This window comes from Achromobacter pulmonis, from assembly GCF_002885955.2.
Lineage (GTDB): Bacteria > Pseudomonadota > Gammaproteobacteria > Burkholderiales > Burkholderiaceae_B > Achromobacter > Achromobacter pulmonis_A.
The window spans coordinates 222,433-277,498 of sequence record NZ_POQS01000004.1; the positions used below are offsets into that span (position 1 = coordinate 222,433).

The window sequence follows — 55,066 nt, forward strand, 5'->3', positions numbered from 1 at the left end:
CCTGAAAGGCCGCTTGCTCAATACATAAGTATCCGCTAATGTATCGACATGATCGAGAACGACATCTTCAAGGCCCTGGCCGATCCGACGCGGCGCGCGATATTCGAGAAGCTGGCCGCGGGCGGCATGAACGCCAGCGCGCTGCGCGCGGGCATGGACATCAGCCAGCCCGCCATGTCGCAGCATCTTGCCGTGCTGCGCAAGGCCCGGCTGGTGCGGGAAAGCCGGCAGGGCCGCTACGTCAACTACCAGGTCGACCCCGACGGCCTGGCGCTCATCGCCGGATGGCTGGCGAAGTACCGCGCCTACTGGCCGGCCCGCGTCGACGCCCTGAAGGCCCTGCTCAAGGACATGGACCAATGAATCCGACCGCTCCCGAAGACCCGTCCCAGGACATCGTGCTCGAGTACGAGCTGGACGCGCCGCCCGAGAAGGTCTGGCGCGCCATCAGCATCCCCGAGTTCCGCGAGCAGTGGCTGCCCGGCCAGGCGCTGGCCAGCCCCGAGCCGGTCGATGCGACGCCCGCCGAGGAACTGCGCTTGCGCCTGCGCGAGAACGAGCCGCCCTTTCTCGAAAGCCTGGTGACCTTCCAGCTGCAGCCGACCGGCGACGGACGCACCGTGCTGCGGATCATCCATGCGCTGGAGGACGTCCGCGGACGCATCGCCGCGAACGACGCCGCGCCGTTCATGTGCGCGGCCTGAAAACGAAAACCCACGCAACACAGGAGACAGTCCATGCAGGGCGTCATGCAATACGTGCCGATGGTGGTCGAGCAGTCGGGCCGCGGCGAACGGGCCTTCGACATCTATTCCCGGATGCTGCGCGAGCGCATCATTTTCCTGAACGGCGAGGTCAACGACTCGGTGGCCGCGCTGGTCTGCGCCCAGCTGCTGTTCCTGGAATCCGAGAACCCCACCAAGCCGATCCACCTGTACATCAACTCGCCCGGCGGCGTCATCACCAGCGGCCTGGCCATGTACGACACCATGCAGTACATCACCGCCCCGGTGCATACGCTGTGCATGGGCACCGCCCGTTCCATGGGCTCGTTCCTGCTCATGGCCGGCCAGCCCGGCGAGCGCTGCGCGCTGGCCAATTCCAGCCTGCACGTGCACCAGCCGCTGGGCGGCTTCCAGGGCCAGGCCTCGGACGTGCTGATCCACGCCGAGGAAATGCAGCGCACCAAGGACCGCGTGATCCGCGTCTACGCGCAGCACTGCGGGCGCAGCTACGAAGAAGTCGAGCGCACCCTGGACCGCGACCGCTACATGAGCGCGGAGGAAGCGCTGGAGTGGGGACTGATAGACCGTATCCTGACGCGGCGCGAAATCGGCTGAGGCGCGATGCTGGGCTACCATAGCCCATCATGAAACTCGCCATCGATCACCTCGTCATCGCCGCCGCGGACCTCGACAGCGGCACGCGCTACGTCGCCGAGCGTCTCGGCATCGCGCCGGCCGGCGGCGGCGCCCATCCGCGCATGGGCACCCACAACCGGGTCCTGGGCATGGCCGAGGGCATCTACCTGGAAGTCATCGCCATCGACCCGCGGGCCGAGCCGCCGGCGCGGCCGCGCTGGTTCGGGCTGGACCAGGACGCCGTGCGCGCCCGGCTGGCCCAGGGACCTTACCTGGCCCACTGGGCCGCCCGGGTCGAGGCGCCGCTGGACCTGAGCCGCATGCAGGCCGAGCACCCCGACCGCCTCGCCCCCGCCATCGCCATGACGCGCGGCGCGCTGCGCTGGCGGCTGACGGTGCCGGACGACGGCAGCCTGCCGGCCTGGCGCGAGGCCGGCGTTGCCGCGGGCGACGGCCTGCTGCCCACGCTGATCCAATGGGACGTGCCGGACTACCCCGGCGTGAGCCTGCCGCGCCAGGACCTGGCGCTGCTGCGGCTGAGCGGCAGCCATCCGCAGGCCGGGCTGCTGCGCCAGGGCCTGGCCTGGATGGGCGCGGACCACCTCATCGAACTGGAACAGGCCGACGGCCCGCCCCGCCTCAGCGCGCAGATCGCAACGGCGCAAGGCCTGCGGACCCTGTCCTGAGCGCCTCTTGCGCATCCCTTTGACACCCTATCCGGAGGAGATCCATCCATGCCCGCCCCGCGCAAGCGATTCGACGAAGACCCCTACCTGGACCGGTGCGAGGCCACCGTGGTCGCGGTCGGTCCCGAAGGCATCGAACTCGACGAGACCGTCTGCTATGCGCGCAGCGGCGGACAGGCCGGCGACAGCGGCACGCTGACCCTGGCCGACGGCCGCGTGCTGGCGCTGGCCGACACGCAGTACGCGGACGACCGCCAGCGCATCCTGCACGTGCCGCAAGGCGACGCGCTGCCCCAGGTGGGCGAGCGGGTGACGGTGGCCATAGACTGGCCGCGCCGCCACCGGCTCATGCGCCTGCATACCTGTCTGCACTTGCTGGGATCGCTGGTGCCGGCGCCGGTGACCGGCTGCAATATCTCGCCCGATTCGGCGCGCATCGACTTCGACCTGCCCGAGTCCACGCTGGACAAGGCCGACCTGACCGAGCGCCTGAACGCGCTGATCGGCGCCGCCATCGGCGTCAGCGTCGACACCATCACGCCGGAACAGCTGGCGGCCGAGCCGGACCTGGTGCGCACCGTGGGCGCGGCGCCGCCGGCCGGCACCGCCAGCATCCGCATCGTCGAGATTCCGGGCGTGGACCGCCAGCCCTGCGGCGGCACGCACGTGGCCAATACGGCCGAAATCGGCGCCGTGGCCGTGACCAAGATCGAAAAGAAAAGCCGCAGCAACCGGCGCGTGGTGGTGAACTTCGCCTGAGCCGGGGCGCCCGGGCCTCAGGCTTGCGGGCCGGGGCTCTTGCGCCACCAGCGCCACGGCGCGCGCAGCGGCCATTGGTAGCGCCCGTCCAGCACACGCGGCGCCAGCATGTGGCCCACCAGCACCGCGATGCCGGCGGCGGTCATGACGTCGGACAGGTAGTGGTCCAGGTTGACCAGCCGGCTGACGGCCACCAGCGCGGCCAGCAGCAGGAAGACCCAGCGCCAGCGCGGCGCCAGGATGCCCAGCACCACGGCCACGGCGAACGCCGCGTAGGTGTGGCTGGACGGGAAGGAGTTGAACAGCTGCGAGCGCGAGAACGATTCGCCCAGCCCGTAGACGCCTTGCTCGAAATAGAGCTCGGGGCGCGCGCGCGCCACCGAACGCTTGAGCACCAGCACCACCAGCCCGCCCACCGCCATGGTGGAGAGCATCAGCAGGCTGCCGCGGGCCATGCTGGCGTAGCTCATGCGCATGGGATTGCGCCAGCCGCGCGCCAGGCCGATCAGGCCGATCACGTAGAACGCCAGCGCCACGCCGATGTAGCGGCCGCTTTCGCCCAGTTCGCCCACCCATTCGAACGATTCGTTCACGTTCTCGGTCACCGACTGCTTGATCCACACGGCCAGGGGCAGGTCTATCCACAGGGCGCTGGCGCCGGCGGCCAGCGCCAGCGCGCAGCCCAGCAGCACCCAGGTCAGCGGCGAAAACGGATTACGCCAGCTGCCTGCCGCGGGCGCGCCGGCGGCGCTTTCGGCCCCGGCGACGGATACCGGAGGAATCGGGGGATTGGGGGTCATCGGCACCGCTATCGGGGGGAATGAGATTGGTTACAACCGCCTGAATGGCGGCGGGCACGCTATCGTAACGGCCCTTGCGCCGCATTCCAAGAAACAAATTTCACGCAAGGGTTAAAATTCCGCGTTTCCCCTCTTTCTGCCCCCGGGATCTACACCCGTCACGGCGACCACCATGCAAGAAATCTCCATCAAGCGCGCGAACGCCGCGCACGACGGCGCGGCCGACGCGCCCATGACCGCAGGCAGCGGCTCCCCCCGCAAGCTGTACATCCGCACTTTCGGGTGCCAGATGAACGAGTACGACTCCGACAAGATGGCCGACGTGCTGCGCGGCGACCAGGGGCTGGAGCTGACCGACGACCCGGAAGAAGCCGACGTCATCCTGTTCAACACCTGTTCGGTGCGCGAAAAGGCGCAGGAGAAAGTGTTCTCCGACCTGGGCCGCGTGCAGCACCTGAAGAAGATCAACCCGGATCTGGTGATCGGCGTGGGCGGCTGCGTGGCCAGCCAGGAAGGCGAGGCCATCGTCAAGCGCGCGCCCTACGTGGATGTGGTGTTCGGTCCGCAGACGCTGCACCGCCTGCCCGAGCTGATCCAGCGCCGCCGCGCCGAGGGCCGCTCGCAGGTGGACATCAGCTTCCCGGAGATCGAGAAGTTCGACAACATGCCGCCGCCGCGCGTCGAGGGCGCCACGGCCTTCGTGTCCATCATGGAAGGCTGCAGCAAGTACTGCAGCTTCTGTGTGGTGCCCTACACCCGCGGCGAGGAAGTCTCGCGTCCCTTCGAGGACGTGCTGGTCGAGGTGGCCGACCTGGCCGACCAGGGCGTCAAGGAAGTGACGCTGCTGGGCCAGAACGTCAACGCCTACCGCGGGCGCATGGCCGACAGCGGCGAAATCGCCGACTTCGCCATGCTGCTGGAATACGTGCACGAGATTCCCGGCATCGAACGAATCCGCTACACCACCTCGCACCCCAAGGAAATGACCCAGCGCATGGTGGACGCCTACGCCCGCCTGCCCAAGCTGGTGTCGTTCCTGCACCTGCCGGTGCAGGCCGGCAGCGACCGCGTGCTGGCCGCGATGAAGCGCGGCTACACCACGCTGGAGTTCAAGTCCGTGGTGCGCCGCCTGCGCGCCGCCCGTCCGAACCTGACGCTGTCCTCGGACTTCATCGTCGGCTTCCCGGGCGAGACCGAGGAAGACTTCGAAAAGACCATGAAGCTGATCGAGGACGTCGGTTTCGACACCTCGTTCTCGTTCGTGTATTCGCGCCGTCCGGGCACGCCCGCGGCCGACCTGCACGACGACACCCCGCAGGACGTCAAGCTGCGCCGCCTGCAGCGCCTGCAGGCGCTGATCAACCAGCAGGCCGCCGAAATCGCCCGCAACATGATCGGCACCCGCCAGCGCCTGCTGGTCGAGGGCCCGTCGCGGCGCGACCCCAACGAACTGATGGGCCGCACCGAGAACAACCGCATCGTCAACTTCGCCGCTCCCGCGCGGCTCATCGGACAAATGGTCGACGTCATCATCACCGAAGCGCACACCAATTCGCTGCGCGCGCGGGTGGCCGACGTGGACCGCGATTCCCCAGAGGCCGAATGACCACACCCCGCTCCCGCGCCCGTCGCAGCATGCCCGCCGTCGTCGTCCTGGACGGCGACAACACCCATCTGGCCAACCTCTGCGGCCCGCTGGACGAAAACCTGCGGCAGCTGGCCGACGGCATGAACGTCAAGCTGTCGCGCCGCGGCAGCCGCGTCACGATAGAAGGCGAACTGGCCGAGCTGGCCGCCCGCGTCCTGCGCCGCTTCCATGAACAGGCCGTGCACCGCGCGCTGTCGGTCGACGACATCCAGCTGGGGCTGGTCGAGATCGGCGTGGGCCGCCAGGAAGCGCAGCTGAAGGAAGAGCAGGCCCAGGCGCTGGACCCGCTGCCGCCGCTGGACGACGAAAGCGACGGCATCGCGCTGCGCACCAAGCGCAGCGACCTGCGTCCGCGCACGCCGCGCCAGCGCGACTACCTCAACAACATCCTCAAGCACGACATCACCTTCGGCGTCGGCCCGGCCGGCACCGGCAAGACCTGGCTGGCGGTGGCCTGCGCCATCGACGCGATGGAGCGCGACACCGTGCAGCGCCTGGTGCTGACGCGCCCGGCGGTCGAGGCCGGCGAGCGCCTGGGCTTTCTGCCCGGCGACCTGGCGCAGAAGGTCGATCCGTACCTGCGGCCGCTGTATGACGCGCTCTACGACCTGATGGGCTTCGAGAAGGTGCAGCGCCTGTTCGAAAAGCAGACCATCGAAATCGCGCCGCTGGCCTATATGCGCGGACGCACGCTGAACCACGCCTTCGTCATCCTGGACGAGGCGCAGAACACCACGCCGGAACAGATGAAGATGTTCCTGACCCGCATCGGTTTCGGCAGCAAGGCCGTCATCACCGGCGATCCGTCCCAGGTGGACCTGCCGCGCGGCCAGGACAGCGGCCTGGCGCACGCGGTCAAGGTGCTGCACGACGTGCAGGGCATCGCCACCACCCGCTTCACCAGCCGGGACGTGGTGCGCCATCCGCTGGTCGCGCGCATCGTCGACGCCTACGACCGCGCGGCGGAAAGCGAGGAGTGACCCGTGCACAGTGATCCCGCGAAGCCCGGACTGTCGCTGTCGGTGCAGTACGGCGTGCAGGAAGACCGGCTGCCGCGCTGGCGCCTGCGCCGCTGGGCCGAACGCGCGCTGGCCGGCGCGGCCGGCGACGGCCTGGTGGAATTCTCGGCCGCCGAGCTCAGCCTGCGCCTGGTCGGCGCGGCCGAGGGCCGGCGCCTGAACCGCGATTTCCGCGGGCGCGACTACGCCACCAACGTGCTCACCTTCGAATACGGCGTGGACCCGCTGGGCGTGGCCCGCGGCGACATCGTCATGTGCGTGCCGGTGCTGGTGCGCGAGGCCCGCGAACAGCGCAAGCAGCTGCTGGACCACGCCGCCCACCTGACCGTCCACGGCGTGCTGCACGCGCTGGGCTACGACCACATCAAGGCCCGCGAGGCCAAGCGCATGGAAGCGCTGGAAACCGCCACGCTGGCCGCCATGGGCATCGCCGACCCCTACCTTGAGTCCTGAAAACGGCCCCTCGGGACAACCCTGAGAAATTGCCGAAAAATGGCGTGCAGCAAGGCGCAGATGGCGGGGGTTCCGCGCATTTCGGACCACCGCGTTACAAATTGGAAGCCAGTTTCGGTTATGCTGGCCGTTCCGCAACCTGTCCTCCCGGACGATGTCTGACCCTTACCCTGCTCCTGAAGCGACGCCTGCTCGCTCTACCAAACCCGCCACCAAATCCCTTCTAGACCGCCTGCTTTCCCTCGTGCGCCGCGAGCCCGAGGACCGCGAAGGCATCAAGGCCGTCCTGGAAGCCGCGCACGAGCGTGAACTGCTCGATGCCGAGTCCTACAAAATGATCAAGGGCGCGCTGGCCGTGTCCGAAGGCACCGTCGGCGACATCATGGTCCCGCGCTCGCGCATGGACCTGCTCGACGTCACCCAGCCCCTCGCCCATCTGGTCGCCTCGGTCATCGAGACCGCGCACTCGCGCTTCCCCGTCTACGAAGGCGACCGCGACAACATCATCGGCATCCTGCTGGCCAAGGACCTGCTGCGCTGCATGCTGGAACCCGGCATCGAAGTGCGCACGCTGGTGCGCCCGGCCGTGTTCATCCCGGAATCCAAGCGCCTGAACGTGCTGCTGCACGAGTTCCGCGCCAGCCGCAACCACCAGGCCATCGTCATCGACGAGCACGGCGGCATCTCCGGCCTGGTCACGATGGAAGACGTGCTGGAACAGATCGTCGGCGACATCGAAGACGAATTCGACGAAACCGAGGAAGACTCCATCTTCCCGGAAGGCGAGAACCAGTGGCGCGTCCTGGCCGCCACCGATATCTCGCATTTCAACGAAGTGTTCGGCTGCCAGCTGCCCGACGACGAGTACGACAGCGTCGGCGGCTGGATGGGCGGCCAGCTCGGCCGCATCCCGCGCCGCGGCGACACCGCCGAATTCGACGGCCTGCGCCTGGAAGTGGCGCGCGGCGACGCGCGCCGCGCCATCTGGCTGCGCGTCAAGCGCAACGCTCCCCCCTCAGCCTCCCTGCCCTCTACCGACGCATGACGAGTCCCACTCGCGGCCGCATCCTGCGCGGCGCCGCCGGCCTGCTATTGGCCGGCGCCGTGCACGCCCTGACTTTCTCGCCCGGCCCCCTGCCCGACTGGGCGCTGGCCGGCACCCAGATCCTGATGCTGGCCATCGCCGCGCGCGTGACGCTGTACGCGCCCTCGGCCCGCCAGGCCTGGGGCCGCGGCTGGCTGTTCGGCTTCGGCACTTACGCGCTGGGGCTGTACTGGATCTTCATCAGCCTGCACCGCTACGGCGACCTGTCGGCGCCGCTGTCGGTGGCGGCGGTGCTGGCGCTGTCGGCTTTCCTGGCGCTGTTTCCGGCCACCGCCGGCGCGCTGGCGCGCCGCTACGCGCCGCTGGCGCCGGACGCCGCGCCCGCGCGCATCCTGTCGGCGACCCTGGCCTGGGCCGCGATGTGGGCGGCGTTCGAATGGCTGCGCGCCGTGCTGCTGACGGGCTTTCCGTGGCTGAACATCGGCTACGCCCAGGTCGACGGCCCCATCGCCGGCTGGGCGCCGCTGCTGGGCGTGCACGGCATGGCGTTCATTTCCGCCTTCGCCGCCGCCGCGCTCGCCAGCCTGTGGCAGCCCTCGAAAAAATCGCTGCAGGGCTCGCGCCACGCGCTGGCCGCCGGCATCGCGCTGGCGCTGGCCGCGGCCGGCTGGCCGCTGTCGCGCATCGACTGGTCGGCGCCCGCGGGCGAGCCGCTCAACGTGCGGCTGGTCCAGGGCAATATCGAGCAATCGCAGAAATTCGACCCGGCGCTGCTGGAACAAAGCCTGGTGCGCCACCTGGACCTGGCGGCCATGCCGCCGGCGCCCGGCGTGCCCGATCCGCAACTGGTCATCCTGCCGGAGACCGTGCTGCCCGTTTTCCAGGACCAGCTCGATCCGCGCGTCTGGGACGCCTGGCGCGGCGTGGCCGCGCAGCGCAATACCGTCATCGCCATGGGCGTGCCCCTGCATGACCGCGTGGACGGGCGCGACCGCTACACCAACAGCGTCATGGGCTTCGACGGCAATACGCCGGTGGAGCACCTGGTGGCCGGCGCCACCGCGATGCGCTACGACAAGCGCCATCTGGTGCCCTGGGGCGAATACGTGCCGCCGGGCTTTCACTGGTTCGTCGACATGCTGAACATTCCGCTGGGCGACTTCGACCGCGGCGCGCGGCGCCAGGCGCCGTTCGCCGTGGGCGGCCAGCATATCGCGTTCAACATCTGCTACGAAGACCTGTTCGGCCCCGACCTGCTGCCCGCGCTGCAGCCCGGCCCCAACGGCGAACCGGGCGCCACCATCCTGGTGAACGTCAGCAACCTGGGCTGGTTCGGCGACACCTGGGCGCTGCGCCAGCACCTGCAGATCGGCCGCCTGCGCACCATCGAAACGGCGCGGCCCATGCTGACCTCGACCAATACCGGCATCACCGCCGCCATCGACGCCAAGGGCCGCGTGGCGGCGCAGCTTGCGCCGCTGCAGGCTGGCGTGCTGCCGGTGTCCGTGCAGGGCATGACGGGCCTGACGCCCTACGCCCGCTTCGGCGACAAGACCGCGCTGGCCCTGATCGGGCTGGCGCTGATCGCGGCCGTGGGCAGCGGTCGCAAGAGCCGCCGCGCGTAAACGTCAGGCGAACAGATAATCCGGCAGCGCGCCGTTCTCTTCGGGCGGGCGCAGCGGGCCGAAGCCCGCGCCGCTGCGCTCGATCGCCTCGGCGATGGCGTCCATGTCCTCGCTGTCCAGTTCCAGCTCCGCGGCGCCCAGCAGCCCGTCCACCTGCGCCGCGCTGCGCGCGCCCACGATGGCCCCGGTCACGCCCGGCCAGGCCAGCGTCCAGCCCGCCGCCACCGCGGCGACGGTCGCGCCGTGGCGCTCGGCGACCGGCTTGAAGGCCTCGGCCAGCGCCAGGTTGCGCTCGATGTTGGGCGTGGCGAATTCCGCGTTGCGCGCGCGCCAGTCGTCGGCCGGCAGCGCGCGGGCGCGCTCCAGGCTGAAGCGCCCGGTCAGCAGGCCGGACTGCATCGGGCTGTAGACGATGACGCCGGTGCCGTTGCGCGCGCACCAGGGAATCAGGTCGCCGCCGGCGCCGCGCTGGATGGCCGAGAACGGCGGCTGCAGCGTGTCCACGTGGCCCAGCGCCTCGGCGTGCTGCAGTTGCGCGAGATTGTGGTTCGACAGTCCCACCGCCCGCACCTTGCCCTCGCGCTTGAGGTCCAGCAGCTCCTGCCAGTACGCCTCCAGCGGCGTGCCGTCGCCCGCCGGCCAGTGCATCTGGTAGAGGTCGATGCGCTCCACCCCCAGGCGGCGCAGCGAGTCCTCCAGTTCGCGCCGGATGCTGGCCGGCGCGCCGGTGCGCCGCGGCATGGCCTGCGGCTGCTCGGCGGACCAGGTCAGGCCGCACTTGGTGAATACGTACGGCCGTTCCGCTGCCGGCATCTGCGCCAGCACGCGGCGCACGATTTCTTCGGAATGGCCCAGGCCGTACACCGCCGCGGTGTCGATCCAGTTGATGCCGCGCTCCACGGCCCTGCGGATCGCGGCGATGGAATCGGCATCGTCCTGCGGGCCCCAGCCCACCGCCCAGCCGTTGCCGCCGATGGCCCAGGCGCCCAGGCCGATGCGGGTGATCGCCATGCCGGTGCTGCCCAGCGGGCGCGTGGGAAAAGAAGTCCTGCTCATCGCGTTCCGTCCTGATCGATGCCGTCGGCCAAGTGTGGCAAAACGGCAAAATTTTCGCTATTGCGATGATATTCCCGCAAGCCCTTGATTTTCCTGGACTTGGCTTGGAAAAGACTTTCCCGGGCTGCCCAACAAATACGCAACCGTCACTCGACGGTCCGCCGCCGCCCCCACTTTTCACAACTTTTTTGTTTTTTGCCGCAAACCGACTTGCACGCAAAATTTAGTTCGTGCATAATCTCGTTTCTTCGCCAACGGCACTAAACAAAACCGGTGACGAGCAGAAAAGTGAAGCAGACGCAACACTTGGAAGCCAGTCGGAATTGATTAGAAAACGGGGGTATAGCTCAGCTGGGAGAGCGCTTGCATGGCATGCAAGAGGTCAGCGGTTCGATCCCGCTTACCTCCACCAGTCCAAAGCGAAGAAAGCAGTCCAAGTCCCCTTCGTCTAGAGGCCTAGGACATCACCCTTTCACGGTGAGTACAGGGGTTCGAATCCCCTAGGGGACGCCAGTTCGCTGGTAGTAAATGCAGTACCTAGATGCAGTTGAAGTGATCTAGTTTGAGTAAGCCGCTGCGGAGCGGTAGTTCAGTTGGTTAGAATACCGGCCTGTCACGCCGGGGGTCGCGGGTTCGAGTCCCGTCCGCTCCGCCAAAAGCTCCTTGAACGGGATCTTTCAAAAGCTCCGTATTCGGGGCTTTTTGCTTTTTAGGGTGTAAGGCCTGGTTGCCGGCAGTCTGTGGCAACAAGGTAACCTGGGGGGTATAGCTCAGCTGGGAGAGCGCTTGCATGGCATGCAAGAGGTCAGCGGTTCGATCCCGCTTACCTCCACCAGTAAGTAGTACGGTAGTAATATCGCAGCAGTTCGTGCGATACGCAGTCCAAGTCCCCTTCGTCTAGAGGCCTAGGACATCACCCTTTCACGGTGAGTACAGGGGTTCGAATCCCCTAGGGGACGCCAGTTCGCTGGCCCTATTTTGCAGTACCGCTGCCTTGACACCGCAGCGATGAAAGTCGTCAAGCACACCGCTGCGGAGCGGTAGTTCAGTTGGTTAGAATACCGGCCTGTCACGCCGGGGGTCGCGGGTTCGAGCCCCGTCCGCTCCGCCAAGAATTCAGGAAAGCCCTGTAAGCCCTTGCTTACAGGGCTTTTGTCATTTCGGCGCCAGCCTGATTGCGCCCTTCCCCTCCCCCCTTCCCCTGCCTGCCTGCGACGCCAGCCGCCTAGGACTTACCCTTAAATATGTTGTTGATATATTTAATGGATATTAGACTGTGCCGCAAATCACCGCTCCGATTTCCACATCCACAAGGGGAAACCATGAAAACACTGACCCGCGCCCTGGCCGCCGCCGTCATTTCGGCATGCGCCGCCGGTTCCGCCGCCGCGGCGGACGTCACCTGGCGAGTGCCGACCTCGGTTCCGGAAGGCTCGCCCTTCTACAAGAATTTCCTGGAACGTTTCGCCGCCAACGCCAAGACCCTGACCGGCGGGCGCGTGGAGATCCAGCCCTTCGGCGCGGGCGTGATCGTGCCGGCGCTGAAAGTGTTCGACGCGGTGCAGGACGGCGTGGTCGAGGCCGGCCATTCCACCTCCAGCTACCTGGTCAACCAGAATCCGGAAAACGCCATCTTCTCGGGCTTTCCGGGCGGCATGGGCCCCGACGCCTACAAGGCCTGGCTGTACGAGGGCGGCGGCAAGCAGCGGCTGGAAAAGCTGCGCGCCGGCCAGGGCCTGAAGACCATGATCGTGGGCATCGGCTCCTCCGAGATCATGGCGCACGCCAACAAGCCCATCCGCAACGCCGAGGACCTGAAGAACCTGAAGTACCGCACCTCCGGCCCCTGGGCCGAAGTGATGCGCGACTACTTCGGCGCGGTGCCGACCGTGGTGCCGCCGGGCGAGACCTATACGCTGCTGCAGCGCAAGGGCGTGGACGCTGTGGAGTGGGCGCCGCCGTCGGCCAACATGCCCGAGGGCTTTCACCAGGCCGCCAAGTACATCGTGGTGCCGGGCGTGCACCAGCCCACTTTCATGTGGGAAGTGGTGGTGAAGAAGGAAACCTGGGACAAGGTGCCGGCCGACCTCAAGCCGCTGATCGAGGCGGCCGCCGAACTCACCACGCAGCAGAGCCTGGACTACTTCTACGACGCCGACATGAAGGCCATGGCGAAATACCGCAGCGGCCGCAACGAGATCATCACGCTGGCCCCCGAGTTCGTGAAGCAGCTGTCCGACGCCGGAAACGACTGGATGCGCAAGACGGCCGAGGCCCGCAAGGCCGCCGGCAAGCCTGAGATGGCCGAGGTGCTGGCCGACTACCAGGCCTATCACGAACGCTGGAAGGCCGAGAGCGGCTATCTGGTCCGCAACTGACGCACGGCGAGGAAGGCGATCATGCTCGATGTCCTGGCCCGGTTCGCCAATGGCGTATCCCGGTTCGCGTCCCTGCTGGCCAGCCTGGCGGCGGCGGTGCTGACCCTGGCGATGGTTTACGAAGTCTTCGCGCGCTATGTGTTCGACGCGCCCACCGCGTGGGCGTTCGACATCGCCTATATGAGCAACGGCGCGGTGTTCCTGCTGGGCATGGCCTATGTGCTGCGCGAAGACGGCCACATCCGCATCGACGTGCTGCGCAACCGCCTGCCGGCGCGCGTCAACGACGCGGTCCAGGGCGTCGCCTACCTGCTGATCCTGGCGCCGTTTTTCGGCGTGCTGTCCTGGATCGCGCTGTCGCACTCCTGGCGCGCCTGGGTGCGCCAGGAGGTCGAGACGGTCAGCCCCTGGGCGCCGTTGATGTGGCCTTTCTATCTGCTGATCGCGATCGGCCTGATCGCGATGACCCTGCAACTCGCGGCCGAAGGCCTGCGCGCCTTCGCGGGCCAGCGCGCATCGGCCACGAAGGAACATTGATGAATCCGACTGTCGCCGCCCTGATGTTCCCCGGGATGTTCCTGCTGATTTTCCTGGGCATCCCGGTTTCCCTCGCGCTGATCATTCCCGCCATCGTCGGCGGCTGGTTCGCCTTTGGCGGAAACGTTTTCAACCAGCTCTACGGCGGGCTGTATTCCGCCGCCACCAACTACGTCCTGTCGGCGATTCCGATGTTCGTGCTGATGGGCGCGATCCTGGAACGCTCGGGGATCGCCGCGCGCCTGTTCCGCACCATGCAGCTGTGGCTGGGACGCCTGCCCGGCGGCCTGGCCGTGGCCACCATCGCCATGGGCGCGACCTTCGCGGCCGCGGCCGGCGTGGTCGGCGCGGTCGAGGTCATGGTGGGCCTGATGGCGATTCCGGCGATGCAGCGCTTTCGCTACGACAACTCGCTGATCGCCGGCACGATCTGCGCCGGCGGCTCGCTGGGCACCATGATTCCGCCCTCGGTGGTGGCCGTGGTGTACGCCTCGCTGGCCCAGATCTCGGTGGGCGAACTGTTCGCGGCCATGCTGTTTCCCGGCCTCATCATGGTTGGCCTGTTCATCCTTTACATCATCGGCGTGTGCGTGCTCAATCCGAAGAAAGGCCCGCCCGCCGACGCCGAGGACATGCGCCTGCCGCTGGCCGACAAGCTGCGCATCACGCTGAGCGGGCTGGTGCCCACGATGCTGCTGATCTTCGCGGTGCTGGGCTCGCTGATGGCCGGCATCGCCTCGCCGACCGAGGCCGCCGCCGTCGGCGCGATCGGCGCCCTGGTCCTGTGCATCTGCTACGGCCAGTTCAGCATCCCGATGCTGCGCGAGTCGCTGGCGATCACGGTGCGGATCTCGGCCATGATCCTGCTGATCGTGGCCGGCGGCATCATGTTCACCGGCATTTTCGCGGCCAACGGCGGCTCGCGCCTGATCCAGAGCCTGACCGCGGACCTGGGCCTGGGCGTGAACGGCACGCTGGTGCTGTTCCTGATCATCGTGTTCCTGCTGGGCTTCGTGCTGGACTGGACCGCCAACGTGCTGATCTGCGTGCCGCTGTTCCTGCCGGTGCTGACGGCCGCGGGCGTGGACCCGATCTGGTTCGGCACGCTGGTGATCATCGTGATCCAGACCAGCTACCTGACGCCGCCCATGGCCTCGTCGATCTTCTACCTGCTGTCGATCGCCCCGCCCGACATGAAGTACGGCCAGGTATGCCGGGGGGTGATCCCCTTCATCCTGGTGCAGTTCGTGACGCTGGCCCTGGTGGCGCTGTTCCCGGTCCTGGCGACCTGGCTGCCGCAGCGCATCGTGGGGTTCTGAACCATCTGGCTGACGGGCCCGCGCGGCCCGGCTTTCTCCCGCTAATACGGGTCCTTTTTTGCATTAGGAAGAGTTATGAATATCGAAGGAGTCCTGGTACCCATCGTGACGCCGTTCGGCGCGGACGGCGGCGTCAACGCCGACGCCCTGCGGCAGCTGGTGGATCGCTTCGTGGAAGCGGGCGTGGCCGGCATCGTGGCCTGCGGCACGACCGGCGAGTTCTACGCGCTGGAAGACGCCGAGCGCGAGCTGGTGCTGCGCACCGTCGCCGAGGCCGCGCGCGGACGCATCACCCTCATCGCCGGCATCAACGCGCTGTCCACGCCGCAGGCCATCCGCAACGCCCGGCAGGCGCAGGAACTGGGCTACCAGGGCCTGATGCTGACCGCGCCGCCGTATAGCCTGCCGGAACAGGCCGGCATCCTGGCGCACTTCCGCACGGTGGCCGCCGCCACGCCGCTGCCCATCATCCTGTACGACTTCCCGGCGCGCATCGGCGTGCAGATCGCGGTCGAAACCATCACCGAGCTGGCCCGCATCCCCAACATCGTCGGCATCAAGGAAAGCAGCGGCAACTTCAACCGCGCACTGGCCCTGATCCAGGCCCGCATCCCGGACTTCCAGATCGTCAGCGGGTCCGACGACATGGCCGCCGACTTCCTGTTCTGGGGCGTGCGCAGCTGGATCAGCGGCGGCGCCAACGTGTTCCCGGCCGAGCAGGCCGCCATGGTCAAGGCCGCCGGCGAACAGCGCTGGGACGAAGTGCGCCGCCTGATGAGCGGCATGTACCCCGTGATCCAGGCCATGGAATCGGGCGACTACAACCAGAAGGCCAAACTCGGCTGCCGCCGCCACGGCGTGGACGCCGGCACGGTGCGCCTGCCGCTGGCGCCGCTGTCGGCCGAGGACGAGCGCGCGTTCATCGCGATGCTCGACGCCTACCAGGGATAAGGAGCGAGCCATGCCTCAAACCAAAGAGCGGATATTCGAGCAGGCCCGCGCCGGCCAGCTTTGGGCGGGCCACCTGATTCCCGGCCACGCCGCCCCCGGCGCCCGCCTGGAGAACACCACGCCCATCGACAACAGCGTGATCGGCGCGATCGAGGCCGGAACCGTGGCCGATGTGGACCTGGCCGTGCGCGCCGCGCGCGCCAGCTTCAAGTCCGGCGAATGGTCCGGCCTGGCGCCGGCCGAGCGCAAGCGCGTCATGCTGGCCTGGGCCGACCTGCTGACCGAGCACGCCGAAGAGCTGGCGGCGCTGGACTGCATCGACGCCGGCAAGCCCATCACCGAATGCCTGAACACCGACCTGCCGGCCACGCTGGACACGTTCCGCTGGTACGCCGAAGCCGTGGACAAGTGCTACGGCCGCATCTCGCCGACCGGCTCCGAGGCGCTGGGCCTGATCGTGAAAGAACCCATCGGCGTGGTGGGCGCGGTGCTGCCGTGGAACTTCCCGGCGCAGATGTACGCCTGGAAAGTGGCGCCGGCGCTGGCCGCCGGCAACTCGGTGATCGTCAAGCCGGCCGAGCTGACTTCGCTGAGCGCCTACCGCATGACCCAGCTGGCCCACCAGGCCGGCATTCCGGCCGGCGCGCTGATCCTGGTCACCGGCCTGGGCGAAGAGGTGGGCCAGGCGCTCGGCCGCCACATGGACGTGGACGTGGTCTCGTTCACGGGCTCCACGGAGGTGGGGCGCTACTTCCTCAAGTACTCGGCAGAGAGCAACCTGAAGGAAATCGTGCTGGAGTGCGGCGGCAAAAGCCCGCAGGTGATTTTCGAGGACGCCGACCTGGACGGCCTGGCCGACCACGTGCTGGCGGCCGCCTTCTGGAACATGGGCGAGAACTGCAGCTGCGGCTCGCGCCTGATCGTCCAGGCCGGCATCAAGGACGCCCTGCTCGAACGGCTGCGCCAGCGCCTGTCGGAATGGAAGGTGGGCCTGCCCACCGATCCCGAGGTCAAGATCGGCCCCATGATCGAGCGCGCGCATTTCGACAAGGTGCGCGGTTTCCTCGAAGGCGCCGCGGCGCAGGGCGCGCGCCTGGCGCACGGCGGGCGCATCCACGCGGAACTGGGCAGCGGCTGGTACATCGAGCCGACGGTGTTCGACGCCGTGGCGGCGGACTCGCGGCTGTTCCAGGAAGAGGTGTTCGGCCCCATCCTGGCCGTCACGACCTTCGAGACCGAGGCCGAGGCCATCGAGCTGGCCAACGACAGCCACTACGGCCTGGCGGCCTCGCTCTACACCCGCGACGTGCGCCGCGCGCAACGCGTGGCGCGGGCCATCCAGGCCGGCACGGTGTCCATCAACGGCTTCTCCGAAGGCGACATCACCACGCCCTTCGGCGGCTACAAGCAGTCCGGCTTCGGCGGCCGCGACAACGGCCTGGAAGCGCTGGACCAGTACCAGCAGGTCAAGACCATCTGGTACGTCAACTGAGCGGCGCCGGGCGGCCCCGATGGCCGCCCGGCTTCCTCACCCTTCGATCACCGTGTGGGTGAATTCCATCAGGTAGCTCATCAGCGCGTCGGCCCCGGCCATGGCGCGCTCGGGGTCGTTGGCGTAGATGCCCTCGGCCTCCATCAGGTGGCATTGGGCGCCGCGCTCCAGGTCGCCTTCGTGCTGGAAGGCGTACCAGAACCGCCGGCACTGGATGATCATGGGAATGATGGCCTGCACCGCGTAGGGGTTGCGGCTGGCTTCGTGATTGACCCGGTCCAGGGCCTGGTCGGCGTGCATGTAGCCAGCCAGGTCGCCGCGGCTGGCGGCGTCGACCATGTCATGCGCATGCTGCAGCAGCTTGGCGCGCTGCTCCGGCGTGGCGCGGCGCGCCGAGGACATGGCGATCAGCCGTTCCAGCACGCGGCGCGTTTCGATCAGGATCAGGTGCTCGGCGATGCGGATTTCGCTCACGCGCAGGCCGCGGCGCGGCTGCTGCTCGATCAGGCCGCTGGCCACCAGGCGCATCAGCGCTTCGCGGATGGGCGTGCGGCCCAGGCCGGTCATCTGGATCAGGTCGCTTTCGACGATGGGCTGGTTGGGTTCGAGCTTGAGCGTCGCGATCATCTGTTCGATCGCATCGTAGGCGGCTTCGGTCGCGCGGGTTTTGACGACGGGCGGGGCTTGTTTCATGGCGATGATGACCAGAATCCCTGCAACAGCCGCGGCCGCGCCGCGCCGGCCGGCAAGCTCGCTGCACGGATCGTTAATATTTTTTGAGTATATTAGATTCGGGACCGCGCCGCACGGGCCTATCCGAAAAGCCTGCCGGGTCTGCGCCCGGTACGCGCAGACTCGTCCGTTTCGCCATCTGGACAGCAGCGGGCCGCGCCGTCATCCTTTACGTTCGTGCCCTGCGAAATGAAGAGGACTACGTGACCGCGAAAGCCGCCGCGCCCCATGCGCACCGACAGCATCTGCAGGACATCATCGCCGGCCTGAACGAAGGCATCATTCTGCTGGAATCCAATGGCGCCATCGCCTGGGCCAATGACAGCGCCCTGGCCCTGCACGGCGCCGGAAAGCTCGAAGAGCTGGGCGAGACGCCCGCCGGCTACCGCAAGCGCTACACCCTCACCTACCGCAACCATCACCGCCTGCCTGCCCGCCAGTATCCGCTGGACCGCCTGGCCGCCGCCGAGCCGTTCGAGGAACTGATGCTGGACCTGCGGCGCAAGGACGACGAGGAATTCCTGCGCAACGTGCGCGCGCGCGGCCTGAACCTGGAAAACGGCGACGGCGCGGGCTTTCGCGTGCTGATCCTGCACGACCAGACCGAACAGATCAACGCCGAGGAGCGCTTCGAGCGCACCTTCAACGCCAATCCCGCTCCCGCCCTGATCTGCCGGCTGGCCGATCTGCGCTACGTGAAGGTCAACCAGGGCTTTCTGGAAATGACCGGCCATACGCGCGATACCGTGCTGGGTAAGTCCACCTATGAGCTCGACGTGCTGGACGGCGGCGAGGACAAGGAAGCCGCGGTCGCCCGGCTCGACGAGGGCCGGACCATCCCCCAGCGCGAAGGCGTGGTCAAACTGGCCGACGGCGGCGAGAAGTTCGTGATCGTGGCCGGCCAGCCCATCGACATGAACGGCGAGCCCTGCATGCTGTTCACCTTCATCGACCTGGAGGCCCGTAAGCGCACCGAACTGGCCCTGCGCGAAAGCGAGGAGCGCTTCTCCAAGGCCTTCCGCCTGGCGCCCGTGCCCATGGCGCTGTGCGAGGCCGACGACCTGAGCGTGCTGGACGTCAACGACGCCTGCGTGGCGGCCACCGGGGTGCCCGCGGAGAAAAGCGTCGGCCAGGCGCTGACCGAGCTGGGCCTGCAGTCCTACGACGGCCTGGCCGCCAGCCTGCGCGGCGGCGAAAGCCTGCGCAACCGCGAGGCCGCGCTGCTCACGCATGACGGCGGGCAGCTGGACTGCCTGGTCTCGGCCGAGCCCGTCATGATCGGCGGCCAGCGGCGCCTGCTGGTGGTGATGCACGACATCACCGAGCGCAAGCGCTCCGAGACCGAACTACTGACCGCCATCGAGGCCGTCATGCAGGACACCTCCTGGTTCAGCCGCGGCATCATCGAGAAACTGGCGCAGCTGCGGCAACCCGCTCCCGCCACGCGCGACGTCGCCGAACTGGCGCAGCTGACCTCGCGCGAGCGCGAGGTGCTGGGGCTGATGTGCCAGGGCCATGACGACGACGGCATCGCCAAGACCCTGAAGCTGTCGCGCAACACGGTGCGCAACCACGTGGCCACCATCTACAGCAAGATCGGCGTGCACCGCCGCAGCGCCGCCATCGTCTGGGCGCGCGACCGCGGCATCACCGGGCATGAATCGGCCCGCAAGGCCGACAGGCGGCGCCCGGAATGAGATCCGAATTATTTACAATTGGATGCAAAATAATCGGCCCGGGCGCGTCGCCGAAGATGCGGCCGAGTTAGCGGAAGGGGCAAGCCAAAATCCGCTAATTTCCGCCAACAACACATCAATCAGCAGCTAATTTCTTTCATACCAGGCCGATTGCGCAAACCCTGCGCGGCTTCTTACGATCCGCCGGACCTGCCCTTGCCCAGCAAGCGGCTCGATTCCGCCAGACCGACAGGAGCCCGTTCATGCAGACCGCCTACATTCCCGTCCCGACTCCCGCCCGGCCCGCCGCCCCCGCCGCCTGGAGCGCCGCCGACATCCTGGCGCTCTATGAGCTGCCATTCATGGACCTGGTGTTCCGCGCCCAGCAGACGCACCGCGCCCATTTCGACCCCAACGTCATCCAGCTCTCCAGCCTGCTGTCGATCAAGACCGGCGGGTGCCCCGAGGATTGCGCCTACTGCCCGCAGTCGGCGCACTACGACACCGGCCTGGACGCCGACAAGCTGATGCCGCTGGCCGACGTGGTGGCCGCTGCGCGCCAGGCCCAGGCCGGCGGCGCGCAGCGCTTCTGCATGGGCGCGGCCTGGCGCAGCCCCAAGCCGCACCACCTGGACGCGGTGGCCGAGATGGTCAGCGCGGTCAAGGCGCTGGGCCTGGAGACCTGTGTCACGCTGGGCATGCTGCGCGAGGGCCAGGCCGAACAGCTCAAAGAGGCCGGCCTGGACTACTACAACCACAACCTGGACACCTCGCCGGAGTTCTACGGCAAGATCATCTCCACCCGCACCTACCAGGACCGCCTGGACACGCTGGAGCGGGTGCGCGAGGCCGGCATCAGCGTGTGCTGCGGCGGCATCGTCGGCCTGGGCGAATCGCGGCGCGAGCGCGCCGGCCTGATCGCCCAGCTGGCCAGCATGGACCCCTACCCCGAATCCGTGCCCATCAACAACCTGGTCCAGGTGGAAGGCACGCCGCTGGCCGGCGTGGACGCGCTGGACCCGTTCGAGTTCGTGCGCACCATCGCGGTGGCGCGCATCGCCATGCCGCGCGCCGCGGTGCGCCTGTCGGCCGGGCGCGAGACCATGGACGACGCGCTGCAGGCGCTGTGCTTCATGGCCGGGGCCAATTCCATGTTCTACGGCGACGCGCTGCTGACCACCGCCAACCCGCAGATGGAAGCCGACCAGCGCCTGCTGGCGCGCCTGGGCATGCGCGTGGACGCGGCCGGCCACGGCGGGGAGCCCTCGGCGTGCCGCTGACGCCCGGCCTGCTGTACCTGCTGGCCAGCGTCGCATGCAGCGTGACGGTGGCCGTGCTGCTCAAGCTGGCCCGGCGCTGGCGGATCGACGTGGGCCAGGCCATCGCCATGAATTACCTGGTCGCCGCCCTGCTCTGCTGGGCCGTGCTGCGCCCGGACGCCGCCGGGCTGCTGGCTCCGCGCACGCCGTGGCTGGTGCTGGCCGCGCTGGGCGTGCTCCTGCCCAGCGTGTTCCTGGCCATGGCGCAGGCGGTGCGCCATGCCGGCATCGTGCGCAGCGACGCCGCGCAGCGGCTGTCGCTGTTCATTCCGTTGCTGGCCGCTTTCCTGCTGTTCGGCGAACCGCCCAGCGCCCGCAAGCTGGGCGCGACGCTGCTGGCCGCCGGCGCGCTGTACTGCCTGCTGCGCCGCGCCCCGCCCGCGGCCGAGGACGGCCCCGGCGGCGGCCGCGCGACCTGGCTGTGGCCGCTGGCGGTATGGCTGGGCTATGGCGTCATCGACATTCTGTTCAAGCAGATGGCGCGCGCCGGCACCGCGTTCGCGGGCGGCCTGCTGCTGGCCTTCGTCATCGCCGGCCTGCTGATGCTGGCCTTCCATCTGCTGCGGCGGACGCGCTGGGAGGCCCGCCACCTGGCCGCCGGCGTGGCGCTGGGGCTGGCGAACTTCGGCAACATCCTGACCTATATCCGCGCGCACCAGGCGCTGCCCGAGCACCCCGCGCTGGTGTTCGCGTCGATGAACATGGGGGTCGTCACGCTGGGCACGCTGGTCGGCGCGCTGGCGTTTCGCGAGCCGCTGTCGCGCCTGAACCTGCTGGGCATCGCCCTGGCCCTGGCCGCCATCGTGCTGATGGCGCCCTGGTGACCCTGGGCAGGATTCAGGTGCCGGTGCGGATCTCGCGCTCGTCGCCGGGCTCGGCCGTTTCGTCCGGCGCGGCTTCGGCGGCATCCGCCGCAGCCGGTTCCGCGGGCGGAACGGCCGCCGACGGATCGGGCTGCACCATCTCCATGGCGATGTCGTTCTCGGGATCGACGCGCGGGTCCAGCACCGCCGCCGCCGGCGAGCTCTGCAGCGTGTCGGGCATGGGCACGAAGTGCGTGGGCGCCTCTTCCACCTGGTGCGCGCCGGTGACGCGCGTGGGACGCACCTGCCAGACCAGGATCACGGCGCAGGCCGATATGAACACGTAGTACATGCTGGGGCCGGCCATCGACATCATCATGCCGGCGATCATGGGGCCGACACAGGCCCCCACCCCGTAGGTCATGAGCAGCACGGCCGACAGGCTGACCCGGCGTTCGGACTCGACGTGGTCGTTGGCGAAGGCCGCGCCCAGCGGGTACAGCGTGAACTGCAGCACGCCGAAGATGCAGGACATGGCGACCAGCGCCCAGTACGGCAGCGCGATCCAGCCCCACATGACGATGGGCAGCAGCACCAGCAGCAAGGCGTTGAAACGGATCATGCCGGCGCGGTTGATGCGGTCGGACAGCCAGCCCATGGGCCATTGGGACAGCAGGCCGGCGGTCACGGCGGCGGCCACGAAGATGGCCGCCTGCGAGGTGGACAGCCCGTGCTTGGCGGCGTAGACCGCCGCCAGGCCGTAGAAGGCTCCGGACAGGTTGCCCGCCACGAACAGCACCGTCATCGACAGCGGCACGCGCTGCATGAAGAAACGGATGTCCAGCGGCGCGGGCAGCGGCGTGGGCGGGTGGGAGCGGGCCGTGACGGCGATGGGCACCAGGCACAGCACCAGGCACATCGCCACCAGGGTCAGCGGGCGCAGGTCCAGCGTGGCGTAGGCGGTCAGGGCCAGCTGGCCCAGCACCGTGCCCAGGCCGGACACCACCATGTAGACGGAGAACACGCGGCCGCGCTGGTGGTTTTCGGTCTGCTCGTTGAGCCAGCTCTCGATGACCATGAATTCGGTCACCATGACGATGCCCGAGATGACGCGGAACACCAGCCACAGCGGCATGGATTCGACCAGCGTCTGGGCCAGGATCATGCTGGTGGCGATGGCGGCGCAGGCGACGAAGGCCCGGATGTGGCCGACGCGGATGATGAGGCGGTGGCCCAGGCGCGCCCCGCACACCAGGCCCAGGTAGTAGCCGGCGATCAGGGCGCCGATCCATACCTCGCTGACCGATTGCGCGGTCAGCCGAAGGCCCATGTAGGTGTTGAACAGACCTGTGCCGATCAGCATCAGCAAGGTCGCGAAATACAGCGACGAGAATGAGGAAAGGGTGGCGAGCATGGCGTCGGCGACCGCTGCTGTCGGTAGCGCCGCGGGCCGCAAAGGCGGCCCGCGGCGTCGAGCGGTAAAACGGAAACGGCTGGGGGGTCAGACCTGCGACAGCATGGTGGCGGCGTCGCTGACTTCGAACTTGCCGGGCGCCTCGACGTTCAGCTGCTTGACCACGCCGTCGACGATTAGCGCCGAGTAGCGCTGCGAGCGCACGCCCATGCCGCGCTGGACCAGGTCCAGCTCCAGGCCCAGGGCCTGGGTCCACAGCGCCGAGCCGTCGGCCAGCATGCGGACCTTGCCGTCGGTTTTCTGCTCGCGGCCCCAGGCGCCCATGACGAAGGCGTCGTTGACCGCCACGCACCAGATTTCATCGACGCCCTTGGCCTTGAGCGCGTCGGCCTGCTCCACGTAGCCGGGCAGGTGCTTGGCCGAGCAGGTGGGCGTGAACGCGCCCGGCACGGCGAACAGCGCGATGGTCTTGCCGCGGACCAGATCGGCGACCTGGAACGCGTTGGGGCCCAGCGAGCAGCCGGCGGTTTCGGTCTCGATGAATTCGGTCAGGGTGCCGTCGGGCACGCGGTCGCCGACTTTGATCGTCATGGGGAATCTCCAGGGGTAAAGGGATACGGCTTCGGGGGCGGAATCGCCCCGCAGGCTCCATCATAGTTCTTGCGCGGCCCGGGCGCTGCAAAGCCCGGCCGGGGAAAAGAAGATGCACAGTCTGATACGACTCTATACCGCCCCTACATGGCCTCGAAACGGCTGATTGTCATAATGTGCGGGATATTTTCGTGTGACAGACACCCACGCCCGCGGAGATTCACCGATGCGCAAGATCCTGACCCGCCTGGCCTGGGCGCTGGGCGCCGCCGCTCCCCTATGGACCGCCCCCGCCTGGGCGGCCCCCGACGCCAGCGAACAGATCCAGTACGACTCCTTCGTCATGGCCGCCGGCGCCTCCAACGGCGCGGCCCGCGCCTGCGGCGCCTCCGAGCCCGACCTGGCCCAGCACCAGTCCAACTCCCGCAAGAACCTGCTCCAGTACGCCCAGGAATACGGCTTTTCGGCGGCCGCGTACGACGCCGAATTCCAGAAGGGGCAGGCCCAGGGCAAGACCATGATGGACGACATGAAGCGTTCCGGCGTCGACGGCTGCCGCGGCGTGCTGGGCGGGTTCCAGAACGAACGCGTCATGAGCTATGAGGACATGAAGAACGCCCTGGCCGAGGTCAACGACGGCCTGCCGGGAGAATACGCCAAGTAGGCGGGCGATATGATGTGCCATCCCCATCGATGGCACCTCTTATGCTCCGCCTGCTCTGCGCCTCGTTCCTGGGCCTTGCCGCCCTCTTCCATTCCGGCGTGCAGGCCGGCGCCGAACTGCTGCACAGCGAACGCTCGCGCTTCGGCGCGGTCCTGGTGTTCGAGGAAAACGGCGAACGCTGCATGAACTTCAACACCATGGTGGACTTCGGCCGCCAGACCTGCATGGACCTGGCCGACCCCGAAAAGCTGGTCTTCTCCTACACCCGCATGATGATGAGCGCGCTGTACGCCAAGCCGGCGCCGGCCAGCATACTGATCGTCGGCCTGGGCGGCGCGTCCTTGCAGAACACCCTGGCCAGGCTGCTGCCCGAGGCGGTCATCGACACCGTGGAAATCGACCCCGCGGTCGGCAAGGTCGCCGCCGCCTATTTCGGCTACCGCGAAGGTCCGCGCCAGCGCCTGCACATCGAGGACGGCCGCGCCTACATCGAACGCGCGCATCGCGAGAACCGGCGGTACGACATGGTGATGCTGGACGCCTTCGACGTCGACTACATCCCCGAACACCTGATGACGGTGGAATTCCTGGAGCACGTCAAGGCGATCCTGACGGACGACGGCATCGTGGTCGCCAACACCTTCACCAACAGCCGGCTGTACGAACGGGAATCGGCCACGTACGCGGCCGTGTTCGGGACCTTCTTCAACCTGCGCGAATCGAACCGGGTGATCGTGGCGGCGCGCGGGCCGCTGCCGGGGCGCGATGTCCTGGCCGCGAACGCGGCGCGATGGCGTGGCGCGCTGGGCCGCATCGGGGTCGAGCCGGAGCGGGCGCTGGACCGGTATGGCTCGACCCTGGGGGCGGTGGAAGGGGTGGAGTTGTTGCGGGATTGAGCGGGGCGTAGGATGGGTGCAGCGCGAGAATTCTTAAGCAAGCACTCAAGTATCCAGCGCGCGTAACCCATCAGGCGGCGCAAGCCGCCGGTTTTCTTGGCAAGAGGCCAACAACAGCATGCGACGAAACCCGGCGGCTTGCGCCGCCTGATGGGTTACGCGCGCTTGGCGCCCGTGTTCTTGTCTGGAGCGTCTCGCGCTGCACCCATCCTACAGCCCCTTCTGCTTGAACCAGTCCAGCATGCGGGTCCAGGCCTGTTCGGCTTCGGCCTTGCGGTAGGACGGGCGGTAATCCGCGTGGAAGGCGTGCGGCGCGTCGGGGTAGACGTCGATGCGCGAGGCCTTGGCCGGCGCGGGGCCTTCGGCCAGGGCCAGCCGCATGCGGTCCACGTCGGTCTGCGGGATGCCGGCGTCCTTGCCGCCGTAGGCGCCCAGCACCGGCGCCTTCAGGTCCTTGACCAGGCTCAGCACCGAGCGGGGCTTGAGCTCGCTGGGTTCGCCGCCAAGCTGGCCGTACCACGCGGCGCCGGCCTTCAGCCTGGGGTTGTGGGCGGCGTAGAGCCAGACCTGGCGTCCGCCCCAGCAGAACCCCAGTATGCCTAGGCGGTCCGGGTCGCCGCCGTTGGCGGCGGCCCAGGCGGCCGCGGCATCCAGGTCGGCCTGGGCCTGGGCGTCCGGCACCTTGCTGATCACTTCGGCCTGCAGCTTCGGAATGTCGGTGTACTTGGACGGGTCGCCCTGGCGCGCGAACAATTCCGGCGCGACGGCCAGGTAGCCCTGGTGGGCCAGCCGGCGGCAGACGTCCTGTATGTACTCGTGCACGCCGAAAATCTCCGACACCACCAGCAGCGTGGGCAGGTTTTTCTTGCCCTGCGGCGCCGCGCGGTAGGCCGGCATGCGGCCGTCCTTCACCGGGACGCCGATCCTGCCGGCGGTCAGGCCGGAGGCGTCGGTGGAAATCGCGGTCTGGGCCACGGCCTGGCCGGCCGCAAGCGAGAATCCCGCCGCCACCGACGTGGCGATGAATCCCCGCCGGTCCAGCCGCAGGGGCGGAAGCAGGCTGTCGAACTGCGCGTCCTGGTCTTTCATCGAGCATCTCCTGGCAAAGGCCGGCCCGGGGCGCAGGCGCGCCCCTCGCGGCCAGCCGGGTTCACTTCAGAGAGAAGTCCACGCGCGAGGGCAGGCCCTCGTCCTTGATGCCGTCGGCGTCCAGTTGCGGCGCAACGATGAACACCCGATCCGCGAGTCCTTCCTGGGCTTGCAACTTCTCGTAGACTGCCTGCGCGCGCGCGTCGGCCAGCTGGCGCAACTGCTCTTCGCCCACCGGCGCCGCCTTGCGCAGCATTGCTTCCATCTGTTCGGCCGGCACCGACTTGGCGATGCCGATGAAATTGCGCGGCTTGTCCTCGATGTCCGTGTCGTCGTAGACCTCTTCCAGGTACTTGGCGCGCTCGGCGGCCGACACCTGCACGCCGGCCGGGTTCGGCTTCTTGCCGCGCGGGGCCGTGTCGGCGGCCTTGGCGGCGCGGATCTGGCCGTCGACCCAGGCCTGGCGCAGGCCTTCCATGTCGGTCTTGGGATCGGCGCGGCCGCTGATGTCCATCTTCAGCGCGGGACGGTCGGCCAGCGCCTTGGTCAGCGTGTCGATGCGCTGCACGCTGTCCTCGGTCAGCGCCGCGCTGCCGGGCGCGAACTCCACGTAGGACAGCTCCTCGCCGCCGCCGAAGGCCGAGGCCAGCAGGCTGAAGGGCGAGGTCACGGCCTTGACCACCAGGTTCATCAGCACGCGCACCACGATGCCGCCCACCGAGAACTGCGGATCGTCCAGCGAGCCGGACACCGGCAGGTTGATGTCGATATTGCCGCGCGCGTCCTTCAGCAGCGCCACCGCCAGCAGCACCGGCAGCTTGGTGGCGTCGGGGCTGTTGGTCTTGTCGCCGAAGGTCAGCTGGTTGAGGATGACGTGGTTGGTGGCCTGCAGCGCGCGGTCCTTGATCTTGTATTCCAGGTCGACCGAGAGCTTGCCGCGCTTGATCGGGTAGCCCACGTACTTGGCCGAATAGGTGTTGAAGCGCGGCAGGTCCACGCCCTTGGCCGTGGCCTTGAGGTCCAGCGTCAGGTACTTGGCGAAGGGCTGCACGATGCCGCTGATCGACAGCGGCGCCGTGGTGTAGACGCGGCCGGTGACCTTGACCTTGGCCGGCTGCGGATTGGTGGAGGACACCGCCGTGATCGAGCCTTCGATGCTGGACAGCTCGGCCACGTAGTTGGGCTTGACGAAGCGGTCGGTGAAGGTCATGCGGCCGCGGTTCAGCGTGACGCTGTTGACCGCGATGTCGGGCATGGCGCTGGCGCCGCCCTTGGCCGGCGCCGCCGCCGGCGGGGCCTTGTTGCGGCCCGGCGTCTGCGTGTCCTGGGTGATCGAGCCGCCGGCCTGGCCGGGCGCGGCCACCAGGTCCATGACGTTCAGCCGTCCCTGCGCATTGAGCAGCACCCGGCCGTAGAAATCCTCCAGCGCGATGTCGCCCAGCCTGGCGCCGATCTTGTCGCCCGCCACCGAGATGTCCATGCCCGAGAAACCCAGCCGCTTCCAGTTCAGGAAGTCGTCGTTGTTGACGCGGTCCTGCAGGTCCACGTCGGTGATTTCCACCCCGCCCTTCCAGCCGGCCTTCATGGGCGCGTTGCCGGCCGCGGCGGCGAATTCCGCATTGCCCTTGGCGCCCAGCGTGATGGCGCGCACCGTGGCATTCAGGCTGGAGGCCGCGTACGGCGCGAAGGTGGCGACGTTCAGGCCCGACAGGTCCACCGCCGTCTTCACCGTCAGCGGCTGCGGCGTGAAGACGCCCTTCAGGTCCAGCTTGCCGTTGCCCTGGATGCCGGCCGCGGCCAGCGTGAAATTGCTCTGGCCCGGTCCCATGGCCAGGCGGTCGGCGGTGACACGCAGGCTCTGCAGCGCCAGGTCCAGCGCCGGCTTGAGCGATTCGTCGCGCGCCTTGAAGCCGGTCAGGTCGGCCTGCACGCCGGTCGCCGACGCATCGACCGCGCCGTTTTGCTCGCGCACGTGCACCTGCGCGGCCGCGGCCAGCCGGCCGTCGAGCAGCGCGATCGGCGCGGCGTTGCGCACGGCCGGCGCCAGCGGCGCCAGCGCGACGTTGCCCAGCCGCACGCCCAGCTCCAGCGACAGCGGCTTGATGACCAGCGGCCCCTTGGCGCGCAGCCAGCCGCCGTCGGTGCTGTTGTCCATGGTCAGCCACAGGTTGATGGGCTCGCCCTCGACCTGCGGCAGCGCCACGCCTTCGACGGTGGCGGCCAGGCCGGTCATGACGTAGTCCAGCTTGCTGACCGCGTCGTTGACGTACAGCTCGCCCTCGTGCAGGTTGAAGGCGTCCAGATTGACTTTCCAGTCCGCGGGTTCGGGCGGCGCGGCGGGGGCGGCGGGCGGCGCCGCCGCGCCGGCATCGGCGGGCGTGGCCGCCGGCGCCGCAACGGCTGCCGCGGCGGGCGCTGCCGGATGCTCGGCCGGCTTCAGGCCGCTGGCCTTGCGCAGCTTGTCGGCCACCGGCGTGGCGGTGGGCTCGACGCCGCCGAGCTGCTTGAGTTTGGCCACCACGTCCAGCCAGTTCAGCTGCGCATTGGCCTGGCGCCGCACGTGGATCTGCGGCGCCCACAGGCCCACCTCGCCCACGTAGACGCGGCGTTCGATGGGCTCGAGTTCGAGGCGGCTGACCGTCAGCGCGCTCCAGGCCGCCAGGCCCTGGCCGGCGGTGTCGCGCAGGTCCAGCCGGCGCAGCCCCAGGTCGCCCATGACGCGGATCTTGGGCGGCGCGTCCTTGGGTTGCTCGAACACGACCTGCAGATTGGAATCGAGCAGCGCGCTTTCCAGCTTGAACGGCAGCGGCATGGGCCAGACGTCGGCCCACTTCTCCAGCTGCAGGCCGTCGAACGCCACGCGCAGCGTGGACGAGGGCACCACGTCGAAGGGCCGCGCCACGCCGGTCAGGTCGAAGGGGCTGCCGTTGATGCGCAGGTGCAGGCGCGGCTGCACGTCGATGTCGGTGGCGTAGCCGAAGGTGGAGATGAAAGGCACGCCCACGCCCAGTTCGTCGACCACCTGCTTGCGGCCGGTGACCTTGTCGTCCAGCGTGATGGAGCCGTTCTCGATGACCATGTTGTTCAGCGAGAAACGGGGCAGCCCGGCGTCGGGCTCGGGCGGCGCTTCGGGCTGGGCGGCCGCCATTTCGGCCACGCGTTGCTGAATGTCAGAGAAATTGAAGCGCGTGACGTCCTCGCGCACGATGGCGATGTTAGGCTCGCGCAGCGTCAGGCGGTCGACCACGGGCGCGAACCAGAACAGCGAGGTCCAGGCCGCGCTGGCGTCGAGTTCGGCCAGCGTGAGCAGCGGCGTCTGCGAGCCGGGCTGGGCCACGGCCAGGTCGCGCGCGCGAACGGTCAGCGTGAAGGGATTGAAGCTGATCTTGCCGACGGAGACATCGCGGCCGATCATCTTGGAGACGTCCTGCGTGAGCACGTCGGCCAGGACCTTGGGAACTTGCCAGGCGGCGACGCCGAAGAGGATGAGTATGAATGCCGCAATGCCTAGAAGAATTTTGCCGACCCGGCCTGACAACCGAAGTTTTGGCATCCGCAAGGGCATTGCGCGTCTCCTGATACGAATTGAAGGCCGTGCGATTCCGTCCTTCTAATGACTACAGGCGCGATTATCGCGCCCCCTTCACCGCTCGTCTATCATAGGCGCAACGGCGGTCTTGTCCGGCCCGCCGGGGCCGCCCTTTTCAATCATTAACAATTCTCGCTTCCGATACCCATGTCCACGTCCACCCCAACCTTGAGCCACCTGGACGAAGCCGGCCAGGTCCGCATGGTCGACGTCATCGCAAAGACGGACACCGAGCGCGTGGCCGTCGCCGCCGCCTCCGTGCGCATGAACGCCGTGGCCTACGGCCTGTTGACCCAGCCGGGCCAGGGCAAAGGCGAGGTGCTCAACACCGCGCGCGTGGCCGCCATCCTGGCCGCCAAGCGTTGCGCCGAGCTGATCCCCCTGTGCCACAGCCTGCCGCTGTCCTTCGTCGGCGTGGAGTTCGCGCTGGACGACTCGGCGCACCGCATCGACATCCTGGCCACCTGCCGCACCAGCTACAAGACCGGCGTCGAAATGGAGGCCATGACGGCCTGCAGCGTGGCCGCGCTGACCATCTACGATATGTGCAAGGCTGCCGACAAGGGCATCGTGATCGAACAAGTTCGCCTCAAGTACAAGGCGGGAGGAAAAAGCGGTGAGTGGCGCAACGATTAATCTTCTGTACTTCGCGCGCGTGGCCGAACTGGTCGGCAAGCGCGCCGAAGCCTGGCCCCTGGAGGGCGAATCCACCGGCGCGCAGCTGCTCGCCGCGCTGGGCGAACGCTATCCCCAGCTGGCGCCGGCCGCGCGCCTGAAGCTGGCCATCAACCAGACCCACTCCAAGCCCACGGCGGTCATACGCGCGGGCGACGAGGTCGCCGTATTCGAACCCGTGACCGGAGGTTGAACGCCATGATCAGCGTCCAGGAAGCCGACTTCGACGGCGCCGCGCTTACGGCCGCCCTGCGCGCAAGCGCCGGGCCGGGCGTGGGCGGCATCGTCACTTTCGTGGGCTACGTGCGCGACTACGCGCCCGACACGCCCACCGACACGCTCTTTCTCGAACACTATCCCGGCATGTGCGAGCGCGAGCTCGAAGAGATCGCCGCCACCGCCCGCGCGCGCTGGAACCTCGCCGGCACGGTGATCGTGCACCGCGTGGGCGCGCTCGCGCGCAACGCGCAGATCGTCTTCGTGGCGGCCGCCAGCGCCCACCGCGGCGACGCCTTCCGGGGCTGCGAATACATCATCGACGCGCTCAAGACCCGCGCGCCTTTCTGGAAGCGCGAGACCCTCGCGGGCGGCGACAGCTTCTGGGTGGAACAACGACAATCCGACCAGGACCGCACGCAGTCCTGGGATGAAGAAAGCCCCGCCACGAAGGAGCATCCATGAACGAAGAACGCCCTGTTTCGCTGGCCTGCGCCGTGCTCACGGTCAGCGATACCCGCAGCGCCGGCGACGACACCTCCGGCAACCTGCTGGCGCAGAGCCTGGCCCGCGAGGGCCACCAGTGCGTGCGGCGCGACATCGTCAGGCACGACCGCTACCAGATCCGCCGCATCCTGAGCGAATGGATCGCCGATCCGGAAGTGCAGGTCATCATCACCAGCGGCGGCACCGGCTTCGCCCCGCGCGACCAGACCCAGGCGGCGGTGCAGCCGCTGCTGGACCGCGAGGTGCCCGGCTTCGGCGAACTGTTCCGCCAGCTCTCGCACGGCCAGATCGGCAGCTCGGCGGTCCAGTCCGGCGCCTTCGCCGGCCTCGCCAACCAGACCCTGATCTTCTGCCTGCCCGGCTCGAACAACGCCTGCGAAACCGCCTGGGAGCACATCCTGCGCGAGCAGCTCGACAGCCGCCACCGGCCCTGCAATTTCGCCACGCAATTCAAGAAACGCGAAGAAGAAGACTGACCCATGCTCGATTTCGATCAAGCCCAGACCCTGCTGGCCCACGCCGCGCAGCCGCTGCAGCGCAGCAGCGAAGTCGACCTGGCCGAGGCCGCCGGCCGCGTGCTGGCCGTGGCGCTGGACGCCACCGTGGACATTCCGCCGGCCGACAACAGCGCCATGGACGGCTACGCCTTGCGCGAGGCCGACTGGACGCCCGAGGCGCGCCTGCCGGTCCAGCAGCGCTGCTACGCCGGCGACGTGCCCGAACCGCTCAAGCCCGGCCACGCCATCCGCCTGTTCACCGGCAGCCTGATTCCGGCCGGCGCCGACAGCGTGGTCATGCAGGAAGACGCGGCCGAGGCCGACGGCAGCGTGCAGATCTCGCGCCGCCCCACGCCGGGCGAACACATCCGCCGCCGCGGCGAGGACACCCTGGCCGGCGCGCCGCTGCTGCCCGCGGGCACGCTGCTGGAAGCCGCGCACGTGGCGCTGATGGCCTCGCAGGGCCTGGCCCGCGTGCGGGTCTACGACCGCCTGCGCATCGGCATCCTGACCACCGGCGACGAACTCGTCCAGCCCGGCCAGCCGCGCGCCGCGCAGCAGATCTACAACTCCAACGGTCCCATGCTGGCCGCGCTGGCGCGCGGCATGGGCGCCGAGCCGGTGCACGTGCTGCATGCGCGCGACACCGAGGCGGACCTGCTGGCGGCGTTCAAGACCCTGCTGGCCGACTGCGACCTGGTGCTGACGGTGGGCGGCGTGTCGGTGGGCGAGCGCGACCTGGTCAAGCCGGCCCTGGCCACCCTGGGCGGCGAACTGGCGCTGTGGAAAGTGCGCATGAAGCCGGGCAAGCCGGTGGCGCTGGCCACCATAGACGGCAAGCCCGTGGTGAGCCTGCCCGGCAATCCGGTGTCGTCGTATGCGGTGTTCGCCATGCTGGTCTCGCCGCTGGTGCGCCGCATGCAGGGCCGCGAAACCCTGTTCCCGCCGGTCAGCCGGCTGCCGCTGCGCACCGAAGCGCCGCGCCAGGACGCGCGCGAGGAATTCCTGCGGGTGCAGCGCCGCCCGGCCGAGGACGGCGGCGCCGAACTGATCCCGTACCGCCACCAGGGCTCGGGCGTGATCAGCTCCATGCCCTGGTCCACCGGCCTGGCCCGGCTGCCCGCGGACGTGCCGGTGCACGACCGCGACCGGGTGGTCTATTACGACCTGCGCCACTGGCTGGCGTAGCGCGGCGGCGGCGTCAGCCGCCGATATAGCTCATTTCGATCTTGCGCGACGGGTCCGCCATGTTGCGGCCGCGCTGCTCCGAGTAGTTGTCGGCGCGGCCGGCCCAGATGCCGGCCAGGATGCGCGCCAGTTCCTCGTCGCTGGCGCCGTCGCGCAGCGGCGCGCGCAGGTCGTAGCCTTCGTGCGCGAACAGGCACAGGAACAGCTTGCCTTCCGGCGACAGGCGCGCGCGCGTACAGCCGCCGCAGAAGGCGTGCGTGACGCTGGAGATAACCCCGATTTCGCCGCCGCCGTCCAGGTAGCGCCAGCGTTCGGCCACGCGGCCCATCTCGCCGTCGCTGATCGGCTCGATCGGGTGGGCCGCGGCGATGCGGTCCAGCACTTCGCGGCTGGGCACCACTTCGGCCAGGTTCCAGCCGTTGGTGTTGCCCACGTCCATGTATTCGATGAAGCGCAGGATGTGGCCGCTGTTGCGAAAGCGCTCGGCCATCGGCAGGATCTGGCCGTCGTTCAGGCCGCGCCGCACCACCATGTTGACCTTGACCGGGGCCAGCCCGGCCGCCGCCGCGGCGTCGATGCCGCGCAGCACGTCATCCGGCGTGAAGCCGCTGTCGCTCATGTCCTGGAACATGGCCGGGTCCAGCGCGTCCAGGCTGACCGTGACCCGGGTGAGCCCGGCGCGCTTGAGATCGGCAGCCTTGCGCGCCAGCACGCTGCCGTTGGTGGTGAGGGTCAGGTCCAGCGGACGGCCTTGCGGCGTGCGCAGCCCGGCCAGCAGGCCCACCAGGTTTTCCAGGTGCTTGCGCAGCAGCGGCTCGCCGCCGGTCAGGCGGATCTTTTCCACGCCCAGCTGCGTGAAGATACCGGCCAGCCGCGTGATTTCCTCGAACGACAGCAGCGCCGAATGCGGCATGAAGGTATAGCTGCTGTCGAACACCTCGCGCGGCATGCAGTAGGTGCAGCGGAAATTGCAGCGGTCGGTGACCGAGATCCGCAGGTCGCGCAGCGGCCGCGCGCGCCGGTCGAGCGCGGGCTGGCCGTCGGGCGGCAGTTCTCCGGGGACGAGGCCGGCCGGACGGCCGTTGCGATGATCGGCAAGGAGTATCACTTTGCTCATGGATGCATCATATCCCGGCGCCCGGCCCCGATGGAAAGGCTTCTTGCAGGGTCTGCAGCCGTCCCGTGTCGCGCGCGTCATAACCAGCCAGCTGGCCGACATAGCCGATGTAGTCGGGGCTGCGCATGATGGAAAGCAGGCCTTGCATGGCCGCCGTCTCCAGCGCCGACTTGCGGATGGCGAAGAAATAGCGCTCGCGCACCAGCGGAATGAAGTCCAGGCCGAAGCGGCAGGCCGCGGTCTCCACCCCCATGCCGGTATCGGCCATGCCGCTGGCGATGTGCGCGGCGATGGCCATGTGGGTGAATTCGTTGGTGTCATAGCCCTGCACCTGGCCGGTCGTCACCCCCGCGCGCTGCAGCATCAGCTCCACCAGGTGGCGGGTGCTGGAGCCGATCTGGCGGTTGACGAAACGCACGTCGGGACGCGCCAGGTCGGCCATGCCGCGTATGCCCTTGGGGTTGCCGGCCGTGACGAACAGGCCGGCGTTGCGCACCGCCAGGTGGATCAGCAGGCAGTCGTCGACGTGCAGCCACTGCGCATAGCGCGCCATGATGGGCGCCTCGAACTCGCCCTGCGGCACCTGGAAACCCGCCAGGTCGCATTCGTGGCGCTCCAGCGAGGCCAGCGCCTCGATCGCCGTGCGGTAGCGCAGCTCCAGGCCGGGCTTGCGCCCGCTCATGTGCTGCATCAGCGACTCGACCGCGAAGCCGTGGCTGGCATGCAGCCGCAGGTGCGGCCCGCTCTCGGGCAGCAGGCGCTCCAGTTCCTCCTGGAGTTCCGAGGCCATGCTTTCCAGCGTGGGCATGAGGCGCGCCTCGATGCGCCGGTTGGCCCACAGCAGGCGCTGCGCGAACGGCGCCAGCTGCGTGCCCTGGCGGCGGGCGGTGATGAGCAGCTGGGTCCCGAATATGTCCTCGAACCGCCGCAGCACGCCCCAGGCATGCCGGTACGACAGCCCGCAGGCGCGGCAGGCGCCGGCGATGTTGCCCGTGGCGTCGATGGCCGCCAGCAGCGCCAGCATGTCCTGCAAGGGCACCGCCGCCGATCCGTCCTCGCCGCCCAGCGTCCATTGCGGGCGCAGGCCGATGCGAAACTTATATGTCATTTATTTCTTATTGATGAGCCAGGTTTAGGTAGCTAGAGTACACAAATAACGCGGGCGGCTGGTGTTTTATATGCTTTTAACAACATATAAATCTCAAAAACAGGCCCCCCACACCACAGCAATACAGGAGGAGACCGACGTGCAAGCGCGCGAGGCAACATCCGATCTGGCGTCCAGCGGCGGCGCCCGCGGCGGCCAGATGGCCCTGGACGCGGCCCAGGCGTCCCCCACCCCGGCCATCGCGGCCACCGCCCGCATACTGGCCCGGCTGAAAGACCAGCCCGGCCCGCTGCTGCCCGTGCTGCACGCGGTGCAGCACGAACTGGGCTGTATTCCGGCCGAGGCGGTGCAGACCATCGCCGAGGCCCTGAACCTGTCGCGCGCCGAGGTCCACGGCGTCATCACCTTCTATCCGCATTTCCGCAGCGAACCGCCGGCGCGCCACAGGCTGGAAGTCTGCCGCGCCGAAGCCTGCCAGGCCATGGGCGGCGAACGCCTGGCCGAGCACGCGCGCGCCGCGCTGGGCTGCGATTTCCACGCCCGCTCGGCCGACGGCGCCGTGTCGCTGGAGCCGGTGTACTGCCTGGGGCTGTGCGCGCAGTCGCCGGCGGTCATGCTGGACGGCCGGCCCCGGGCCCGCGTCACCCCCGAAAAGCTGGACCGGCTGCTGGCCGGCCTGCGGGAGGCCGACGCATGAACGCCCCCATCGTCATCTATGTGCCGCGCGACGCCGCGGCCCTGGCCCTGGACGCCGACGCCGTGGCCCTGGACATCGAACGCGCCGCGGCGCAACGCGGCCAGGACGTGCGGATCGTGCGCAACGGTTCACGCGGCATGCTGTGGCTGGAGCCGCTGGTCGAAATCGCCACGCCGCAGGGCCGCATCGCCTACGGCCCGGTGCAGCCCGAGGACGTGGCCGGACTGTTCGACGCCGGCTGGCTGGCCGGCGGCGCGCACGCGCTGCGCCTGGGCCTGACCGAGGAAATTCCCTATCTCAAGCAACAGGAGCGCCTGACCTTCGCCCGCGTCGGCGTGACCGATCCGCTGTCGCTCGAGGACTATGCCGCGCACGGCGGCCTGCAGGGCCTGCAGCGCGCGCTGGCCATGGCGCCGGCGCAGATCGTCGAGGAAGTGGTGGAGTCCGGACTGCGCGGGCGCGGCGGCGCGGCGTTCCCGACCGGCATCAAGTGGCGCACCGTGGCGGGGGCCCCGGCCGGCCAGAAATACATCGTCTGCAACGCCGACGAAGGCGATTCGGGCACCTTCGCCGACCGCCTGCTGATGGAAGGCGACCCCTACGTGCTGATCGAAGGCATGACCATCGCCGGCCTGGCGGTGGGCGCCACGCAGGGCTACATCTATGTGCGCTCGGAGTATCCGCAGGCCATCGCCACGCTGCAGGCCGCCATCGAATGCGCCCGCGAAGCCGGCTGGCTGGGCGAGGACGTGCACGGCAGCGGACGCCGCTACGACCTGGAGGTCCGGGTGGGCGCGGGCGCCTATATCTGCGGCGAGGAAACCTCGCTGCTCGAAAGCATCGAAGGCAAGCGCGGCGTGGTGCGCGCCAAGCCGCCGCTGCCCGCCGTCTCCGGCCTGTTCGGCCGGCCCACGGTCATCAACAACGTGATCTCGCTGGCCACCGTGCCCATCATCCTGGCGCGCGGCGCGGCCTACTACCGCGACTACGGCGTGGGCCGCTCGCACGGCACGCTGCCGTTCCAGCTGGCCGGCAATCTCAAGCACGGCGGGCTGGTGGAAAAGGCCTTCGGCCTGACCCTGCGCGACCTGCTGTACGGCTTCGGCGGCGGCAGCGCCTCGGGCCGCCCCCTGCGCGCGGTGCAGGTGGGCGGGCCACTGGGCGCCTACCTGCCGGAATCGCAATGGGACGTGCCGCTGGACTACGAGGCCTATGCGCAGATCTCGGCCATGATCGGCCACGGCGGCCTGGTGGCCTTCGACGACACTGTCGACATGGCGCGCATGGCGCGCTATGCGATGGCGTTCTGCGCCATCGAATCCTGCGGCAAGTGCACGCCCTGCCGCATCGGTTCGACGCGCGGCGTCGAAACCCTGGACCGGATCGCCGCCGGCGGCCCCGGGCGCGAACAGCAGGTGCACCTGCTGCGCGACCTCTGCGACACGATGCTGGCCGGTTCGCTGTGCGCGCTGGGGGGCATGGCGCCCTACCCCGTGCTGTCCGCGCTGAACCACTTCCCGCAGGACTTCGGCATCGAATCCTCCCTGCCCGCCGCTCACACGGCCTGAACCCGAGACCGCCATGCTAGAAACCGTCATCAAGCGCGATCGCGACCTGGGCACGCCGGCGCGCGAATCCGCCGTCACCGTCACCCTCACCATCGACGGCCAGGCCGTCACCGTGCCCGAGGGAACGTCGCTGATGCGCGCGGCCGCCGAGGCCGGCATCAACATCCCCAAGCTGTGCGCCACCGACAGCCTGGAGCCGTTCGGCTCCTGCCGGCTGTGCCTGGTGCAGATCGAAGGCCGCCGCGGCTATCCCGCGTCCTGCACCACGCCGGCCGAGAACGGCATGGTGGTCCATACCGAAACGCCCAAGCTGCACGACCTGCGCCGCGGCGTGATGGAGCTGTACATCTCCGATCACCCGCTGGATTGCCTGACCTGTCCGGCCAACGGCGACTGCGAACTGCAGGACATGGCCGGCGTGGTGGGCCTGCGCAACGTGCGCTACGGCTACGAGGGCGCCAACCACCTGAAAGACGCCAAGGACGAATCGAACCCGTACTTCACCTACGACCCGTCCAAGTGCATCGTCTGCAACCGCTGCGTGCGCGCCTGCGAGGAAACCCAGGGCACTTACGCGCTGACGATCTCCGGCAAGGGTTTCGAATCGCGCGTGGCGGCCGGCCAGGACCAGCCGTTCCTGGACAGCGAATGCGTGTCCTGCGGCGCCTGCGTGCAGGCCTGCCCGACCTCCACGCTGCAGGAAAAGACCGTCATCATGATGGGCCAGGCCGAGCATTCGGTGGTCACCACCTGCGCCTATTGCGGCGTGGGTTGCGGCTTCAAGGCCGAGATGAAGGGCCAGGAAGTGGTGCGCATGGTGCCCTGGAAGGACGGCAAGGCCAACCGTGGCCATTCCTGCGTGAAGGGCCGCTTCGCCTGGGGCTACGCGACCCACAAGGAGCGCGTGCTCAAGCCCATGATCCGCCAGCGCATCACCGACCCGTGGAAGGAAGTGTCGTGGGAAGAGGCGATCGCCTACGCGGCCTCGGAATTCCGCCGCATCCAGGACCGCTACGGCCGCGACGCGGTCGGCGGCATCACCTCGTCGCGCTGCACCAACGAAGAAACCTGGCTGGTCCAGAAGCTGGTGCGCGCCGCCTTCGGCACCAATAACGTCGACACCTGCGCGCGCGTCTGCCACTCGCCCACCGGCTACGGCCTGAAGCAGACGCTGGGCGAATCGGCCGGCACCCAGACCTTCGATTCGATCATGCACAGCGACGTGGTGATCGTCATGGGCGCCAACCCCAGCAGCGGCCACCCGGTGTTCGCCTCGCGCCTCAAGCGCCGCCTGCGCCAGGGCGCGCGCCTGATCGTGATCGACCCGCGCCGCATCGAGCTGGTGAGTTCGCCGCACATCAAGGCCGATTTCCATCTGCAGGTGCGCCCGGGCACCAATACCGCGCTGCTGTCGTCCATGGCCCACGTGATCGCCACCGAAGGCCTGATCGACGAAGCCTTCGTGGCCGCGCGCTGCGAGGCCAAGTCCTTCCAGCAGTGGCGCGATTTCGTGTCGCTGCCCGAGAACTCGCCCGAGGCGATGGAGGCCATCACCGGCGTGCCGGCGCAGGCCGTGCGCGGCGCGGCGCGCCTGTACGCCACCGGCGGCAACGGCTCCATCTATTACGGCCTGGGCGTGACCGAACACAGCCAGGGCTCGACCACCGTGATGGCGATCGCCAACCTGGCCATGGCCACGGCCAACATCGGCCGCGAAGGCGTGGGCGTCAATCCGCTGCGCGGGCAGAATAACGTGCAGGGCTCGTGCGACATGGGTTCGTTCCCGCACGAACTGCCGGGCTACCGCCATATCTCCGACGACGCGGTGCGCAGCCAGTTCGAACAGGACTGGGGCGTGACCCTGCAGCCCGAGCCCGGGCTGCGCATCCCCAACATGTTCGAGGCGGCGCTGGCCGGCTCGTTCAAGGGCCTGTACTGCCAGGGCGAGGACATCGTGCAGTCCGATCCCAACACCCAGCACGTCGCGGCCTCGCTGGCGGCGATGGAGTGCATCGTGGTGCAGGACCTGTTCCTGAACGAGACCGCCAAGTACGCGCACGTGTTCCTGCCGGGCTCGTCCTTCCTGGAGAAGGACGGCACCTTCACCAACGCCGAGCGCCGCATTTCGCGCGTGCGCAAAGTGATGCAGCCCAGAAACGGCAAGTCCGACTGGGAAGTCACCGTGGCGCTGTCGAACGCGCTGGGCTACCCCATGAACTACAGCCATCCCGGCGAGATCATGGACGAGATCGCGCGGCTGACGCCGACCTTCGCCGGCGTCACCTACGAGAAGCTGGACCGCCTGGGCAGCCTGCAATGGCCGTGCAACGACGAGGCGCCCGACGGCACGCCCACCATGCACGTGGACGAGTTCGTGCGCGGCAAGGGCCGCTTCATGATCACCAAGTACGTGCCCACCGACGAGCGCAGCACGCGCCGCTACCCGCTGCTGCTGACCACCGGCCGCATCCTGTCGCAGTACAACGTGGGCGCCCAGACCCGCCGCACGCCCAACGTGGCCTGGCACAGCGAGGACCTGCTGGAACTGCATCCGCAGGACGCCGAGGACCGCGGCGTGCGCGACGGCGACTGGGTCGGCGTGCAGAGCCGCGCCGGCGAGACCGTGCTGCGCGCCACGATCACCGACCGGGTGCAGCCGGGCGTGGTGTACACCACCTTCCACTTCCCCGAATCGGGCGCCAACGTGGTCACCACCGACAGCTCCGACTGGGCCACCAACTGCCCCGAGTACAAGGTCACCGCCGTGCAGGTCACGCGCGTGTCCCAGCCCTCGGAATGGCAGCGCGAGTGGTCGCGCTTCGCCGACATCCAGCACAAGCTGCTGCGCGAACGCGAACGCGAAGACGCCGCCGCGCTGGCCGGCAAATAAGGCCGCGAACCGCCATGATGTCCCTGCCCTTCCCCGCTCCCGCCGCCCGCGCCGACTGCGCGCGGGTGCCCATCACCCGCCTGCGCGCGGGCGCCTTCGGCGCCGGCGCCGAGGACTACGTGGCCGAGGAAACCCCGGTGGCCCTGGAGTTCAACGGCATCAGCCACGCCACCATGCTGGCGACGCCGGCCGACCTGGAGGACTTCGCGCTGGGCTTCGCGCTGTCCGAAGGCATCGTCGCCGGCGTCCATGACGTGCGCGGCATGGACCTGCTGCCGCGGCCCGACGGCATCGTGGTGCAGGTGGAAATCTCCAGCGCCTGCGAGGCGCGTCTCAAGGCCCGCCGGCGCGCGCTGGCCGGGCGCACCGGCTGCGGGCTGTGCGGCGTGGAAACGCTGCCCGAAGTGCTGCGTCCCGTCGCGCCGCTGGCCCGCGCCGCGCCGGTGCGCGTGCAGGCGGTGCTGGCCGCCATGCGCGCCATGCGCGCGCGCCAGGCGCTGCATGAATTGACCGGCGCCACCCACGCCGCGGGCTGGGCCGGCGCCGACGGCGCGCTGGCGCTGGTGCGCGAGGACGTGGGCCGCCACAACGCCCTGGACAAGCTCATCGGCGCCCTGGCGCGCCAGGGCATGCGCGCCGACGCCGGCATCGCCGCGGTGACCAGCCGCGCCAGCTTCGAAATGGTGCAGAAGACGGCGGCGGCCGGCATCGGCGTGCTGGCGGCCGTGTCCGCGCCCACCTCGCTGGCCATCCGCCTGGCGCAGGACGCCAACCTGACCCTGCTGGGATTCCTGCGCGGCGACGACGCCACGCTGTACTCCCATCCCGAGCGCATCGTCACCTGAACCGGACTACACCACGCATGGAAATCGGCAACCTCATCCGCATGGCCAACCGCATCGGCCAGTTCTTCGAAGCCATGCCCGACCGCCACGAGGCGCTCGAGGGCGTGGCCAACCACATCCATAAATTCTGGGAGCCGCGCATGCGCAACGAGCTCCTGGACTTCCTGGCCCGCAGCCCCGACGGCGACGCCGGCGACACCCGCCTGCACGGCCTGGTGCTGGAGGCGGTCACGCAGAACCGCCAGCGCCTGACGCCGGTCGCCCGCGCGCAATAGCCGGCGGCGGGGCGCGAAGCTGCTACATTGGCAGCCCGCGCCCTTTTCTTTTGCATCCCGAATGACTGCCCTGTCCCGCGCGCGCCGGCCCGCCGGAGCGACGCCTTGAACCCGCCCGAAATCCACTGGGAAGAAAACCAGCTTGCCCGCGCCGCGCGCTGGCGTTCCGAAAGCGGCGCCGCGCCGCCCCGGCGCGTGGTGCTGGCCGATGACACGCTCGGCGCGGACCAGGCCTACCGCCAGGCCTGCGAGGGCGTCGGCCTGCTATGGCGCGGCGACTTCCACAACGCGCGCCAGCTGCTGCAGGCCATGGCGCGGCGCGTCGACAAGCGTCCGCGCAAGCCCGCGGCCACGCTGCGCGACGCCTTCAACCAGCACCGCCAGTTCCAGTCGCAGCGCGCCCGCATCCTGGGCATGCTGCTGATCGGCTTCGACGCCGGCCACGGCATCGCCCTGCGCCGCGCGCCCGACGCGCGCCAGGCCTGCGAAGCCGCCTACGGCCCGGCCGACGAGCCCTACGTGGCCTCGCTGCGCGAGCTGCTGGGGCTGATCGGCGCCTACGAATGGCGCAAGAAAGGCGTGGAGATCGCGGCCCTGGGCGCGCGCATCCATCCGCACTACGGCGTGTTCTCGCCGCTGCGCGGCGAATACGTGGACCTGGTGGCGCAGGCGCCGCTGCCGCCCGGCGACGCCGCCTTCGACATCGGCACCGGCAGCGGCGTGCTGGCCGCCGTGCTGGCGCGCCGCGGCTTCAGGCGCGTGGTCGGCACCGACCAGGACCCGCGCGCCCTGGCCTGCGCCCGCGAAAACCTGCAAAGGCTGGGACTGGAAGACCGGGTGGAACTGGCGCAGGCCGACCTCTATCCCGAGGGCCGCGCGGCGCTGGTCGTGTGCAACCCGCCCTGGGTGCCGGCGCGCCCCAGCTCGCCGGTGGAATACGCCGTGTACGACCCCGACAGCCGCATGCTGCGCGGCTTCCTGGACGGCCTGGCCGCGCACCTGGCGCCAGGCGGCGAAGGCTGGCTGATCCTGTCGGACCTGGCCGAGCACCTCGGCCTGCGCAGCCGCGAACAGCTGCTGGAATGGATCGCCCAGGCCGGGCTGCGCGTGGCGGGCCGGCTCGACACCCGGCCCACCCACGGCCGCGCCGCCGACACGGCCGACCCGCTGCATGCGGCGCGCTCGCGCGAGGTGACCTCGCTGTGGCGGCTGGCGGCGGCCTAGGGCCTGTTCACACTAAAAGGAGCCACGCACAGGCCCTAGACGCGCCCGGCCGCCACGTTCACGCTGATGGCGATGATGAACACGTTGAAGAAAAACGCGATGACGCTGTGCGTCAGCGCGGTGCGGCGCAGCCGCCGGTTCACGATCTGCACGTCCGAGACCTGGAAGGTCATGCCCAGCACCAGCGCGAAGTACGCGAAGTCCCAGTAGTCAGGATCTTCCGTGCCGGGAAAGTCCAGGCCCTTGTGCATGGCGTTGCGGTGGCCGTAATAGCCGTGGGCGTAATGCAGCGCGAAGATCATGTTCATGTAGAGCCACGACAGGATGATGGTCGCGGCGGCGGCCAGCATGGCCAGCACGCTGCTGGCGCCTTCCTCGATGCGCAGCTCCACCCACAGCGCCGTCATCACCATGCAGGACAGCGCCACGCTGCTCCACAGCACGCCCGTGCGGCCCACGTCCTGCTCCTGCGCGTGGCGGCGCATGGCCTGGGCGCTGGTGCGGCCGAACACGCGTGCCGTCAGGATCAGGAAGACCAGCGCCCCCAGGTCGAATCCCAGCAGCAGCGCCAGCACCAGCGGCAGGCCCGCGGCGTACAGCACGCCGGCGCCGGCCAGCAGCAGCGCGGCGCACAGCACCAGGCGCCGGTGCGCATGGAAGAACGGCAGGCTGGCGGCGGCGGTCTCGGGCTCGAAATCCTTGAGCGGGGGCATGGCGGGCTCCTGCGCGTGGCGAGGCAAGCCCCTACCCTAACCGATGCCGAGCAAACCGGCCAGCGCCCCGCCGAACAGCAGCCACAGCGGATGGATGCGGGTCACGCTGCCCAGCAGCGCCACCAGCGCGGCGATCGCGCCCAGCAGCCAGCTGTGCACCGAGGCCTCGGTGATCAGGGCCGCGCTGGCGGCCACCAGGCCCACCGTCATGGGAAAGATGCCGGCCTGGATCACGCCGCGCCACGGGCGGTCCTTGAAGCGTTCCCACAGGCCCAGCGCGATCACGGTGATCACCGAGGATGGGCCGAACTTGGCGATGGTGGTGACCAGCACGCCCAGGCCGCCGGCCACGTGCCAGCCCACCAGCGTGACCACCATCAGGTTGGGACCCGGCGCGGCCTGCCCCAGCGCGAACAGGGCCGAAAAGTCCGCCGCGCTCATCCAGCCATGCACTTGCACGACCTGGCGCTGCATCTCGGGCAGGATGGTGTTGCCGCCGCCGAAGGCCAGCACCGACAGCTCGGCGAAGATCAGGCCCAGCGCGATAAGGGTATGGATCATCGACGCTGCCTCCACACCACCAGGATGCTCAGCGGCGTCAGCACCGCCATGGTCGGCAGCAGCGGAATGCGCAGCACGGCGATGGCGATGAAACACACCGTGGCGACCGCGCCGGCCAGCCAGTCGCGGCGCTTGAAAACCGGGGTGCCGATCTTCACCGCCATCGAGATCAGCAGGCCCGCGGCGGCGGCGGCCAGCCCGGCGAACAGGTGCTGGATGTGCGGATCGTCCTGGAACCGGTCGTACACCATGCCCAGCATGATCACGATGATCGACGGCGCCAGGATCAGGCCCATCAGCGCCGCGAAGGCGCCGCGCGGGCCGCGGAATTTCATGCCCAGCGCGACCGAAAGATTGATGATGTTGCCGCCCGGCAGGAACTGGCACAGGCCCAGCAGATCGGTGAACTCGGGGCCGCTCAGCCAGCGGTGCTTTTCGACCACCATGCGGCGCGCCAGCGGCAGCGCGCCGCCGAAGGCCGTCAGGCCGAGCATCAGGAATCCGTAGAACAGTTGCCCACAGGTGGGCGGGGGCCGCAAGGCGGCCTCGGTGGTGGAGGGTGCTGCTGCGTTCATTTTTATGTGACCAGTAAAGAGTTTGCAGCCTACTCTCCCCACTAGATAATGTCTAATATATGGAAATCTACTGACTCATATCGGGCACATATGGCGTCCATCGACTTGCGGCTGCTGCGCTACTTCGTGGCGGTCGCGGAAGAATCCCACCTGACCAAGGCCGCGGCGCGGCTCGGCATCCGCCAGCCGCCGCTCAGCCAGCAGATCCGCGTGCTGGAAGAGGGGCTGGGCGTCACGCTGTTCCACCGCCTGCCGCGCGGCATGGAACTCACCGAAAGCGGCCGCGCGCTGCTGGAGGACGCGCACAAGATCCTGGCGCTCACCGAGCAGGCGGTCGAAGGCGTGCGCCGCGTGTCGCAGGGCGAGGCCGGCCGCCTGACCGTCGGCTTCACCGGATCGGCCGCCTTCCACCCGTTCGTGCCCTCGGTGATCCGGCGCTTTCGCGAACTGGCGCCGAACGTGCGGCTGGTGCTGGAGGAAAGCAGCACCGGCGAACTGATGGACGACGTGTGCGACGGCCGGGTGGACGTGGCGTTCGTGCGCGGCCCCTATGGCCCGGACCGCGGCGTGGTGGTGGAAAAAGTGCTGGACGAAACCATGCTGGCCGCGTTTCCCGCCGACCATCCGGCGGTGCGGCGGCGCCCGCGCCAGCGCATCGCGCTGTCCGAACTTGCCGACGAATCCCTGATCCTGTACCGCCGCCACAGCGGGCCGGGCCTGTACGACGCCATCCTGGCGGCCTGCGCCGCCGCCGGTTTCAGCCCGCGCATCGCGCAGGAAGCGCCGCGCATGCTGTCCACGCTGAGCCTGGTTGCCGCCGGGCTGGGCGTCTCGCTGGTGCCGGCGTCGCTGCGCCGCGTCAACATCGAGGGTGTGGTCTACGTCAGCGTCAGCCGGCCCGCCTCGCTGCGCGCGCCGCTGAACCTGATCTGGCGCGATGCGCCGCTGTCGGGCGCGGCCCGCAGGCTGATCGAAGAGGTCCGCCGCCACCGCCAGGAATCGCCGTGAGCGCCGCGGCGCTACACTGCCGCACACCCCAATCCGCTTTTCTTTCATGCTTTCCGAATCCCCCATCGGCATCTACGACTCCGGCGTCGGCGGGCTGAGCGTGCTGCGCGCGATCCGCGACGCGCTGCCACAGGAATCCCTGCTGTACGTGGCCGATTCCGCGCACGTGCCCTATGGCGAAAAAACGCCGCAGTTCGTGGCGCAGCGCGCCGCCACGCTGGCCGATTACTTCGTCTCCTGCGGCGCCAAGGCCATGGTGGTGGCCTGCAACACCGCCACCGCGGCCGCCATCGCGCAGCTGCGCCAGCGCCATCCCGGGCTGGTCATCATCGGCGTGGAGCCGGCGATCAAGCCGGCCGCCCACCTGACCCAGAGCGGCGTGGTCGGCGTGTTCGCCACCACCGGCACGCTGGCCAGCGCCAAGTTCGCCGCCCTGGTGCGGCGCGAGGCGCCCGAGGTGCGCATCCTGCTGCAGCCCTGCCCCGAATGGGTGCGGCTGGTGGAGCAAGGCGTGCTGCACGGGCCGCAGGCCGAGGCCGCGGTGCGCGGCCCGGTGGCGCAGCTGCGCGAGGCCGGCGCGGACGTGCTGGTGCTGGGTTGCACCCATTTCCCGTTCCTGCGCGAGGCCATCGAGGCGGCCGCCGGCCCCGGCGTGCCGCTGCTGGAAACCGGCGCCCCGGTGGCGCGCAGGCTGCGCCACCAGTTGCAGGAACGCGGCCTGCTGAGCGCGGGCGGCCCGGGCGCGCTGCGGCTACAGACCAGCGGCGCGGCCGGCGCGCTCGCTGCGCAGGCCAGCCGCCTGCTGGGCCAGGCGCTGGCCGCCGACGCGCTGGCCGAACGCTGGCGCTGAATGCCGGCGGCTTGATCCGGCGCATTCCGCGGCGGCGCGATTCGGCCAATAATGGGCGTACAGCGCACGCCGGCGCTCATCCGGAGACACCCGTGAAACGCATCCTGATCCCCGTGGACGGTTCGCAGCCGTCCCTCCACGCCGTCCAGGCCCTGATCGACGCCCGCCGCTACGCCCCGGTCGAACGGGTCGAACTCCTCAACGTCCAGATTCCGCTGCAGGCCGGCAAGATCGGCCGCGGCCTGTCGCAGGCCGAGATCGACGCCTACCACCAGGAGGAAGGCGAGGCCGCCCTGCAGGCCGCCCGCGCGCTGCTGAGCAAGGCCGGCGTGCCGTTCGAGGAACGCATCGAAATCGGCGCGGCGGCCGACACCATCGTGCGCGTCGCCCAGGAAACCGACGCCGACGAGATCTACATGGGCTCGCGCGGCCTGGGCTCGGTTTCGTCGTGGTTCCTGGGTTCGGTCGCGACCCGCGTCCTGCACCTGGCGGAACTGCCCGTCACGCTGGCCAAGTAAGGCCCGGAGGAACAACCATGCTGAACATCCTGGTCCCCGTCGACGGCTCCGACTACGCCAACCGCGCCGTCCTGTACGCCCGCGAGCTCGCCCAGGGCGCGGGCGCCGCCCACATCCACCTGCTCAATGTCCAGACGCCCGTGCAGGGCCGCGCCGGCCTGTCGCGGCTCATCACCCAGGACATGATCGACGAGTTCTACGCCCGCGAAGGCGAAGAGGCGATGGAAGAGGCGCGCAAGCTGCTCGACGTGACCGGCACCGCCTACACGCGGCACGTCGCCTTCGGCCACGTGGCCAGCGAAATCGCCGGCTACGCGCGCGACCACCGCTGCGAGCGCATCGTCATGGGCACGCGCGGCAACGGCGCGCTGGCCAACATCCTGATCGGCTCGGCCGCCAATCAGGTGCTGCAGCTGGCCGACGCGCCGGTCACCCTGATCAAGTAGCCGCGCCCGCGGTTCAGGCGGCCGGCAGCCGCAGCGACACGCGCAGCCCGCCCAGCGGCGAGCGCGCCGCGCTCACCTCGCCGCCGTAGGTGGCGGCCAGGTCGCGCACGATGTCCAGGCCCAGGCCCGAGCCGGGTCGCTGTTCGTCCATGCGCACGCCGCGCAGGAAGATGCGCTCGCGCTCGTGGTCCTCGATGCCCGGGCCGTCGTCGTCGACGTGGATCGACAGGCGCCCCGGCCCGTCCTCCTGCGCCGTGAGCCGCACCCGGCCGGCCGCCCACTTGCAGGCGTTGTCCAGCAGGTTGCCCAGCATTTCCTGCAGGTCCTGCTGTTCGCCGCGAAACGCCAGGCCGGGCGCGGCCTGGGCGTCCTCGATCTGCAGGCCGCGCTGCGCGTACAGGCGCCGCACCACGCGCAGCAGGCCCTGCGCCGTTTCCGCCAGCGGCGTGCGTCCGTCGGCCGCGCCCGAGGCCGCCGCGGCCCGGGCCCGCGCCAGGTGATAGTCGATCTGCCGGTTCGCCATGCCGACCTGCTCGCGCACCAGCGCCGCCAGCGGCCCTTGCTCGCGCGCGGCGGCGTTGGCCAGGATGGCCAGCGGCGTCTTGACCGCGTGCGCCAGGTTGCCGGCCTGGGTGCGCGCGCGCTGCACGATCTCGGCGTTCATCGCCAGCACCTGGTTGAAATCGTCGACCAGCGGCTGGATCTCGCTGGGAAAACTTCCCTCGATGCGGCGGCTGTCGCCCGCGTCCTGCGCCGCCAGCTCGCGCCGCAGCCGCGCCAGCGGCCGCAGGCCGACCAGCACCTGCACCACCGCGGCCACGGTCAGCCCGGCGGCCAGCGCGCCCAGCGCGATCGCCAGCATGTGGTTGAAGCGTTCGATGGGTTCGGCCAGCGCGGCGCGGTCCGCCGCCACCAGCAGCCGCAGCGGCGCCGCGCCGTCCTCGGCCGGCGTGACCACGCGCCCCAGCGCGGCCAGTTCGCGCCCGCCCGGGCCAGCCACGTCGTAGGCGCGGTCGCCCTCGCCCGGCGCCTCGGGCGGCGCCTGCAGGGTCTGGTCCCACAACGAACGCGAACGCGCCACGCCGGCGGCGGCCGGCTGCCCGTTCGCGGCCAGCCGGTCGATCTGCCAGTACAGGCCCGACAGCGGCTGCTCCAGGCGCGGATCGCTCAGCGGCGGGGCCACCGCCGGCCGGCCGTCCGCGCCGACGTTGAGGGCGGCCGTCAGCTGGTTCAGGTGCAGCGTCAGTTCGGCTCGCAGTTGCTGGGTGATGTGCTGGCGGAACAGGCTGGCCAGGCCCCAGCCCGCCAGCGCCACCGAGGCCAGTATCCAGGCCAGCGTGCCGGCCAGCAGCCGCAGCCGCAGCGAGCGCGCCGCGGGCCGCGTCATTGCGGGGCCGCCAGGCGGTAGCCCAGCCCGCGCACGGTTTCGATGGTGTCGGGCGGCAGCTTCTTGCGCAGCCGGCCGACGAAGACCTCGATGGTGTTGGAATCGCGGTCGAGGTCCTGCGCGTAGACGTGCTCGGTCAGTTCGCTGCGCGAGACCACTTCGCCGGCGCGCTGCATCAGCACCGACAGCACCTTGAATTCGTGACTGGTCAGCGTCAGCGGACGGCCGTCCACGCTGACCCGCGCCTGGCGCGTGTCCAGCAGCAGCGGGCCGCAACGCCATTGCGCGCTGGCGTGCGCGGTGCTGCGGCGCAGCAGCGCGCGCACCCGCGCCAGCAGCTCTTCCATGTGGAACGGCTTGGTCAGGTAATCGTCGGCGCCGGCGTCTATGCCGGCCACTTTTTCATGCCAGTTGTCGCGCGCGGTCAGGATCAGCACCGGCATGTTGCGACCGCCGGCGCGCCAGGCCTTCAGCACGGTCAGGCCGTCCACCACGGGCAGGCCCAGGTCCAGCACCACCGCGTCGAACGCCTCCACGTCGCCCAGGTAGCGCGCCGATTCGCCGTCGGCGGCGGCATCCACGGTATGGCCGGCGGCGCGCAGCGCCTCGGCGAGCTGGCCGGCCAGCGTGGGTTCGTCTTCGACCACCAGTATCCGCATCAGGGTTCGCCTTTGAACTTGATGTCGCGGCCCTTGATCCCCAGCAGCGTGCCGTCGCGCGCGTCGAGCTTCAGTTTGAGGATGCCGCCGCCGCTTTGCAGCACCCGGATCTCGTAGATGAATTCGTCGTCGTCCTCCTCGAACTCGACCTTGACCACCTGCCCCGGGAAATCGCGCTCCACGATGTCCAGCACCGCGCCCAGCGGCAGCACCTTGCCGGCCTGCAGCGCCTGGCGCGCGCGCTCGTGGTCGCTCTCGTCGGCCAGGCCGGCCACCGGCCCCGCGATCAGCGCGAGCGCGAGCGCGCAGGCCGGCAGCATGCCTGCGGGCCTGAATCCGGTTCTAGGGTCGCGCAACGCCGGGCCTCTCTGTGGAAATGGGGGATTCAAAAGGGGATGGATCAGGCGTCTTTTATACCGCGGCGCGGATGAACCGGGCATGAACGGCGTCTTCAGAACCGGTTCATGCGCCAACCCGAATAATGCCGGCAGGCCGTGAGGACGGCCCCATCCATCCAGTCCAAACCTTAGGAGAATTCCATGATGACGCGCATTCAGAAAACCCTGGCAGCCCTGGCGATCGGCGGCTCGGTCCTGGCGGCGGGCGCCGCCGTCCATGCCCAGGCCGCGCCGCAGCAGGCGCCGGCCCTCGCGGCCACCGCGCCCGCGGCCCCGATGCTGACGATCCGCCAGGTCTACGACAAGATGGAGGCGGCCGGCTACCGCAACATCTCCGAGATCGAGCGTTCCCGCAAGCACGGCTACGAGGTCAAGGCCGACGACCCGCAGGGCCAGCGCGTCAAGCTCCACGTCGATCCGCAGACCGGCGCCGTGACCCGCAGCCGCTTCGACGACTGAAGGCCGAAGGGCGCGCCAGCGCCCGAGTATGATGGGACATCGTCCGGGAGTCGCATCATGCAGATCCTACGTACCGCGGCGGCGGCCGGCCTGGCGCTGGCCACGCTCAGCGCCTGCGGCGAAATGGCCACGCTGCCCGTCGAGGCGGGCATGGGGCCGGCGCCGCAGCTGCCCGCCCCCAATCCCACCCTGATCCCCACCGTCAAGACCGCCAAGGCCGTAGGCTGGCCCGCCGGCGCCCATCCGCGGGCCGCGGACGGCCTGGCCGTGACCGGCTTCGCCGCCGGCCTGGACCATCCGCGCTGGCTGTACGTGCTGCCCAACGGCGACGTGCTGGTGGCCGAGACCAACGCGCCGCCCAAGCCGGAATCGGCCTCGGGCGGGCTGAAGGGCTGGATCGCCAGCCTGGTAATGAAGCGGGCCGGGGCCCGCACGCCCAGCGCCAACCGCATCACGCTGCTGCGCGACGCCGACGGCGACGGCGTGGCCGAAACCCGCGGCGTGCTGCTCGCAGGCCTGAACTCGCCGTTCGGCATGGCGCTCATCGGCCGGCACCTGTACGTGGCCAACGCGGACGCGGTGCTGCGCTTTCCGTACGAGTCCGGGCAGACCCGCATCGACGCGCCGGGCGAAAAAGTCACCGACCTGCCCGCCGGCATCAACCACCACTGGACCAAGAACCTGCTGGCCAGCCCCGACGGCGCCCGGCTGTACGTCTCGGTCGGCTCCAACAGCAACGTGGCCGAGAACGGCATGGACGCCGAAACCGGCCGCGCGGCCATCTGGGAGATCGACGTGGCCAGCGGCGCCAAGCGCCTGTACGCCACCGGGCTGCGCAATCCGGTGGGCATGGCCTGGGGGCCCGACGGCAAGACGCTGTGGACCGCGGTCAACGAACGCGACGAACTCGGCAGCGACCTGGTGCCCGACTACATGACCTCGGTGCGCGACGGCGGCTTCTACGGCTGGCCCTACAGCTACTTCGGCCAGCACGTCGACACCCGCGTCGCGCCGCAGCGGCCCGACCTGGTGGCGCGCGCCATCGTGCCCGACTACGCGCTGGGACCGCACACCGCCTCGCTGGGCCTGGCCTGGTCCGGCGGCGCCAGGCTGCCCTACGGCGAGGGCATGTTCGTGGGCCAGCACGGCTCCTGGAACCGCAATCCGCCCAGCGGCTACAAGGTCATCTTCGTGCCGTTCGCCGGCGGCCGGCCCGGCGGGCCGCCGCAAGACGTGCTGACCGGTTTCCTGGACGAAAGCGGCCAGGCGCAGGGCCGGCCGGTCGGCGTGGCCGTCGACCGCCGCGGCGGCCTGCTGGTGGCCGACGACGTCGGCAACGCGGTCTGGCGGGTCGGCGCCGCGCCCTGAGCCGCCCCTACAATGTCCGCTCCGAATATTCGACACAGGAGCGAACATGAGCACGGATAAAGTGGCGATCGTTACCGCGGGCGGCAGCGGCATGGGCGCGGCGGCGGCGCGCAAGCTGGCGGCCGACGGCTTCCGCGTGGCCATACTGTCGTCCTCCGGCAAGGGCGAGGCCCTGGCCCGGGACCTAGGCGGCCTGGGCGTCACGGGCTCGAACCGTTCGCCCGAGGATCTGGCGCGGCTGGTGGACACCGTCGTGCAGAAGTGGGGCCGCGTGGATGCGGTGGTCAACAGCGCCGGCCACGGCCCCAAGGGCCCGCTGCTCGAAATCAGCGATGAGGACTGGCGCCTGGGCATGGAGTTCTACCTGCTGAACGTGGTGCGCATCACGCGCCTGGTCGCGCCCATCATGAAGCAGCAGAAGTCCGGCGCCATCGTCAATATCTCCACCTACGCCACCTTCGAGCCCGAGGCCTTGTTCCCCACCTCCGGCGTGTTCCGCGCCGGGCTGGCCGCCTTCACCAAAGTGTTCGCCGACGAATACGCCGGACACAATGTGCGCATGAACAACGTGCTGCCGGGCTTCATCGACAGCCTGCCGGAAAAGGAAGACCGGCGCGTGCGCATCCCGATGGGCCGCTACGGCACGGCCGAAGAAGTCGCCGACCTGATCGCCTTCCTGGCGTCGGACGCCTCGTCCTACATCACCGGCCAGAACATCCGCATCGACGGCGGCATCACGCGCTCGGTCTGAGCCTCCCGCTTTAGTCGTAGTCCCTCATCCGAATGACGGTATTGAAGCCCGCCCGGGGCTTCAGTACCGTAGGTTTTCGCATTCGACGAGGTGCCTGCGCATGTCCGCTACGCCGTCAGCGGCTGCGCCGCAGTCCGCTGCCCCTACGCTACCCCGCCCCACGCCGGGCCAGGCCTCGCGCTTCCTGGCGCAGGCGACGTTCGGCCCCACGCCGGCCGACATAGAAGCCGTGGTGCGCGACGGCTACGCCGCCTGGCTCGACAGGCAGCTGGCCATGCCGCCGTCGCAGACGCATTTCGACTGGCTGCTGCAACAGGGCAAGAACACCGAGGAATTCAAGGGCAACGGCATCAACGCCCCCCTCGAATCCACGCTCTGGCGCAAGTTCATCAGCGCCCCCGACCAGGTGCGCACGCGAGTGGCGTTTTCGCTGTCCGAGATCTTCGTGGTGGGCGTGTCGTCCATCACCGCGTCCTGGCCCTTGTTCGGCGCGGCCGGCTTCATGGACCTGCTGGCCGAGCACGCGCTGGGCAATTACCGCGACCTGCTGGCCGCGGTCAGCCAGAACCTGTCCATGGGCTGCATGCTGACCTACCGCGGCAACCGCAAGGAAGATCCCAAGACCGGCCGCCATCCCGACGAAAACTACGCCCGCGAAATCATGCAGCTCTTCAGCATCGGCCTGCTGGAGCTGGAGCCGGACGGCTCGCTCAAGATGGTCGACGGCAAGCCGGTGGAAACCTATACCAACGCCGACGTGCAGGGGCTGGCCAAGGTATTCACCGGCTGGGACATCAACGGTCCGGAGACCGACGTGGAATTCCACCGCCGGCCGATGGCGCTGAACAACGCGCTGCACTCGCTGGCCGAAAAACGCTTTCTGGGCGCCGTCATCCCGCCGGGCACCGACGGCCACCTGTCGCTCAAGCGCGCCATCGACGTCATCAGCGCCCATCCCAACGTGGGACCGTTCATCGGCACCCAGCTGATCCAGCGCCTGGTCACCAGCAATCCCAGCCGCGCCTACGTCAGGCGCGTATCCGCCGCCTTCGCCGACGACGGCACGGGCGCGCGCGGCAATCTCAAGGCCGTGGTGCGCGCCATCCTGCTGGACCCGGAGGCGCGCAACCCCGACCTGAACGCGCCCGACTGGGGAAAGGTGCGCGAACCCATCCTGCGCTTTTCCGGCTGGGCGCGGGCCTTCGGCGCGGACTCCACCAACGGCGTATGGGCCATGCCTGACACCACCGACAACACCATACGGCTGGCGCAAAGCCCGATGCGCTCGGCCAGCGTGTTCAACTTCTTCCGCCCGCGCTACGTGCCGCCGGTCACCGAACTGGCGCGCCGCCACCTGGTGGCGCCGGAGCTGCAGATCACCGACGAAACCAGCGTCGCCGGCTACCTGAACTTCCTGGCCATCTACGTGGACCGCGGCTGGGAAGACCTGCAGACCTCCTACGCCGCCGAGATCGCGCTGGCGCCCGACCCCGCCGCGCTGGTGGCGCGGGTGGCGCTGCTGCTGGCGGGCGACGCCTTCTCCGACCGGACCGCCGCGGCGATCGCCCAGGCCGTCTCCAGCATCCCGCCCGAGCGCCCGCGCGACCGGGTGCGGGCCGCGATCACGCTGGTGGCGGCCTCCCCGGAATACCTGGTACAGAAATGAAAGCCCGCAGATGAAAAACGCCAGCCGCCGTGAATTCCTGCTCCGCGCCTGCGCGCTGGGCGCCTCCCATGCCGCCGCCCCGCTGGCGCTGAACCTGGCGGCGCTGGGCGCGGCGGCCGCGCAGTCCGCCCCCAATGACTACAAGGCGCTGGTCTGCGTCTTCCTGTATGGCGGCAACGACCCGTACAACTCGCTGGTGCCGTTCGACGCGCCCGCATACCGGGCCTACGCCCAGGCGCGCACCGACATCGCGCTGCCGCGAGACGCCTTGCAGGCGACCGCGCTGCGCGGCAGGCAGGCCGCGCCCGGCGGCGCGCAATTCGCGCTGGCGCCGTCGCTGGCGCCGCTCAAGCCGCTGTACGAAAGCGGCGACATGGCCGTGCTGCTGAACATCGGCCCCCTGGTCGTGCCGACCACCAAGGCCGAATACATCGGCGCGCGCGTGCCGCTGCCGCCCAAGCTGTTCTCCCACAACGACCAGCAGTCGTACTGGCAGGCGCTGGCCCCCGAAGGCGCGTCCTCGGGCTGGGCCGGACGGCTCACCGACCTGTTCGCCGACGCCAACGCGCAGCGCACGTTCACCGGCATCACCGCCGGCGGCAGCACCGTGCTGCTGGCCGGCCGCCAGGTCGCGGGATATCGCGTCGGCATCCACGGCTCGACCCCCATCGACCTGCTCGGCCGCGACATGTACGGCTCCAGCGATTGCACCGCGCTGCTGCGCCAGCTCATCACCCAGCCGCGCGAACATCTGATGCGCGCGGCGCCAGGTGTTCTTCGTGTCCCAGAACGGCTATGACAACCACGCCGGCCTGAACGACACCCACCCGGCGCTGCTGCGCGAACTGGGCCAGGCCCTGGCCGCGTTCCAGCAGGCGCTGGCGGCCACCGGCGTGGCCGACCAGGTCACCACCTTCACCGCATCCGAATTCGGCCGCACCCTGGGCTCCAACGGCAACGGCTCCGACCACGGCTGGGGCTCGCACCATTTCGTGCTT

The 55,066-nt window shown here is 69.3% G+C and carries 56 protein-coding genes and 6 tRNA genes (1 of these 62 cut by a window edge); 47 read left to right on the top strand and 15 right to left on the bottom strand.

Features of this window, described 5'->3' with window-relative positions:
* Positions 1-48: 48 nt before the first annotated feature.
* Genes C1I89_RS16090 through C1I89_RS16110 form a run of 5 tightly spaced genes read left to right on the top strand, consistent with a single transcriptional unit; the run spans position 49 to position 2,806 of the window.
* Positions 49-363, top strand: a complete 315-nt coding sequence (locus C1I89_RS16090) for an ArsR/SmtB family transcription factor (protein WP_102773706.1) — start codon at positions 49-51, stop codon at positions 361-363.
* Positions 360-704 carry an SRPBCC family protein gene (locus C1I89_RS16095; protein WP_102773707.1) on the top strand — a complete coding sequence of 115 codons (345 nt, stop codon included), beginning with the start codon at positions 360-362 and terminating at the stop codon, positions 702-704. The genes C1I89_RS16090 and C1I89_RS16095 overlap by 4 nt, the downstream gene beginning before the upstream one ends.
* A 33-nt stretch (positions 705-737) precedes the next feature.
* Positions 738-1,340 (top strand): ATP-dependent Clp protease proteolytic subunit, encoded by a 603-nt coding sequence (locus tag C1I89_RS16100; protein ID WP_102773708.1) that lies wholly within the window; start codon positions 738-740, stop codon positions 1,338-1,340.
* 29 nt (positions 1,341-1,369) lie between these two features.
* Positions 1,370-2,047, top strand: a complete 678-nt coding sequence (locus C1I89_RS16105) for a VOC family protein (protein WP_102773709.1) — start codon at positions 1,370-1,372, stop codon at positions 2,045-2,047.
* Positions 2,048-2,095: 48 nt separating this feature from the next.
* On the top strand, positions 2,096-2,806 hold the full coding sequence (locus C1I89_RS16110; protein ID WP_102773710.1) for an alanyl-tRNA editing protein: 711 nt from the start codon (positions 2,096-2,098) through the stop codon (positions 2,804-2,806).
* A 17-nt stretch (positions 2,807-2,823) separates the two neighbouring features.
* Here C1I89_RS16110 and C1I89_RS16115 read toward each other — a convergent pair whose 3' ends face one another.
* Positions 2,824-3,606, bottom strand: a complete 783-nt coding sequence (locus tag C1I89_RS16115; protein WP_102773711.1) for a phosphatase PAP2 family protein — start codon at positions 3,604-3,606, stop codon at positions 2,824-2,826.
* 172 nt (positions 3,607-3,778) lie between these two features.
* On the opposite strand from C1I89_RS16115, the gene miaB reads away from it, so the two are divergent.
* The 5 genes from miaB to lnt all read left to right on the top strand — a co-directional run bounded on the left by miaB (position 3,779) and on the right by lnt (position 9,396).
* Positions 3,779-5,212, top strand: coding sequence for a tRNA (N6-isopentenyl adenosine(37)-C2)-methylthiotransferase MiaB (gene miaB / locus C1I89_RS16120; RefSeq protein WP_102773712.1), 1,434 nt, complete (start codon positions 3,779-3,781; stop codon positions 5,210-5,212).
* Positions 5,209-6,234: a PhoH family protein gene (locus C1I89_RS16125; RefSeq protein WP_102773713.1), complete on the top strand. Its 1,026-nt coding sequence runs from the start codon at positions 5,209-5,211 to the stop codon at positions 6,232-6,234. Before miaB ends, C1I89_RS16125 begins: the two co-directional genes overlap by 4 nt.
* A gap of 3 nt (positions 6,235-6,237) precedes the next feature.
* On the top strand, positions 6,238-6,726 hold the full coding sequence (gene ybeY / locus C1I89_RS16130) for an rRNA maturation RNase YbeY (protein WP_168202167.1): 489 nt from the start codon (positions 6,238-6,240) through the stop codon (positions 6,724-6,726).
* A gap of 154 nt (positions 6,727-6,880) precedes the next feature.
* Positions 6,881-7,771 (top strand): HlyC/CorC family transporter, encoded by an 891-nt coding sequence (locus C1I89_RS16135; RefSeq protein ID WP_102773714.1) that lies wholly within the window; start codon positions 6,881-6,883, stop codon positions 7,769-7,771.
* Positions 7,768-9,396, top strand: a complete 1,629-nt coding sequence (gene lnt / locus C1I89_RS16140) for an apolipoprotein N-acyltransferase (RefSeq protein ID WP_102773715.1) — start codon at positions 7,768-7,770, stop codon at positions 9,394-9,396. Before C1I89_RS16135 ends, lnt begins: the two co-directional genes overlap by 4 nt.
* A gap of 3 nt (positions 9,397-9,399) precedes the next feature.
* Here lnt and C1I89_RS16145 read toward each other — a convergent pair whose 3' ends face one another.
* The gene (locus tag C1I89_RS16145) at positions 9,400-10,407 is read right to left on the bottom strand and encodes an aldo/keto reductase (RefSeq protein ID WP_102774145.1); all 1,008 of its coding nucleotides are present in this window, start codon (positions 10,405-10,407) and stop codon (positions 9,400-9,402) included.
* A gap of 381 nt (positions 10,408-10,788) precedes the next feature.
* Here C1I89_RS16145 and C1I89_RS16150 point away from each other — a divergent pair.
* The 11 genes from C1I89_RS16150 to C1I89_RS16200 all read left to right on the top strand — a co-directional run bounded on the left by C1I89_RS16150 (position 10,789) and on the right by C1I89_RS16200 (position 17,129).
* Positions 10,789-10,864: transfer RNA gene (locus C1I89_RS16150), tRNA-Ala, on the top strand.
* Positions 10,865-10,889: 25 nt separating this feature from the next.
* Positions 10,890-10,965 (top strand) — tRNA-Glu (locus C1I89_RS16155).
* 65 nt (positions 10,966-11,030) lie between these two features.
* Positions 11,031-11,107, top strand: a tRNA-Asp gene (locus tag C1I89_RS16160).
* A 104-nt stretch (positions 11,108-11,211) separates the two neighbouring features.
* Positions 11,212-11,287 (top strand) — tRNA-Ala (locus tag C1I89_RS16165).
* Between the two features lie 51 nt (positions 11,288-11,338).
* A tRNA-Glu gene (locus C1I89_RS16170) sits at positions 11,339-11,414 on the top strand.
* Between the two features lie 72 nt (positions 11,415-11,486).
* A tRNA-Asp gene (locus tag C1I89_RS16175) sits at positions 11,487-11,563 on the top strand.
* A gap of 211 nt (positions 11,564-11,774) precedes the next feature.
* Positions 11,775-12,830, top strand: a complete 1,056-nt coding sequence (gene dctP / locus C1I89_RS16180; protein WP_102773716.1) for a TRAP transporter substrate-binding protein DctP — start codon at positions 11,775-11,777, stop codon at positions 12,828-12,830.
* Positions 12,831-12,851: 21 nt separating this feature from the next.
* Positions 12,852-13,367 carry a TRAP transporter small permease subunit gene (locus C1I89_RS16185; protein ID WP_102773717.1) on the top strand — a complete coding sequence of 172 codons (516 nt, stop codon included), beginning with the start codon at positions 12,852-12,854 and terminating at the stop codon, positions 13,365-13,367.
* The gene (locus C1I89_RS16190) at positions 13,367-14,686 is read left to right on the top strand and encodes a TRAP transporter large permease (RefSeq protein WP_102773718.1); all 1,320 of its coding nucleotides are present in this window, start codon (positions 13,367-13,369) and stop codon (positions 14,684-14,686) included. Before C1I89_RS16185 ends, C1I89_RS16190 begins: the two co-directional genes overlap by 1 nt.
* A 75-nt stretch (positions 14,687-14,761) precedes the next feature.
* Positions 14,762-15,637, top strand: coding sequence for a 4-hydroxy-tetrahydrodipicolinate synthase (dapA, locus tag C1I89_RS16195; RefSeq protein ID WP_102773719.1), 876 nt, complete (start codon positions 14,762-14,764; stop codon positions 15,635-15,637).
* Between the two features lie 10 nt (positions 15,638-15,647).
* Positions 15,648-17,129 (top strand): aldehyde dehydrogenase, encoded by a 1,482-nt coding sequence (locus tag C1I89_RS16200; protein ID WP_102773720.1) that lies wholly within the window; start codon positions 15,648-15,650, stop codon positions 17,127-17,129.
* A 36-nt stretch (positions 17,130-17,165) separates the two neighbouring features.
* On the opposite strand, the gene C1I89_RS16205 is transcribed toward C1I89_RS16200, so the two are convergent.
* Entirely contained in the window at positions 17,166-17,822 is a 657-nt protein-coding gene (locus C1I89_RS16205) for a GntR family transcriptional regulator (protein ID WP_102773721.1), read from the bottom strand.
* 242 nt (positions 17,823-18,064) lie between these two features.
* Here C1I89_RS16205 and C1I89_RS16210 point away from each other — a divergent pair, with 242 nt between their 5' ends.
* The 3 genes from C1I89_RS16210 (at position 18,065) to C1I89_RS16220 (ending at position 21,680) form a co-directional block, all read left to right on the top strand.
* Entirely contained in the window at positions 18,065-19,558 is a 1,494-nt protein-coding gene (locus C1I89_RS16210; RefSeq protein ID WP_102773722.1) for a helix-turn-helix transcriptional regulator, read from the top strand.
* 242 nt (positions 19,559-19,800) lie between these two features.
* Positions 19,801-20,817, top strand: coding sequence for a biotin synthase BioB (gene bioB / locus C1I89_RS16215; RefSeq protein WP_102773723.1), 1,017 nt, complete (start codon positions 19,801-19,803; stop codon positions 20,815-20,817).
* The gene (locus C1I89_RS16220; protein ID WP_102774146.1) at positions 20,814-21,680 is read left to right on the top strand and encodes an EamA family transporter; all 867 of its coding nucleotides are present in this window, start codon (positions 20,814-20,816) and stop codon (positions 21,678-21,680) included. The genes bioB and C1I89_RS16220 overlap by 4 nt, the downstream gene beginning before the upstream one ends.
* 13 nt (positions 21,681-21,693) lie before the next feature.
* Here C1I89_RS16220 and C1I89_RS16225 read toward each other — a convergent pair whose 3' ends face one another.
* Positions 21,694-23,073 (bottom strand): MFS transporter, encoded by a 1,380-nt coding sequence (locus C1I89_RS16225; RefSeq protein WP_102773724.1) that lies wholly within the window; start codon positions 23,071-23,073, stop codon positions 21,694-21,696.
* An 87-nt stretch (positions 23,074-23,160) separates the two neighbouring features.
* Entirely contained in the window at positions 23,161-23,664 is a 504-nt protein-coding gene (locus tag C1I89_RS16230; protein ID WP_102773725.1) for a peroxiredoxin, read from the bottom strand.
* A 226-nt stretch (positions 23,665-23,890) separates the two neighbouring features.
* On the opposite strand from C1I89_RS16230, the gene C1I89_RS16235 reads away from it, so the two are divergent.
* Positions 23,891-24,328, top strand: a complete 438-nt coding sequence (locus tag C1I89_RS16235; protein ID WP_102773726.1) for a hypothetical protein — start codon at positions 23,891-23,893, stop codon at positions 24,326-24,328.
* A gap of 41 nt (positions 24,329-24,369) precedes the next feature.
* Positions 24,370-25,224, top strand: a complete 855-nt coding sequence (locus C1I89_RS16240; RefSeq protein ID WP_258231459.1) for a spermidine synthase — start codon at positions 24,370-24,372, stop codon at positions 25,222-25,224.
* Positions 25,225-25,434: 210 nt separating this feature from the next.
* On the opposite strand, the gene C1I89_RS16245 is transcribed toward C1I89_RS16240, so the two are convergent.
* Both C1I89_RS16245 and C1I89_RS16250 read right to left on the bottom strand, forming a co-directional pair.
* Positions 25,435-26,313 (bottom strand): dienelactone hydrolase family protein, encoded by an 879-nt coding sequence (locus C1I89_RS16245; protein WP_102773728.1) that lies wholly within the window; start codon positions 26,311-26,313, stop codon positions 25,435-25,437.
* Between the two features lie 61 nt (positions 26,314-26,374).
* Positions 26,375-29,878, bottom strand: coding sequence for a DUF748 domain-containing protein (locus tag C1I89_RS16250; RefSeq protein WP_102773729.1), 3,504 nt, complete (start codon positions 29,876-29,878; stop codon positions 26,375-26,377).
* Positions 29,879-30,049: 171 nt separating this feature from the next.
* Between C1I89_RS16250 and moaC the strand changes: the two genes are divergently transcribed.
* From moaC to C1I89_RS16275, 5 genes are read left to right on the top strand one after another with little or no spacing between them, the layout of a single operon-like run.
* Positions 30,050-30,538: a cyclic pyranopterin monophosphate synthase MoaC gene (moaC, locus tag C1I89_RS16255; RefSeq protein ID WP_102773730.1), complete on the top strand. Its 489-nt coding sequence runs from the start codon at positions 30,050-30,052 to the stop codon at positions 30,536-30,538.
* Complete coding sequence (locus C1I89_RS16260) at positions 30,519-30,770, top strand: MoaD/ThiS family protein (protein WP_102773731.1); 252 nt, start codon at positions 30,519-30,521, stop codon at positions 30,768-30,770. Before moaC ends, C1I89_RS16260 begins: the two co-directional genes overlap by 20 nt.
* A gap of 5 nt (positions 30,771-30,775) precedes the next feature.
* Positions 30,776-31,258: a molybdenum cofactor biosynthesis protein MoaE gene (locus C1I89_RS16265; RefSeq protein WP_168202168.1), complete on the top strand. Its 483-nt coding sequence runs from the start codon at positions 30,776-30,778 to the stop codon at positions 31,256-31,258.
* Positions 31,255-31,776, top strand: a complete 522-nt coding sequence (moaB, locus tag C1I89_RS16270; RefSeq protein WP_102773733.1) for a molybdenum cofactor biosynthesis protein B — start codon at positions 31,255-31,257, stop codon at positions 31,774-31,776. Before C1I89_RS16265 ends, moaB begins: the two co-directional genes overlap by 4 nt.
* 3 nt (positions 31,777-31,779) lie before the next feature.
* Complete coding sequence (locus C1I89_RS16275) at positions 31,780-32,985, top strand: molybdopterin molybdotransferase MoeA (protein ID WP_102773734.1); 1,206 nt, start codon at positions 31,780-31,782, stop codon at positions 32,983-32,985.
* Positions 32,986-32,998: 13 nt separating this feature from the next.
* Here the strand turns inward: C1I89_RS16275 and moaA are convergent, their stop codons facing one another.
* Together moaA and C1I89_RS16285 are read right to left on the bottom strand one after the other, a co-directional pair.
* Entirely contained in the window at positions 32,999-34,102 is a 1,104-nt protein-coding gene (gene moaA, locus C1I89_RS16280) for a GTP 3',8-cyclase MoaA (protein ID WP_102773735.1), read from the bottom strand.
* Positions 34,103-34,109: 7 nt separating this feature from the next.
* Complete coding sequence (locus tag C1I89_RS16285) at positions 34,110-35,210, bottom strand: substrate-binding domain-containing protein (RefSeq protein WP_102773736.1); 1,101 nt, start codon at positions 35,208-35,210, stop codon at positions 34,110-34,112.
* Positions 35,211-35,349: 139 nt separating this feature from the next.
* Between C1I89_RS16285 and C1I89_RS16290 the strand changes: the two genes are divergently transcribed.
* The 6 genes from C1I89_RS16290 to C1I89_RS16315 all read left to right on the top strand — a co-directional run bounded on the left by C1I89_RS16290 (position 35,350) and on the right by C1I89_RS16315 (position 42,709).
* Positions 35,350-35,907, top strand: a complete 558-nt coding sequence (locus tag C1I89_RS16290) for a formate dehydrogenase subunit gamma (protein WP_102773737.1) — start codon at positions 35,350-35,352, stop codon at positions 35,905-35,907.
* Positions 35,904-37,475, top strand: coding sequence for a formate dehydrogenase beta subunit (locus C1I89_RS16295; protein WP_102773738.1), 1,572 nt, complete (start codon positions 35,904-35,906; stop codon positions 37,473-37,475). The genes C1I89_RS16290 and C1I89_RS16295 overlap by 4 nt, the downstream gene beginning before the upstream one ends.
* 13 nt (positions 37,476-37,488) lie before the next feature.
* Positions 37,489-40,365, top strand: coding sequence for a formate dehydrogenase subunit alpha (gene fdhF / locus C1I89_RS16300; RefSeq protein WP_102773739.1), 2,877 nt, complete (start codon positions 37,489-37,491; stop codon positions 40,363-40,365).
* A 14-nt stretch (positions 40,366-40,379) separates the two neighbouring features.
* Positions 40,380-41,210: a formate dehydrogenase accessory sulfurtransferase FdhD gene (gene fdhD, locus C1I89_RS16305; protein WP_440130639.1), complete on the top strand. Its 831-nt coding sequence runs from the start codon at positions 40,380-40,382 to the stop codon at positions 41,208-41,210.
* A 17-nt stretch (positions 41,211-41,227) separates the two neighbouring features.
* A complete protein-coding gene (locus tag C1I89_RS16310) occupies positions 41,228-41,485 on the top strand; it encodes a formate dehydrogenase subunit delta (protein ID WP_102773740.1) in 258 nt (85 codons plus the stop codon).
* A gap of 105 nt (positions 41,486-41,590) precedes the next feature.
* Complete coding sequence (locus C1I89_RS16315; protein ID WP_102773741.1) at positions 41,591-42,709, top strand: methyltransferase; 1,119 nt, start codon at positions 41,591-41,593, stop codon at positions 42,707-42,709.
* Between the two features lie 35 nt (positions 42,710-42,744).
* Here C1I89_RS16315 and C1I89_RS16320 read toward each other — a convergent pair whose 3' ends face one another.
* From C1I89_RS16320 to C1I89_RS16330, 3 genes are read right to left on the bottom strand one after another with little or no spacing between them, the layout of a single operon-like run.
* Positions 42,745-43,422, bottom strand: coding sequence for a DUF1345 domain-containing protein (locus C1I89_RS16320; RefSeq protein WP_102773742.1), 678 nt, complete (start codon positions 43,420-43,422; stop codon positions 42,745-42,747).
* 36 nt (positions 43,423-43,458) lie between these two features.
* Positions 43,459-43,983 (bottom strand): chromate transporter, encoded by a 525-nt coding sequence (locus C1I89_RS16325; RefSeq protein WP_102773743.1) that lies wholly within the window; start codon positions 43,981-43,983, stop codon positions 43,459-43,461.
* The gene (locus C1I89_RS16330) at positions 43,980-44,558 is read right to left on the bottom strand and encodes a chromate transporter (RefSeq protein WP_102773744.1); all 579 of its coding nucleotides are present in this window, start codon (positions 44,556-44,558) and stop codon (positions 43,980-43,982) included. Before C1I89_RS16330 ends, C1I89_RS16325 begins: the two co-directional genes overlap by 4 nt.
* Positions 44,559-44,648: 90 nt before the next feature.
* Here C1I89_RS16330 and C1I89_RS16335 point away from each other — a divergent pair, with 90 nt between their 5' ends.
* The 4 genes from C1I89_RS16335 (at position 44,649) to C1I89_RS16350 (ending at position 47,380) form a co-directional block, all read left to right on the top strand.
* Positions 44,649-45,566, top strand: coding sequence for a LysR family transcriptional regulator (locus C1I89_RS16335; protein ID WP_102773745.1), 918 nt, complete (start codon positions 44,649-44,651; stop codon positions 45,564-45,566).
* A gap of 46 nt (positions 45,567-45,612) precedes the next feature.
* On the top strand, positions 45,613-46,416 hold the full coding sequence (murI, locus tag C1I89_RS16340) for a glutamate racemase (RefSeq protein ID WP_102773746.1): 804 nt from the start codon (positions 45,613-45,615) through the stop codon (positions 46,414-46,416).
* A gap of 92 nt (positions 46,417-46,508) precedes the next feature.
* A complete protein-coding gene (locus C1I89_RS16345; RefSeq protein ID WP_102773747.1) occupies positions 46,509-46,934 on the top strand; it encodes a universal stress protein in 426 nt (141 codons plus the stop codon).
* A gap of 17 nt (positions 46,935-46,951) precedes the next feature.
* Positions 46,952-47,380 carry a universal stress protein gene (locus tag C1I89_RS16350; protein ID WP_102773748.1) on the top strand — a complete coding sequence of 143 codons (429 nt, stop codon included), beginning with the start codon at positions 46,952-46,954 and terminating at the stop codon, positions 47,378-47,380.
* A gap of 13 nt (positions 47,381-47,393) precedes the next feature.
* On the opposite strand, the gene C1I89_RS16355 is transcribed toward C1I89_RS16350, so the two are convergent.
* Genes C1I89_RS16355 through C1I89_RS16365 form a run of 3 tightly spaced genes read right to left on the bottom strand, consistent with a single transcriptional unit; the run spans position 47,394 to position 49,746 of the window.
* Positions 47,394-48,767 (bottom strand): sensor histidine kinase, encoded by a 1,374-nt coding sequence (locus tag C1I89_RS16355; protein ID WP_102773749.1) that lies wholly within the window; start codon positions 48,765-48,767, stop codon positions 47,394-47,396.
* Complete coding sequence (locus tag C1I89_RS16360; protein ID WP_102773750.1) at positions 48,764-49,426, bottom strand: response regulator transcription factor; 663 nt, start codon at positions 49,424-49,426, stop codon at positions 48,764-48,766. Before C1I89_RS16360 ends, C1I89_RS16355 begins: the two co-directional genes overlap by 4 nt.
* The gene (locus tag C1I89_RS16365) at positions 49,426-49,746 is read right to left on the bottom strand and encodes a PepSY domain-containing protein (RefSeq protein WP_102773751.1); all 321 of its coding nucleotides are present in this window, start codon (positions 49,744-49,746) and stop codon (positions 49,426-49,428) included. The genes C1I89_RS16360 and C1I89_RS16365 overlap by 1 nt, the downstream gene beginning before the upstream one ends.
* A 222-nt stretch (positions 49,747-49,968) precedes the next feature.
* On the opposite strand from C1I89_RS16365, the gene C1I89_RS16370 reads away from it, so the two are divergent.
* From C1I89_RS16370 to C1I89_RS35895, 6 genes are all read left to right on the top strand, one after another.
* The gene (locus C1I89_RS16370; RefSeq protein WP_181390988.1) at positions 49,969-50,283 is read left to right on the top strand and encodes a PepSY domain-containing protein; all 315 of its coding nucleotides are present in this window, start codon (positions 49,969-49,971) and stop codon (positions 50,281-50,283) included.
* Between the two features lie 57 nt (positions 50,284-50,340).
* Positions 50,341-51,651 (top strand): PQQ-dependent sugar dehydrogenase, encoded by a 1,311-nt coding sequence (locus C1I89_RS16375; protein ID WP_102773753.1) that lies wholly within the window; start codon positions 50,341-50,343, stop codon positions 51,649-51,651.
* Positions 51,652-51,697: 46 nt separating this feature from the next.
* Positions 51,698-52,402: an SDR family oxidoreductase gene (locus tag C1I89_RS16380; protein WP_102773754.1), complete on the top strand. Its 705-nt coding sequence runs from the start codon at positions 51,698-51,700 to the stop codon at positions 52,400-52,402.
* Between the two features lie 100 nt (positions 52,403-52,502).
* Positions 52,503-54,068 (top strand): DUF1800 domain-containing protein, encoded by a 1,566-nt coding sequence (locus C1I89_RS16385; protein ID WP_102773755.1) that lies wholly within the window; start codon positions 52,503-52,505, stop codon positions 54,066-54,068.
* A 10-nt stretch (positions 54,069-54,078) separates the two neighbouring features.
* On the top strand, positions 54,079-54,867 hold the full coding sequence (locus C1I89_RS35890) for a DUF1501 domain-containing protein (RefSeq protein WP_440130640.1): 789 nt from the start codon (positions 54,079-54,081) through the stop codon (positions 54,865-54,867).
* Positions 54,848-55,066, top strand: the 5' portion of a protein-coding gene (locus C1I89_RS35895; RefSeq protein ID WP_440130641.1) for a DUF1501 domain-containing protein. It continues 234 nt past the right edge of the window; 219 of the gene's 453 nt are visible here — the first part of the coding sequence; it begins with the start codon at positions 54,848-54,850; its stop codon lies off the right edge, out of view. Before C1I89_RS35890 ends, C1I89_RS35895 begins: the two co-directional genes overlap by 20 nt.

Coding starts and splice junctions, on each gene's coding strand:
- C1I89_RS16105 (WP_102773709.1), top strand. CDS start 1,370: ATGAAACTCGCCATCGATCACCTCGTCATCGCCGCCGCGGACCTCGAC.
- C1I89_RS16320 (WP_102773742.1), bottom strand. CDS start 43,422: ATGCCCCCGCTCAAGGATTTCGAGCCCGAGACCGCCGCCGCCAGCCTG.
- C1I89_RS16205 (WP_102773721.1), bottom strand. CDS start 17,822: ATGAAACAAGCCCCGCCCGTCGTCAAAACCCGCGCGACCGAAGCCGCC.
- C1I89_RS16330 (WP_102773744.1), bottom strand. CDS start 44,558: ATGAACGCAGCAGCACCCTCCACCACCGAGGCCGCCTTGCGGCCCCCG.
- lnt (WP_102773715.1), top strand. CDS start 7,768: ATGACGAGTCCCACTCGCGGCCGCATCCTGCGCGGCGCCGCCGGCCTG.
- C1I89_RS16145 (WP_102774145.1), bottom strand. CDS start 10,407: ATGGCGATCACCCGCATCGGCCTGGGCGCCTGGGCCATCGGCGGCAAC.
- C1I89_RS16380 (WP_102773754.1), top strand. CDS start 51,698: ATGAGCACGGATAAAGTGGCGATCGTTACCGCGGGCGGCAGCGGCATG.
- C1I89_RS16335 (WP_102773745.1), top strand. CDS start 44,649: ATGGCGTCCATCGACTTGCGGCTGCTGCGCTACTTCGTGGCGGTCGCG.
- C1I89_RS16275 (WP_102773734.1), top strand. CDS start 31,780: ATGCTCGATTTCGATCAAGCCCAGACCCTGCTGGCCCACGCCGCGCAG.
- C1I89_RS35890 (WP_440130640.1), top strand. CDS start 54,079: ATGAAAAACGCCAGCCGCCGTGAATTCCTGCTCCGCGCCTGCGCGCTG.
- C1I89_RS16235 (WP_102773726.1), top strand. CDS start 23,891: ATGCGCAAGATCCTGACCCGCCTGGCCTGGGCGCTGGGCGCCGCCGCT.
- C1I89_RS16370 (WP_181390988.1), top strand. CDS start 49,969: ATGACGCGCATTCAGAAAACCCTGGCAGCCCTGGCGATCGGCGGCTCG.
- C1I89_RS16285 (WP_102773736.1), bottom strand. CDS start 35,210: ATGACATATAAGTTTCGCATCGGCCTGCGCCCGCAATGGACGCTGGGC.
- C1I89_RS16375 (WP_102773753.1), top strand. CDS start 50,341: ATGCAGATCCTACGTACCGCGGCGGCGGCCGGCCTGGCGCTGGCCACG.
- murI (WP_102773746.1), top strand. CDS start 45,613: ATGCTTTCCGAATCCCCCATCGGCATCTACGACTCCGGCGTCGGCGGG.
- C1I89_RS16385 (WP_102773755.1), top strand. CDS start 52,503: ATGTCCGCTACGCCGTCAGCGGCTGCGCCGCAGTCCGCTGCCCCTACG.
- C1I89_RS16125 (WP_102773713.1), top strand. CDS start 5,209: ATGACCACACCCCGCTCCCGCGCCCGTCGCAGCATGCCCGCCGTCGTC.
- C1I89_RS16265 (WP_168202168.1), top strand. CDS start 30,776: ATGATCAGCGTCCAGGAAGCCGACTTCGACGGCGCCGCGCTTACGGCC.
- moaA (WP_102773735.1), bottom strand. CDS start 34,102: ATGAGCAAAGTGATACTCCTTGCCGATCATCGCAACGGCCGTCCGGCC.
- fdhF (WP_102773739.1), top strand. CDS start 37,489: ATGCTAGAAACCGTCATCAAGCGCGATCGCGACCTGGGCACGCCGGCG.
- moaC (WP_102773730.1), top strand. CDS start 30,050: ATGTCCACGTCCACCCCAACCTTGAGCCACCTGGACGAAGCCGGCCAG.
- C1I89_RS16240 (WP_258231459.1), top strand. CDS start 24,370: ATGCTCCGCCTGCTCTGCGCCTCGTTCCTGGGCCTTGCCGCCCTCTTC.
- C1I89_RS16135 (WP_102773714.1), top strand. CDS start 6,881: ATGTCTGACCCTTACCCTGCTCCTGAAGCGACGCCTGCTCGCTCTACC.
- C1I89_RS16355 (WP_102773749.1), bottom strand. CDS start 48,767: ATGACGCGGCCCGCGGCGCGCTCGCTGCGGCTGCGGCTGCTGGCCGGC.
- C1I89_RS16325 (WP_102773743.1), bottom strand. CDS start 43,983: ATGATCCATACCCTTATCGCGCTGGGCCTGATCTTCGCCGAGCTGTCG.
- C1I89_RS16225 (WP_102773724.1), bottom strand. CDS start 23,073: ATGCTCGCCACCCTTTCCTCATTCTCGTCGCTGTATTTCGCGACCTTG.
- C1I89_RS16100 (WP_102773708.1), top strand. CDS start 738: ATGCAGGGCGTCATGCAATACGTGCCGATGGTGGTCGAGCAGTCGGGC.
- C1I89_RS16230 (WP_102773725.1), bottom strand. CDS start 23,664: ATGACGATCAAAGTCGGCGACCGCGTGCCCGACGGCACCCTGACCGAA.
- C1I89_RS16250 (WP_102773729.1), bottom strand. CDS start 29,878: ATGCCCTTGCGGATGCCAAAACTTCGGTTGTCAGGCCGGGTCGGCAAA.
- C1I89_RS16190 (WP_102773718.1), top strand. CDS start 13,367: ATGAATCCGACTGTCGCCGCCCTGATGTTCCCCGGGATGTTCCTGCTG.
- C1I89_RS16295 (WP_102773738.1), top strand. CDS start 35,904: ATGAACGCCCCCATCGTCATCTATGTGCCGCGCGACGCCGCGGCCCTG.
- C1I89_RS16095 (WP_102773707.1), top strand. CDS start 360: ATGAATCCGACCGCTCCCGAAGACCCGTCCCAGGACATCGTGCTCGAG.
- C1I89_RS16185 (WP_102773717.1), top strand. CDS start 12,852: ATGCTCGATGTCCTGGCCCGGTTCGCCAATGGCGTATCCCGGTTCGCG.
- C1I89_RS16310 (WP_102773740.1), top strand. CDS start 41,228: ATGGAAATCGGCAACCTCATCCGCATGGCCAACCGCATCGGCCAGTTC.
- fdhD (WP_440130639.1), top strand. CDS start 40,380: ATGATGTCCCTGCCCTTCCCCGCTCCCGCCGCCCGCGCCGACTGCGCG.
- dctP (WP_102773716.1), top strand. CDS start 11,775: ATGAAAACACTGACCCGCGCCCTGGCCGCCGCCGTCATTTCGGCATGC.
- bioB (WP_102773723.1), top strand. CDS start 19,801: ATGCAGACCGCCTACATTCCCGTCCCGACTCCCGCCCGGCCCGCCGCC.
- C1I89_RS16115 (WP_102773711.1), bottom strand. CDS start 3,606: ATGACCCCCAATCCCCCGATTCCTCCGGTATCCGTCGCCGGGGCCGAA.
- moaB (WP_102773733.1), top strand. CDS start 31,255: ATGAACGAAGAACGCCCTGTTTCGCTGGCCTGCGCCGTGCTCACGGTC.
- C1I89_RS16110 (WP_102773710.1), top strand. CDS start 2,096: ATGCCCGCCCCGCGCAAGCGATTCGACGAAGACCCCTACCTGGACCGG.
- C1I89_RS16350 (WP_102773748.1), top strand. CDS start 46,952: ATGCTGAACATCCTGGTCCCCGTCGACGGCTCCGACTACGCCAACCGC.
- C1I89_RS16245 (WP_102773728.1), bottom strand. CDS start 26,313: ATGAAAGACCAGGACGCGCAGTTCGACAGCCTGCTTCCGCCCCTGCGG.
- C1I89_RS16090 (WP_102773706.1), top strand. CDS start 49: ATGATCGAGAACGACATCTTCAAGGCCCTGGCCGATCCGACGCGGCGC.
- C1I89_RS16365 (WP_102773751.1), bottom strand. CDS start 49,746: ATGCTGCCGGCCTGCGCGCTCGCGCTCGCGCTGATCGCGGGGCCGGTG.
- dapA (WP_102773719.1), top strand. CDS start 14,762: ATGAATATCGAAGGAGTCCTGGTACCCATCGTGACGCCGTTCGGCGCG.
- C1I89_RS16360 (WP_102773750.1), bottom strand. CDS start 49,426: ATGCGGATACTGGTGGTCGAAGACGAACCCACGCTGGCCGGCCAGCTC.
- miaB (WP_102773712.1), top strand. CDS start 3,779: ATGCAAGAAATCTCCATCAAGCGCGCGAACGCCGCGCACGACGGCGCG.
- C1I89_RS16200 (WP_102773720.1), top strand. CDS start 15,648: ATGCCTCAAACCAAAGAGCGGATATTCGAGCAGGCCCGCGCCGGCCAG.